At 40.6% G+C, this 57,671-nt stretch carries 53 protein-coding genes and 1 tRNA gene (1 of these 54 running past the window's edge); 18 read left to right on the top strand and 36 right to left on the bottom strand.

Annotated features, from left to right (window positions below):
- Positions 1-277: the end of a CoA transferase subunit B gene (locus tag NLF92_RS00265; RefSeq protein ID WP_254097673.1), read on the top strand. The gene continues 383 nt to the left of window position 1, outside the view; only the last 277 of its 660 coding nucleotides appear in the window; its start codon lies off the left edge, out of view; it ends in the stop codon at positions 275-277.
- Between the two features lie 218 nt (positions 278-495).
- Entirely contained in the window at positions 496-1,800 is a 1,305-nt protein-coding gene (locus NLF92_RS00260) for a DEAD/DEAH box helicase (RefSeq protein ID WP_254097671.1), read from the top strand.
- Between the two features lie 58 nt (positions 1,801-1,858).
- Here NLF92_RS00260 and NLF92_RS00255 read toward each other — a convergent pair whose 3' ends face one another.
- The 5 genes from NLF92_RS00255 to yejK form a co-directional block, all read right to left on the bottom strand.
- Positions 1,859-2,104: an EF-hand domain-containing protein gene (locus tag NLF92_RS00255; protein WP_254097669.1), complete on the bottom strand. Its 246-nt coding sequence runs from the start codon at positions 2,102-2,104 to the stop codon at positions 1,859-1,861.
- Positions 2,105-2,229: 125 nt separating this feature from the next.
- Positions 2,230-3,225 carry an oxygen-dependent tRNA uridine(34) hydroxylase TrhO gene (trhO, locus tag NLF92_RS00250; RefSeq protein ID WP_254097668.1) on the bottom strand — a complete coding sequence of 332 codons (996 nt, stop codon included), beginning with the start codon at positions 3,223-3,225 and terminating at the stop codon, positions 2,230-2,232.
- Positions 3,226-3,383: 158 nt separating this feature from the next.
- On the bottom strand, positions 3,384-3,881 hold the full coding sequence (locus tag NLF92_RS00245) for a hypothetical protein (protein ID WP_254097666.1): 498 nt from the start codon (positions 3,879-3,881) through the stop codon (positions 3,384-3,386).
- A 70-nt stretch (positions 3,882-3,951) separates the two neighbouring features.
- The gene (locus tag NLF92_RS00240) at positions 3,952-4,833 is read right to left on the bottom strand and encodes a 6-carboxytetrahydropterin synthase (protein WP_254097664.1); all 882 of its coding nucleotides are present in this window, start codon (positions 4,831-4,833) and stop codon (positions 3,952-3,954) included.
- A gap of 14 nt (positions 4,834-4,847) precedes the next feature.
- Positions 4,848-5,924, bottom strand: a complete 1,077-nt coding sequence (gene yejK / locus NLF92_RS00235) for a nucleoid-associated protein YejK (protein WP_254097662.1) — start codon at positions 5,922-5,924, stop codon at positions 4,848-4,850.
- Between the two features lie 108 nt (positions 5,925-6,032).
- Here yejK and NLF92_RS00230 point away from each other — a divergent pair, with 108 nt between their 5' ends.
- Both NLF92_RS00230 and NLF92_RS00225 read left to right on the top strand, forming a co-directional pair.
- Entirely contained in the window at positions 6,033-6,248 is a 216-nt protein-coding gene (locus NLF92_RS00230) for a YejL family protein (RefSeq protein WP_254097660.1), read from the top strand.
- 3 nt (positions 6,249-6,251) lie between these two features.
- Positions 6,252-7,778 carry a DUF3413 domain-containing protein gene (locus NLF92_RS00225; protein ID WP_254097658.1) on the top strand — a complete coding sequence of 509 codons (1,527 nt, stop codon included), beginning with the start codon at positions 6,252-6,254 and terminating at the stop codon, positions 7,776-7,778.
- A gap of 53 nt (positions 7,779-7,831) precedes the next feature.
- Here the strand turns inward: NLF92_RS00225 and NLF92_RS00220 are convergent, their stop codons facing one another.
- Entirely contained in the window at positions 7,832-8,416 is a 585-nt protein-coding gene (locus tag NLF92_RS00220; RefSeq protein WP_254097656.1) for a D-glycero-alpha-D-manno-heptose-1,7-bisphosphate 7-phosphatase, read from the bottom strand.
- Positions 8,417-8,429: 13 nt separating this feature from the next.
- Positions 8,430-9,386, bottom strand: a complete 957-nt coding sequence (locus tag NLF92_RS00215) for a putative RNA methyltransferase (protein ID WP_254097654.1) — start codon at positions 9,384-9,386, stop codon at positions 8,430-8,432.
- Positions 9,387-9,625: 239 nt separating this feature from the next.
- Between NLF92_RS00215 and NLF92_RS00210 the strand changes: the two genes are divergently transcribed.
- Complete coding sequence (locus tag NLF92_RS00210; protein ID WP_254097652.1) at positions 9,626-11,254, top strand: tetratricopeptide repeat protein; 1,629 nt, start codon at positions 9,626-9,628, stop codon at positions 11,252-11,254.
- Positions 11,255-11,331: 77 nt separating this feature from the next.
- On the opposite strand, the gene NLF92_RS00205 is transcribed toward NLF92_RS00210, so the two are convergent.
- Positions 11,332-12,126: a DUF2189 domain-containing protein gene (locus tag NLF92_RS00205; protein WP_254097650.1), complete on the bottom strand. Its 795-nt coding sequence runs from the start codon at positions 12,124-12,126 to the stop codon at positions 11,332-11,334.
- Between the two features lie 73 nt (positions 12,127-12,199).
- The gene (locus tag NLF92_RS00200) at positions 12,200-12,730 is read right to left on the bottom strand and encodes a TMEM222 family protein (RefSeq protein WP_254097648.1); all 531 of its coding nucleotides are present in this window, start codon (positions 12,728-12,730) and stop codon (positions 12,200-12,202) included.
- 285 nt (positions 12,731-13,015) lie between these two features.
- Here NLF92_RS00200 and NLF92_RS00195 point away from each other — a divergent pair, with 285 nt between their 5' ends.
- The 5 genes from NLF92_RS00195 (at position 13,016) to NLF92_RS00175 (ending at position 21,086) form a co-directional block, all read left to right on the top strand.
- Positions 13,016-14,233, top strand: a complete 1,218-nt coding sequence (locus NLF92_RS00195; RefSeq protein WP_254097646.1) for a pyridoxal phosphate-dependent aminotransferase — start codon at positions 13,016-13,018, stop codon at positions 14,231-14,233.
- Between the two features lie 198 nt (positions 14,234-14,431).
- Complete coding sequence (locus NLF92_RS00190) at positions 14,432-16,372, top strand: ATP-binding protein (protein WP_254097644.1); 1,941 nt, start codon at positions 14,432-14,434, stop codon at positions 16,370-16,372.
- A 95-nt stretch (positions 16,373-16,467) separates the two neighbouring features.
- Positions 16,468-18,984 carry a chemotaxis protein CheB gene (locus NLF92_RS00185; RefSeq protein WP_254097642.1) on the top strand — a complete coding sequence of 839 codons (2,517 nt, stop codon included), beginning with the start codon at positions 16,468-16,470 and terminating at the stop codon, positions 18,982-18,984.
- 147 nt (positions 18,985-19,131) lie between these two features.
- Positions 19,132-20,433 (top strand): anti-phage deoxyguanosine triphosphatase, encoded by a 1,302-nt coding sequence (locus tag NLF92_RS00180; protein ID WP_254097640.1) that lies wholly within the window; start codon positions 19,132-19,134, stop codon positions 20,431-20,433.
- A 131-nt stretch (positions 20,434-20,564) separates the two neighbouring features.
- Positions 20,565-21,086, top strand: a complete 522-nt coding sequence (locus NLF92_RS00175) for a hypothetical protein (RefSeq protein ID WP_254097638.1) — start codon at positions 20,565-20,567, stop codon at positions 21,084-21,086.
- A 29-nt stretch (positions 21,087-21,115) separates the two neighbouring features.
- Here NLF92_RS00175 and NLF92_RS00170 read toward each other — a convergent pair whose 3' ends face one another.
- The 14 genes from NLF92_RS00170 to yceD form a co-directional block, all read right to left on the bottom strand.
- Positions 21,116-21,715 (bottom strand): hypothetical protein, encoded by a 600-nt coding sequence (locus NLF92_RS00170; RefSeq protein WP_254097636.1) that lies wholly within the window; start codon positions 21,713-21,715, stop codon positions 21,116-21,118.
- Positions 21,716-21,718: 3 nt separating this feature from the next.
- Positions 21,719-22,492 (bottom strand): TatD family hydrolase, encoded by a 774-nt coding sequence (locus NLF92_RS00165; protein WP_254097634.1) that lies wholly within the window; start codon positions 22,490-22,492, stop codon positions 21,719-21,721.
- Positions 22,493-22,572: 80 nt separating this feature from the next.
- Positions 22,573-23,439: a DNA polymerase III subunit delta' gene (locus NLF92_RS00160; protein WP_254097632.1), complete on the bottom strand. Its 867-nt coding sequence runs from the start codon at positions 23,437-23,439 to the stop codon at positions 22,573-22,575.
- Complete coding sequence (tmk, locus tag NLF92_RS00155) at positions 23,433-24,137, bottom strand: dTMP kinase (RefSeq protein WP_254097630.1); 705 nt, start codon at positions 24,135-24,137, stop codon at positions 23,433-23,435. Before tmk ends, NLF92_RS00160 begins: the two co-directional genes overlap by 7 nt.
- 10 nt (positions 24,138-24,147) lie before the next feature.
- Entirely contained in the window at positions 24,148-25,170 is a 1,023-nt protein-coding gene (gene mltG, locus NLF92_RS00150) for an endolytic transglycosylase MltG (protein WP_254097628.1), read from the bottom strand.
- A 65-nt stretch (positions 25,171-25,235) separates the two neighbouring features.
- The gene (pabC, locus tag NLF92_RS00145; RefSeq protein WP_254097626.1) at positions 25,236-26,096 is read right to left on the bottom strand and encodes an aminodeoxychorismate lyase; all 861 of its coding nucleotides are present in this window, start codon (positions 26,094-26,096) and stop codon (positions 25,236-25,238) included.
- Between the two features lie 80 nt (positions 26,097-26,176).
- Positions 26,177-27,415: a beta-ketoacyl-ACP synthase II gene (fabF, locus tag NLF92_RS00140; protein WP_254097624.1), complete on the bottom strand. Its 1,239-nt coding sequence runs from the start codon at positions 27,413-27,415 to the stop codon at positions 26,177-26,179.
- Between the two features lie 88 nt (positions 27,416-27,503).
- A complete protein-coding gene (gene acpP, locus NLF92_RS00135) occupies positions 27,504-27,740 on the bottom strand; it encodes an acyl carrier protein (RefSeq protein ID WP_254097622.1) in 237 nt (78 codons plus the stop codon).
- 177 nt (positions 27,741-27,917) lie between these two features.
- Entirely contained in the window at positions 27,918-28,652 is a 735-nt protein-coding gene (fabG, locus tag NLF92_RS00130) for a 3-oxoacyl-ACP reductase FabG (protein WP_254097620.1), read from the bottom strand.
- A gap of 22 nt (positions 28,653-28,674) precedes the next feature.
- Positions 28,675-29,604 carry an ACP S-malonyltransferase gene (fabD, locus tag NLF92_RS00125; RefSeq protein ID WP_254097618.1) on the bottom strand — a complete coding sequence of 310 codons (930 nt, stop codon included), beginning with the start codon at positions 29,602-29,604 and terminating at the stop codon, positions 28,675-28,677.
- A 12-nt stretch (positions 29,605-29,616) separates the two neighbouring features.
- Positions 29,617-30,576: a beta-ketoacyl-ACP synthase III gene (locus NLF92_RS00120; protein WP_254097616.1), complete on the bottom strand. Its 960-nt coding sequence runs from the start codon at positions 30,574-30,576 to the stop codon at positions 29,617-29,619.
- A gap of 8 nt (positions 30,577-30,584) precedes the next feature.
- Positions 30,585-31,604: a phosphate acyltransferase PlsX gene (gene plsX / locus NLF92_RS00115; protein WP_254097614.1), complete on the bottom strand. Its 1,020-nt coding sequence runs from the start codon at positions 31,602-31,604 to the stop codon at positions 30,585-30,587.
- A gap of 8 nt (positions 31,605-31,612) precedes the next feature.
- Positions 31,613-31,783: a 50S ribosomal protein L32 gene (gene rpmF, locus NLF92_RS00110; RefSeq protein WP_254097612.1), complete on the bottom strand. Its 171-nt coding sequence runs from the start codon at positions 31,781-31,783 to the stop codon at positions 31,613-31,615.
- A gap of 3 nt (positions 31,784-31,786) precedes the next feature.
- A complete protein-coding gene (gene yceD, locus NLF92_RS00105; RefSeq protein ID WP_254097610.1) occupies positions 31,787-32,317 on the bottom strand; it encodes a 23S rRNA accumulation protein YceD in 531 nt (176 codons plus the stop codon).
- Between the two features lie 137 nt (positions 32,318-32,454).
- Between yceD and NLF92_RS00100 the strand changes: the two genes are divergently transcribed.
- Entirely contained in the window at positions 32,455-33,054 is a 600-nt protein-coding gene (locus tag NLF92_RS00100) for a Maf family protein (protein ID WP_254097608.1), read from the top strand.
- Positions 33,055-33,064: 10 nt separating this feature from the next.
- Here NLF92_RS00100 and NLF92_RS00095 read toward each other — a convergent pair whose 3' ends face one another.
- Together NLF92_RS00095 and rluC are read right to left on the bottom strand one after the other, a co-directional pair.
- Positions 33,065-33,706 (bottom strand): HAD-IA family hydrolase, encoded by a 642-nt coding sequence (locus tag NLF92_RS00095; RefSeq protein ID WP_254097606.1) that lies wholly within the window; start codon positions 33,704-33,706, stop codon positions 33,065-33,067.
- Entirely contained in the window at positions 33,703-34,677 is a 975-nt protein-coding gene (gene rluC, locus NLF92_RS00090; RefSeq protein WP_254097604.1) for a 23S rRNA pseudouridine(955/2504/2580) synthase RluC, read from the bottom strand. Before rluC ends, NLF92_RS00095 begins: the two co-directional genes overlap by 4 nt.
- 545 nt (positions 34,678-35,222) lie before the next feature.
- Between rluC and rne the strand changes: the two genes are divergently transcribed.
- On the top strand, positions 35,223-38,198 hold the full coding sequence (rne, locus tag NLF92_RS00085; protein WP_254097602.1) for a ribonuclease E: 2,976 nt from the start codon (positions 35,223-35,225) through the stop codon (positions 38,196-38,198).
- Between the two features lie 133 nt (positions 38,199-38,331).
- On the opposite strand, the gene NLF92_RS00080 is transcribed toward rne, so the two are convergent.
- The 3 genes from NLF92_RS00080 to topA are packed head-to-tail and all read right to left on the bottom strand — an operon-like array spanning position 38,332 to position 41,946.
- Positions 38,332-38,673, bottom strand: a complete 342-nt coding sequence (locus NLF92_RS00080) for a 5-carboxymethyl-2-hydroxymuconate Delta-isomerase (RefSeq protein ID WP_254097600.1) — start codon at positions 38,671-38,673, stop codon at positions 38,332-38,334.
- A 3-nt stretch (positions 38,674-38,676) separates the two neighbouring features.
- On the bottom strand, positions 38,677-39,222 hold the full coding sequence (locus NLF92_RS00075; protein WP_254097598.1) for a DUF2058 domain-containing protein: 546 nt from the start codon (positions 39,220-39,222) through the stop codon (positions 38,677-38,679).
- 9 nt (positions 39,223-39,231) lie between these two features.
- Positions 39,232-41,946 (bottom strand): type I DNA topoisomerase, encoded by a 2,715-nt coding sequence (gene topA, locus NLF92_RS00070; RefSeq protein ID WP_254097596.1) that lies wholly within the window; start codon positions 41,944-41,946, stop codon positions 39,232-39,234.
- A 309-nt stretch (positions 41,947-42,255) separates the two neighbouring features.
- Between topA and astB the strand changes: the two genes are divergently transcribed.
- Both astB and NLF92_RS00060 read left to right on the top strand, forming a co-directional pair.
- On the top strand, positions 42,256-43,596 hold the full coding sequence (gene astB / locus NLF92_RS00065) for an N-succinylarginine dihydrolase (protein ID WP_254097594.1): 1,341 nt from the start codon (positions 42,256-42,258) through the stop codon (positions 43,594-43,596).
- 125 nt (positions 43,597-43,721) lie between these two features.
- Positions 43,722-45,047, top strand: coding sequence for a dicarboxylate/amino acid:cation symporter (locus NLF92_RS00060; RefSeq protein ID WP_254097592.1), 1,326 nt, complete (start codon positions 43,722-43,724; stop codon positions 45,045-45,047).
- Between the two features lie 31 nt (positions 45,048-45,078).
- Here NLF92_RS00060 and NLF92_RS00055 read toward each other — a convergent pair whose 3' ends face one another.
- Both NLF92_RS00055 and lolD read right to left on the bottom strand, forming a co-directional pair.
- Entirely contained in the window at positions 45,079-46,344 is a 1,266-nt protein-coding gene (locus NLF92_RS00055; RefSeq protein ID WP_254097589.1) for an FtsX-like permease family protein, read from the bottom strand.
- The gene (gene lolD, locus NLF92_RS00050; RefSeq protein ID WP_254097587.1) at positions 46,341-47,015 is read right to left on the bottom strand and encodes a lipoprotein-releasing ABC transporter ATP-binding protein LolD; all 675 of its coding nucleotides are present in this window, start codon (positions 47,013-47,015) and stop codon (positions 46,341-46,343) included. Before lolD ends, NLF92_RS00055 begins: the two co-directional genes overlap by 4 nt.
- A 183-nt stretch (positions 47,016-47,198) precedes the next feature.
- On the opposite strand from lolD, the gene NLF92_RS00045 reads away from it, so the two are divergent.
- The 3 genes from NLF92_RS00045 to NLF92_RS00035 all read left to right on the top strand — a co-directional run bounded on the left by NLF92_RS00045 (position 47,199) and on the right by NLF92_RS00035 (position 50,929).
- Positions 47,199-47,639, top strand: a complete 441-nt coding sequence (locus NLF92_RS00045) for a hypothetical protein (protein ID WP_254097585.1) — start codon at positions 47,199-47,201, stop codon at positions 47,637-47,639.
- A gap of 229 nt (positions 47,640-47,868) precedes the next feature.
- Complete coding sequence (locus tag NLF92_RS00040) at positions 47,869-49,215, top strand: MFS transporter (RefSeq protein ID WP_254097583.1); 1,347 nt, start codon at positions 47,869-47,871, stop codon at positions 49,213-49,215.
- Positions 49,216-49,234: 19 nt separating this feature from the next.
- Complete coding sequence (locus tag NLF92_RS00035; RefSeq protein WP_254097581.1) at positions 49,235-50,929, top strand: glycoside hydrolase family 13 protein; 1,695 nt, start codon at positions 49,235-49,237, stop codon at positions 50,927-50,929.
- A gap of 61 nt (positions 50,930-50,990) precedes the next feature.
- Here NLF92_RS00035 and NLF92_RS00030 read toward each other — a convergent pair whose 3' ends face one another.
- From NLF92_RS00030 to NLF92_RS00010, 5 genes are all read right to left on the bottom strand, one after another.
- Positions 50,991-51,587, bottom strand: coding sequence for a DUF4402 domain-containing protein (locus NLF92_RS00030; RefSeq protein WP_254097579.1), 597 nt, complete (start codon positions 51,585-51,587; stop codon positions 50,991-50,993).
- Between the two features lie 202 nt (positions 51,588-51,789).
- Positions 51,790-52,602: a fimbrial biogenesis chaperone gene (locus NLF92_RS00025; RefSeq protein WP_254097577.1), complete on the bottom strand. Its 813-nt coding sequence runs from the start codon at positions 52,600-52,602 to the stop codon at positions 51,790-51,792.
- A 24-nt stretch (positions 52,603-52,626) separates the two neighbouring features.
- Positions 52,627-53,079: a hypothetical protein gene (locus NLF92_RS00020; RefSeq protein WP_254097575.1), complete on the bottom strand. Its 453-nt coding sequence runs from the start codon at positions 53,077-53,079 to the stop codon at positions 52,627-52,629.
- 17 nt (positions 53,080-53,096) lie between these two features.
- Positions 53,097-54,023, bottom strand: coding sequence for an SPOR domain-containing protein (locus NLF92_RS00015; RefSeq protein WP_254097573.1), 927 nt, complete (start codon positions 54,021-54,023; stop codon positions 53,097-53,099).
- Positions 54,024-54,036: 13 nt separating this feature from the next.
- Entirely contained in the window at positions 54,037-57,129 is a 3,093-nt protein-coding gene (locus NLF92_RS00010) for a hypothetical protein (protein WP_254097571.1), read from the bottom strand.
- Positions 57,130-57,289: 160 nt separating this feature from the next.
- Here NLF92_RS00010 and NLF92_RS14375 point away from each other — a divergent pair, with 160 nt between their 5' ends.
- Positions 57,290-57,481: a DUF8622 domain-containing protein gene (locus NLF92_RS14375; RefSeq protein WP_489886388.1), complete on the top strand. Its 192-nt coding sequence runs from the start codon at positions 57,290-57,292 to the stop codon at positions 57,479-57,481.
- Positions 57,482-57,502: 21 nt separating this feature from the next.
- On the opposite strand, the gene NLF92_RS00005 is transcribed toward NLF92_RS14375, so the two are convergent.
- Positions 57,503-57,579, bottom strand: a tRNA-Asp gene (locus tag NLF92_RS00005).
- Positions 57,580-57,671 lie beyond the last annotated feature (92 nt).

Raw genomic sequence — 57,671 nt, 5'->3', positions numbered from 1 at the left:
CGCAATGGATTTGGTCGCTGGTGCAAAAAATATCATTGTTACCATGACCCACGCGGACAAGAAAGGTAATTCAAAATTATTACCCAAATGTACTTTACCTTTAACTGGGGTAAATTGTATTACTCGAATTATTACTGATTTAGCTGTTTTGGAAGTAAAGAACCAAGCATTTTATTTGAAAGAACGTGCTCCAGGCGTGTCAGTCGAAGAGATCCGCGAAAAAACAGCAGGAGAACTCGTCGTCGAAGGAGAAATTCCAGAGATGAGTTTTGCTTAGCTTAGATCTGATAAATCAGCATCTAAGTCACCTCTGTGAGCGTATGACATGATAATTAAATAATCTTGTTTATATATTTGCTGTCTATTCCAACCTGAGTTTGTATCAGTGCAAACTCAGGTTTTTTATTACCTAATGTAAAGTGCGTTACCTAAACACTTGAACTTGCTATAATAACAAAGAAAATAATTTCTATGCTTATGCTTTGAGGAAACACCTTGTCATTTACCGATCTAGATCTTGACCACCGCATCGTAAAAATATTAGATGCTCAGTCATTTACCGAGCCAACACTGATCCAACAACGAACGATTCCTTATGCGCTGTTAGGTAGAGATGTTTTAGCTTGCTCCAGAACTGGGTCAGGTAAAACGTTTGCGTTTGTTTTACCTATTTTACATCGTTTATTAAAAACCAAAGCCTTATCACGCAAAGATCCACGTGCATTGATTCTTGCGCCTACTCGTGAACTGGCAAAACAAGTATTTATTGAAATCAAAAAGCTATGTACAAATCTGTCGATACAACCTCAGTTGATTGTAGGTGGTGAAAACTATAACGACCAAGTGAAAGCACTCCGCCGTAATCCCCATATTATTGTCGGTACCGCGGGACGTATAGCTGACCATTTGAGTGACCGCAGCCTATTTCTCAACGGTCTAGAAGTGTTAGTATATGATGAAGCAGACCGTATGTTAGATTTAGGTTTTGCCGAAGAATTACTTGCGATTAACCGCCAAGCGGATCATCGCAAAAGACAAACGATGTTGTTTTCTGCAACGCTAGATAGCCCTGCTCTAACCGCTGTTACGGATTCTTTATTAAAAACTCCAGAAAGAGTTATCCTAGATAACAGTTTTTCGGTGCATGCTGATATTTCCCAACGCTGGTACTTCACGGACCACATCGAACATAAACACACCTTATTGGCACATCTATTAACGAGTGAAAAATACAATCAAGCAATTGTGTTTTGTGCGACTAGAGAAGACACTGAAACGTTAAAATCGATGCTTGCTGAGCATGCAGTCAATGCCGTCGCATTGCGTGGTGATTTATTGCAAAGTCAACGTGCACATATTATGTCAGCTTTTTCTGCTGGTCAGCATGACGTATTAGTCACAACTGATGTCGCTTCTCGAGGCTTGGATCTAAAAAAAGTATCTTTGGTCATTAATTTTGATTTACCTAAACAAGCTGAAGAATACGTTCATCGCATCGGAAGAACAGGCCGTGCTGGCAGCAAAGGCAATGCTATAGCTTTAGTAGGACCCCGTGACTGGCAAAGTTTTATACATATTCAACAAAACCTAGGACAAAGCATCGATATTGGTGCCCATCCCGAGCACCCTGCAAAATTTAAAGGCGTAGACCTAAAGGGTAAAACTCGCAAGTCAAACCTGCAAAAAACGAATTCACCTACAAAAAAATCGGTAAAAACGCACACCAAGCGAGTAGATACTGGTGCTGGCATTGATATGGGCCATATGCCGATCATCAAAAAAAAGCCAAGCTCTGAATAAGCTTGGCTTTTGGTATACACTCAAATAACAAAGAAGGACAAAGTGGAATACTTCGTGGCTAGTATTCCCACCAACCTTCTTTCCACCAGTTGGCAAACTCTTCAAAATCAATAAAGCCATCGTGGTTGTCATCAATCAGATTAAAACCTTCCTCCACTGCGGATACCTTGGTCTTGGGGCTCAGTACGGTAAGTAACTCGATAAATTCAGTTAAAGATAATTGTCCATTACTATCACGATCAAAAAAATCAAATTCTTGTTTAATCTGTGCGAGTTCTTTTTCGCTCATTTCTACTTTAGTCATAATTACGTCCTTCTGCTTAAGTATAATGTATATTACCTTATTCTAGAAATGTCACAAGTGACCTAAAGTATAGTTAGCCTACTTTAGGCCTTGCTTTTAATACGTAAATAACAGAAGAACCTGATTTACTGTTGCTGTTGTTGCGCGGCTAATCTGCGTTGACGCATTTGTTCAGCCTTGGTTCGCCGACGTTCAACCGTTACACGGTGCGCTTCAGATCCAACGTGCTCCTCATCACGAGCTCTAGCGAGATTAACTTGTTTTTCTCGTTCTCTAAAGCGTGCTATTTGTTCATCGGTATGTGTACCATGACATTTAGGACAGGACACCCCAGGCTCATACACAGCAGACGCTTTGTCTTCTTCAGTAATCGGTAAACGACATGCGTAACATTGGTCGTAGATACTTTTTTCTAAATCATGATTAACAGCAACCCGATTATCAAAAACAAAGCAGTCACCTTCCCATAAGCTTTCTTCTTTAGGTACATCTTCTAGGTACTGTAAAATACCACCTTCTAGATGATACACTTCTGCAAAACCTTGTTCTTTCATAAACGCAGTAGATTTTTCACAGCGGATCCCACCAGTGCAAAACATAGCAACTTTTTTATGTTTGTTGGGATCCATATTCTGTGCAACATACTCTGGAAACTCACGAAATGTTTTCGTATTAGGATCAACGGCATGTTTAAATGTCCCTATTTCAATTTCGTAATCGTTGCGTGTATCAACTACAAAAACCTCAGGATCACTAATTAATGCATTCCAGTCTTTGGGTTTGACATAGGTCCCGACTGTTTTAAGTGGATCAATTCCAGGTACACCTAATGTCACAATTTCTTTTTTCAATTTGACCTTAGTGCGATAAAAAGGTTGTTCCTCATGCAGAGATTCTTTGGTGGATACTGGATTTAAACGAGGATCAGCATTTAGATATGCAAGTAACGCATCAATACCTTCTCGAGGGCCTGAAATCGTACCGTTGATTCCCTCTTCAGCAAGTAAGAGAGTACCTTTAATCTGATGATCAAGCATAGTTTGGTGAAGTGGTTCACGCAGGCTTTTATAATTTTCAAGCGTGACGAATTTGTATAGCGCACAAACGATATATTGGGACATAATTTTTCCTTGCGAGTTGGAACGTAAAACCAATGCAAAATGCAAACTAATTATAACGAATACGGATAAACTTCACGAGAAAAAATCACTTTAAAAATTGAGATACCACTAAAGAAAGTAATACAGTCATCAAGCCTTGGCACAAAACCTTATAAAAATTAAGGTTTTATATAGATGTCATGCAGAGCAGTAGGATCCGTCGCTCTAACACTATTTTCTTGGTGTTGTTCTAAAAAGAAGCCATTGGCTAAAATATCTTCACCTAGACGGTAAGGGTTATTGTACAAACTCAACGGTTCCGGATGCATTAACAAATGTAATTTTAACGAATCGAATTGTCCACCGGCCATGTATTGACTGTTTAAGTGACTGTATTGATAGTGCCTGTCTTGCGTGGAAAGTGGATGTTTTTTTTGAGCATTATTTAGGATATCATGAGCGACGGTGGGTGTATTTCCAGTATCTTCAATCACTGTGTTAGTTTTTGCTTGGACAGGTAATTGAAAACGAGCTGCAGCAGTAGCTAAAAGAAACTGAAAATCGGCAAGGTTGTTAACCCGATGGGCCAGTTGTTGAACACGCACACTACTAGCGGTGACAGGGTTAGTCACATCGATGTCTAAAGGTTTTGATAAGTGAGTAGAATGAGTGTGCATAATCACTTATCGACAAAACGACATTTTCCTATAATGTTATGCTAGTTTCGAGTGGCATATCGGGATTAAACTACCCCACACTTTTTATTCGTGCTCCTTTGCCGACCCCTTCATAAGCATGAATGGTAAATGCAGTATCTGGAGCATCAGCTTCGGATTGTTCTAATAAGAACTGTGCCAAACATTCAACGGTTGTATCTGTATTGATTATCTCGGTAATATTTTTTGGTAGTACTATTTCAAAATATCCCTGTGAAGACTCATATGCAAATGCATAATGCGAGGTGTCATTGACATCAAGATAATCAGTTTTTAACTCGTTAATTTGTATTTGATCTTCCGCAGTAGCAACGTAAATGTCAGCCCAACGTTTCGCCCAGTACTGCATTGCCTCAAGTGATAAGTCACCGTTTTTTTCGATTAAGATTTTGGAACGATGGCCATGTGCTATACGTTGACAATTACCATCATGTTTTTTAAGTCCGTGCGTATAGTGGTAAAACGGAGTATCGATAACTTCGGCACGTAGGAATAATTCAATATCTGCGACGTTATCAGGTAAATGTATCGCAATGACTTGTTGCAAATATTTGCCAACCGATGCCATATCAATTTGATCGCTATAGATAAACGCATAAGCTTCAGCAGGACATAGTAGATGGATACTTTGTCCAGAAGGACGTAAAAAAGACACTTTAACAACATCACTAGCTTCATCATGGACAACTTTGCTGTATGTATGGTCTACCGGCACTAAAAGCTTGTGGTCAACATATTCGTCAATCAAGCTTTTAAGCTGTTTTTTGACTTTGCCAAAATCCAAAATCATGCTTTCTTCGTTGAGTTCACCATTCAAGGCGACATCCACGATCCAACTTTCACCGACCATTCCTCGGTCAGGGCACAAGTAAGAAAAATCCATAACGGTCAGGTCATTTACAAACAACTGCATATTCTTCTGTGTCCTTATGCTTTATTAAGCTGGTCTTTGAGGTTGGGCGGTACACCCTTTATCACTAAGGTATCTGTAATAGGATCATAATGTACTTTGTCACCTAGCAAGTTACGATCAAATGATAAAGTCACTCCACCACCGGCACCTGAAAATTTTGCCAATGTACGAACAGCGGCTTTATCTGGTTGAAAAGTTGGTTCTAGAGGTTTCTCTGCGGCCTGGTTGAAAGCCATAAAATCAATTTGAGCGTCTTCATTTTTGGGAAGTTTGCCAGCTAGCTCTGAAATATCAATATCATCTCCAGCCGCAATTTTTTCCTTATAATACTCACCCACTACAGAACGAGATGATTGTTTTTCGGAAATATCTAACTGTTCCGTTGCTAAATAATCATCTACATACTGTAATAATTGTTTATTTTGTTGCTTCGTATCGACTTGTTCTTCACAACCAACAAAGCGCATAAAGAAATCAGAAACTTTGCGCCCCATCATACCTTTTATAAAACTAATATAGCGGAATTGTTCGGCTTGGGTGGCTAATTGTGTCAAATCGATACGCACAGCCAAGCGCATTTTACTCACATCAAGATGATCTGAATAGGACAACTCTAGTTCTTGATTCACTTCTACGTGTTGCTTAGTGTTGATGACACCTATAAACAAATAATCAGTCGCTAGATATTCATAATGGCTAAATACGACAAAGCCTGTCTCTACGGCACCATCTTCTACCAATGTTTTAATTAATAACTGACTAGCAGCGGTGCTAAATGACAAAAACGCGCTGTCATCAGATATCCCCGCGTTAAGCAAATCGGCAAAAGTCGGTGCACTTTCAGCGACGTCTACAGCGGGAGCAGCATCGTTGTCCGAGGTGTGATTTGCGGCAATTTCTGCAGCAGATTTAGTAGTGAAACCACCGACACCTTTGGATGGTTTTTGATTAAACACTTGATTAATTTCGTTAGCCAAGGCTTCAATGGCTGGTGAAACTGAAAAACACGTTGCACGTGGTTTTATCGCTAACCGTTGTTCCGCATTAATATGTAATTGGTGCATCACAAAATGATGGATAATCGCGCTCATGTAAAATCTTCTATTCGAACAAACTATGTGGGCATTATAATCTAAAAATCCTTATAATAAGGATAAATTTATATTATTCTGTATACCTAACTGTAAAACGAGACCTATATGCCGATCCAGTCAAAATATGATGATGAAAAATTCAACGAAATCCTCCAGGATGTATTACTTTGTTTAGAAAAACATCAAGTCAATGCAGATCTTGCTCTGATGGTACTAGGTAATAGTTTAACTCATATCCTAAATCAACAAGCTGATGTCAATGTCCGACAAAAAATGACGGAACAGTTTTGTGCGGTTCTTAAGAAAACAACTCAAGGATAAATAATGCTATTAAGCGAATCACCTCGTCGTCAAACTGTTTCGAAACTGGTCAGCTGGGGCCATTGGTTCGCTTTTTTCAATATTATTATAGCGCTGTTGATCAGTTCGATATACGTATTCGCTACACCATTACCTGAGTCTATTTTAGGGAAACTTTATTTGGGGTTAAACTGGTTAGGTCATATCAGCTTTATTACTTTTTTGGCTTTCATCTTATTTATCATCCCTCTGTGCTATAACTTCTCAAACATCAAGGTTGTCAAAGGCATCAGCTCTGTTTTAGCCGCTCTTGGTCTGGCGTTCTTAGCCTTCGATGCGCTGATCTACACCCGTACTGGTGTCCATGTCAGCTTTACCGCTCGAGATATTATTGTCGATGAGGCGGTCCAACAAACCAGTCAATTTACATGGCAAGAAGGTATATTTTTTAGTGTTCTGTTTATCATCTGGTTGAGCTTCCAGCTATTAATGGCGAATGCTTTGTGGCAACGGATTGAAAAATTTTCCAGAAAGCGTATCGGCCAATCGGTTATTGGTTTATTTTTGGCATGTTTTATTGGTTCTCATGCTATGCATGTCTGGGCCGACGCTGAACTTTATCAGCCTATTATAAAACAAGATGATATGTTTCCTTTGTCCTACCCAGCGACGGCTAAAACCACCTTGTCACGCTATGGTTTATTAGACATAAATAGCTATGAAACCAAAAAAACGGTGCAGTTTTCATATGAAATAAATCAGCTTAACTATCCCAAAGAACCCGTTTACTGCCCTTTGACCAATACTAAACCCTGGTTAGTGATATACGGGACTGAAGCATTAAATACTGATTTTTTACCGCAGCATTCACAGGTTCCTCATTATCGCACCGCAGAATCGCTTGACCAACAGTTGACGACTCTATTATACGGACTACCGAGCCTGTATCATCAATACTTAAAAAATACTGATCCCATAGTGCTCGAATTGTTTAAAGGCTTCGCCATTCCAACTACAATGGTGCTACCGTCTAACGTCATTGCTATTCCTGAAAATATCGATGTTGTTTCACAAAGTACACTACTGAGTTCTATGCAGGACTCACCTCAGGGCTTTTTCTTTACGGTTGCCGACGCTGACTATTTCAAGAACATTGTGACTTCGATAGATCTCAATAATTACGCATGGGTCATCATTAATCACGATGATAAAAACATTGGTTCAATTCATTCAAACCTACCCTTAGCACCCTCCTCCATTGCTTTAAATGAAGATGTTATACCAACTGTTTTAGACGCTATGGGATGTGCAGTCACTCCAGCTATATATAGTAACGGTCAGAGTTTAATTAACCCTACCCGCAAATGGCATGTCACGACACAAAATGACGCAGTTGTACTTGTCACTGAGCGCACGGTGACCCAGGTGCTTAGTAATGGCATAGTTGAGATAACAGATAGACAAAGTACTAAACAATTGAATGAACCTCTGGACAATGTCCTGTTCAAAAGAGCAATGAAACACTTAAATCAATTTTCTACCGTGAAATAATCGCGTTTTATTTTTTTTTTGGGGATTCAGTTGAGATGTAAAGTGGATTCCCTTCAAGATAGAACTATATCTGGCGGATTAATCTCGTTTAGGTAAGCGACTTGGGTCACTTTTGTGGTCACATTGTTTGCTACACAGAGTTCGGCTAACTCGTTCAATCCTTCTGTATCAGAGTGCTCTGTTAACCAATACGCTTGGGCTAAATTGGCTGTAATAGCCGCTTCCATGTCACCTTGCTTATCTCCAATCATAATGGATTCATGCAGGTTGATTTGATGCTCTAAAGCAGCATTGAGGAACATACCAGGTTGCGGTTTTCTACAACGACAAGTCATCGTAAGTGCTGTTTTTCCAGCAATAGGATGATGCGGACAATAATAGACGTCATCCACATTGGCTCCCATGTCATTTAACTGTGTTAACATCCATTGAGTAAGCGCCAAAAATGCTTCGACACTATAATACTCTCTAGCAATACCAGACTGATTAGTAACGACAAAAACTTTGTATCCTGCTTGACGAAACTTTTTGATTAAAGGGAATATTTCCGCTTTAAAGACAAACTGCGCAGGTTCAAATACATAACCAAAGTCTTCATTGATAACACCGTCACGGTCTAAAAAAAGTGCTTTATGCATACCTGTCTATTCCTTAGTTATCATCTTGTAACGTGGCTACAGGCGAAGCCGTCGCTTCCTGATGAGTCATTTGATACAAAGTAATACAGAAATCGACCGTCACCTCGGTGAGGGTGGTTATTGCTTGTGATTTTTTCTCCTGAATACTAGAGAAAGCCAGTGGAGTCATCAAAATAAGATCCTCGGTCAACTCAGGACTTAGCGGTAAAGTGTACTGACAAAATGTCTGGTGGACAGTTTTACCTATAGATTTCATCTTGGGCAGATGGGGTTCAGCATGAGCAAAAAGTTTAGCTTTTAGTTCTTGCAGGTGTTGGGTATTTGGCTGCACTTCAATGAGGACTCCTTGAGGTGCTAAAATTCTGAATAGTTCCTCATCCGCAGCTGGAGCGAATATCTGCAAAACAATATCAACTGAGTTATCAGCAACAGGTAAAGCAAAGGAATTACCCACAACAAATTGACTCTTTAGTATTGTGCTGTCTGTTATCAATTGGCGACCTTGTTTGGCGGCTAACAATACCGCGTCTTTACTGATATCGTTACCGGTAATCATGTCACACGCAGGTAATCTTTTCGCTAATTCTCGCGTGTAATACCCCTCGCCACAACCGGCCTCAAATAATGAAATCCCCTGAGGCTTTGACTCGGTAGCACAGGCATCATCGAATTGTTGTGTTGGCTCTACTATATTTTCCGCACTTTGTGGATTGAGCGCTGCTATTTCTGGTGTATTCTGCAGAGCAATAGCTATAGCATTTACTAAAGGTTCATAGGCACCGCTTGCCAAAAAACGTTGTCGCGCCTGTAGCATCATTTTACTGTCACCTGGGGCTTTGGATTTTTTGAGCTGTACTGGTAATAAGTTCACATAACCTTGTTTTGCCATATCAAACGTATGTTGTTTATCGCACACCCAAGTGCGCTGTCGACTGGATAAGGGGGAGCGACATATAGGACATAACCACATATAGGTTTCCACTTGGTTGAGGTAAAATTAAAGATGCTGAGTATACATGACGATAAATATAATACAGGAAGGCTATTTATGATAAAAGGATAGAGTAATCATCTCCCCTCCTTGGCATGAGTAATTGGCTATACAAGTACTACGAAATTTTATACATAGTTATACTTTTGCATACTTAATATGACATCACACCCGTGTTTTGTTATCTACAATGATTGTAACGAACGGAGGAAGTTCACGTGAAAGATTCCCTTAATGTTGCCATCATCGAAGAAGACGCAAATTCGCGCAGTACAATTCGATCTCATATGCTACAAATCCCGAACCTACAAATCTCAAGTTTTTCAAGCATGGCTCTATTTAAAGAGGAATGTTTTAAAACAGATTTCCATTTGATTATATCAGCTTATGAGTTTTCCGGCGGTAAAAATGGTGCCCAATGGTGCCAAGAATTATCACTCAACCACTTGCTCAATCCTTCTGTAGGTATTTGTCTTATCAGTGCTGATACCTCATCCTTAGCGATTAGTCAGATCATTGATGCAAATCCAGATGTGGTTCTCATTCGTCCATACACAATGAAATCATTCTTGGGGAATATTAATGACTATCTGACATTTAGAAACCTACTACTCCCTTACCTATCAGCGTTAGATGAAGGAAATATCCCAGCGGTGTTAGTGGGTTTACGTAAATTACAATTAAGCCATCCTGAACACAAAACGAACCTAGCGCGCTTAGAAGCAAAATTACTCCTAAAAATTCAGTCTTACAGCCAAGCGGCCAGTATTTATCAAACGATTCTGGAGAAAAGTCCGCAAACTTTATGGGCGAGATGGGGCTTGATTAAAAGTCAATTTATGGCAGGAGATTGGGAAAGCTGTAAAGGTATTTTACATACCCTGCTCAAAGCCAATGTCACAAGAGACAAAGCATATGAATGGTTAGCTTGTGTGGCATACGCAGAACATGAGTACGACTCTGCCCAGAATCATTTATCTCATATCAAAATTGCTGATTTATCCTTTCAAGCAACGAAATTAAAATCTCACCTGTTGTGCTTACAAAACAAAATTGAAGATGCTATTCATCTGCTCGATCAAAAACGAAAATCCAATAATATGTTGACGGATGAGTTTAATGAATTGACCTATGAAATGGCGCATTGTTATTTGATGCAAATAGAAAAAAATACCGTCGTTGACAAAGATTTTAATATTGAACAAGCCAAATCTTTAATTAATAGTGCTGGTAAATATCAAAAAGATCCCGTGAGTAAACAAAAAAGAGACTGTTTAATGTCTGCGGCTTTTATCTTAGAAGGAAATATCATACAAGTTGAGAAGCTGCTTGGGCAAGAGTGGATGCAGAACTTTGATCGAGCGAATATTCCGACCTTACAAGCAGCTATGAATGCCAATAAAGCGATAGGTCAAGAACAAAAAGCTATCGAACTCCTGCGTTTATCGGAACAAAAAATCAGCAATATCGACTCCCCTATAGAAAATGTAATTTCTATTGATATCGTGCAACAACAAGAAACAAAATTAGTGGACAAACAAGCTAGGGCAGCTCAAGCAAATAAACGTGGAACAGAGTTGTATATCGCGAATAAGTTTGAGCAAGCGATGTTTTATTTTCACAAGGCATTAGTGCTCTACCCTACGACCTCTGCCTTTGCTATTAACTTAGCGACTTGCTTGTATCAGTGTAAACAGGATAATTATAAAGAACTGAAATACGCTGAACTGTTGGAGAAATTACAGACGATGCAGTTACATCCAGAACATCAAAAAAGACTCACTGGTTTGTTACAAAAAGCACATTCAACTACTACATCACAGGGCACCACTAAAAAAGCATCATAGTTGAGGTATGATGCTTTTTTAGGTGAGTGTACCTATTGGGATAGGTACATTTTTGGAATCAATGCTTTGCTAAGTATTTAAATGTAATTTCTTTGTCGCTTGGTTTCGATACAGTCAATATAAGCATGCCAGGACGCATAGCCAATTAATGGCATAAGAACAATAAAGCCAATGAAACCTGTAACGAAACCAATGGCAACACTGGTAAAGATAATGGCTGACCAAACCAACATCGGTACTTTGTTAAGCCATACCGCATTAATACTGGTTAGAACCGCTGTAGCCAAATCCACTTGGCGCTCCATTAATATTGGCTGTGTAAAGGCCGTTAGTAAGAAAACCAGCCCAGTAAATAGCGCACCAACTCCTGTACCAACCAATAAAAATGGTAAAATATTTGAGAGAGAAGGATCTAGATAAGCGGGGTACAGAGCGTGTAACAGAGACGCTACGCGTAACCAAAATATCATAATTAACATTAGCATTAGGCCAAACGCCCACTCATTGACTGCATTTCTTTTTAACGCTTTTAGAGAATGCCAAATACTTGGTGAATGTCCTTTTTCCAATTCCCAACTCACATCGTATAAACCGGCAGCTAGGAAAGGCCCTAACAACATAAAGCAGACCAATGCTGGCATAATAACAATATGCCATCCCGTCATGGCAACTAAGTACGTAATAGTCCAAGGGATCAACGCGAATAACAAACCATAAAAAATGGACAACATAGGCGCTGCACGAAAATCTTGAACCCCCAATGATAACCATTTAATGGGATCGCTTAACTCTATTTCTCGACAGGGGATCACCCGAGATATACCACTTTTTTCAATCACTGAATCTGGTGTTTCTTCGAATTGTTTCGTCATATTAATATCCTATTTAGGTAGCAATTTAGATACGTTTTATATGACACCACCGATCATAATAAACCGAACTCATTTACATTTTATTAACAAAAGGATAAAAGTAAAGGGGTTGTTGATAAAAATCCACTAATAAAAGATTAAGTTCATTAAATAAGGTAATTTTTTTATCCATGTCCGACGGGAAACAACGAGCAACGAATTGGTGACAATTGTTGGTGATGACATGATATTCTTCATAAGAAAATAAACGTACAGATGCCCTTTTTGCGACATCTGCGGATGCAAGTGGCGCTTTATTGGCATCGCCTAAACCATAAATGACCTGCCCTGACCGCTCAGACAAGAACCGCTGTGGTGATACTGTGCGAATCAATCCACTACCCGCTAGTTCGACGATACCACCATTTAACCATATTCCCGTATGCGTCAATTTTTCATAAATACCACAACACACAACAGTACCGTTGATCGGCTTAAAGTCTTTATCAATAATATTGCCAACGGGTGGTTTTAACACTCCAGCTTTTTTATACAACACTTGTTCGGTATGCTCATATACTAATGTACCTAATACCGCAGAAGCTAAAAGTAGAGGTATAGCCATGGTTTATTCCTTTGCATTACTCATCTTGTATGGGCTATGTGCGAATATATTTAGTCAAAATCATTGCCCCATATAAACTAGACCCAAGCCCGGTTTGTTAGTTCACATAGTTTTACCAAGCATAAAAGCACGATAGTGAGTGACTTACTTTTCAGCTTAGACGCAAAACGTCCATATGCACAAAATAATAAGACTAATCTCTTTGTGGATATCAGGAATATCATCTAGTGAAATCAACGAATCTAAGGTATTCTAAGAACATCGAAAATTTTTTATCTTTTATTTATGTTTTCAATCGGCAAATCAAACAAACTAGAAAATGTGTGCTATGACATTCGTGGCCCTATTCACGAAAAAGCGCGTTTAATGGAAGAAGAAGGACAAAGGATATTGAAGCTAAATATCGGCAATCCTGCTCCTTTTGGTTTCGAAGCCCCTGACGATATTTTAAAAGATGTCATATACAACCTTCCTTCTGCGCAAGGTTACTCAGAAGCCACCGGAATATATGCCGCAAAAGTTGCGGTCATGCAGTATTATCAACAAAAAAATATCAAAGGTATTGCGACCCAAGACGTATTCATCGGGAATGGCGTCAGTGAAATGATCATGATGGCGATGCAAGCTTTACTCAACACGGGTGATGAAGTCCTATTACCTGCGCCAGATTATCCGTTGTGGACCGCTGCTGTCAGTTTATCTTCTGGTACCCCCGTACATTATCGTTGCGATGAAAAGGCGGGATGGTTCCCAGACATAAACGACATTAGAAGTAAGATCACACCGCAAACTAAAGCTATTGTGTTGATTAATCCTAATAATCCTACCGGTGCAGTGTATTCTAAAGAATTGTTGCTAGAGATCATCAAGGTAGCGCGAGAACATGAGTTAGTCATATATTCAGACGAAATTTACGACAAAATTTTATATGATGCGGCCGAACACACCTGTATCGCCTCACTTTGCGATGATTTATTTATTGTAACGATGTCAGGCTTATCAAAAAACTATCGAGTGGCGGGCTTCAGAGCCGGTTGGTTGGTCGTTTCAGGCAACAAACGCAGTGCTAGTGGCTATATCAATGCATTAAATATGCTTTGTTCAATGCGTATGTGTGCCAATGTCCCTTGCCAACATGCTATTCAAACAGCATTAGGTGGTTATCAAAGTATCAATGATCTATTACATGATACTGGTCGCTTAAAAATCCAAAGAGACGCAGCTAGCAAAGGGCTCAATGCCATTGATGGCATTGATTGTGTGGTGCCGCAAGGCGCCATGTATTGTTTTGCTAAGGTAGATGCTGAAAAATTCAGTATTACCAGTGACGAACGCATGATTTTTGACTTATTAGAACAAGAGAAAATTTTATTAGTTCATGGTAGTGCCTTTAATCTGACCGATGGTTGTTATTTTCGTTTAGTATTTTTACCACATGCGGATGTTCTGACGCCTGCTATAGAACGCATTGGTAATTTTTTCGCATCATATAGACAAATATAATTTGGATTAAAAGCTCACAACCATAACTTTATTTTTCCTTTTAAAGGATTGATTTTGTTTGTGATTTAAAAACCTTATACTAAAGTTAAAGTGCGTTTGGAAATTATTTTTCCACAACTAGACCTGACAATTGTATATCCTTAATGAAACACTTTCATATTGCTCATATAAACTTCATTCTCAGCTAGGACATACTTAATGGACTTGTACACTAAATATAGTAATTTACTTGAACAAAGCACCCTATCTGGTCTTTGGGAGTATGATTATGAGAGTGAATCTATGCAATGGTCACCCAATGTCTTTGCAATATTTGAGTGCGAACCTGATTTATATACACCTAGTCTAGAGTCTCAATCAGGTTTTTATCTACCCGCGAGTTTAGAAAAACTCCTCACCCACATTGAGTATTTAGAGAGTATTCAGAAAAGCTCTGACATTATCTTGGATATACGTACCGCTCTGGGTAAACCCAAAACTATACAACTAAGTTTACATGCTGACTTTATCGATAACCAAATTATTAAACGCTATGGTCGTATTCAGGATATCACCGTTCAACACAACCAAAAAATAGAAAACGACTTCTTCCGTGAACGATTGCTGCTTGCTTTACAAGCATCTGGCACCGGGACTTGGGATTATGATGTACAAGCAGATAGCTTGTATTGGGATGATTCTATGTTCGCTATTTTCGACGTTGTATCACATAATGAAATCACGTCATTTCGCAACTGGTTAAGCTTAATTCACCCTGATGATCGAGATACGTTTATAGATCATTTTAACCGAGGTAGTAAAGGCCTCGCTGAAAGTAACTCAATCTTTGTTACCTGTCGTATTCTTTCTGCTTTAGGGAGAATATCTTACATTAAGGTAAATGCGAAATTTTATATTGATGAAAGTAATCGGAATATTCGTATTTTGGGTACTTGCGTGGATACCACTGAAAGTGAGTTGATTCAGCAACAAATTGTCAACCAAGCAACGATTGCTCAACAAAACATGATTAAAGCCCAAGATGCTAGCGAAACGCAAAAGCGTTTTTTAGCAAATATGAGTCATGAAATTCGCACTCCGCTAAATACCATGATGGGAGCTTTACAAATACTGCAAAGCTTTCAGCTTGATGAGGACAGTCATAACCTAGTAGAAATGGCGTATGAGTCTTCCTCTGATCTGCTCAGCTTATTGAACGACATTCTTGACCTCTCTAAAATTGACGCACATGAAATGGCTATTGAGAATATCGACCTCAATATCGCAGATCTTATCTACAGCGCTGTAGATAAATTCAGATTAAATTTAGAGCCAAGCGTCGCGTTGAATGTAGATATTCCTGATGATTTTGTCGCAAAACGGTTGGGTGACCCTATTCGTTTTAACCAAGTCCTCAACAACTTATTATCCAATGCCATTAAATTTACCCTAGAGGGTCAAGTCACTGTTAGCTTGTCTGGAGACGATAACATGGTCTCCCTAGCAATCAGTGATACCGGTATCGGTATTCCAAAAAGTAAACAAGAAAGTATTTTTCAACCTTTCAAACAAGCGGATGATTCAACTACTCGTACCTTTGGTGGCACTGGTCTGGGTTTAGCTATCTGTTCGTCACTTGCGGCATTAATGTCAGCCGAATTAACTGTAGCTAGCAACGTCGGTAAAGGCTCCACATTTACCTTTACCGTGCCAATGAGAATCAATACAAAAACGTTGGTTCAAGACAACATAACGTTTGTAAAAACGCCTGACTTGAGCGGCAAACGTATATTGGTGGCTGAAGATACCCTCTCAAATCAAAAGATGTTGGCTTTGATGTTAGCTGAGACTCATGCTGATTTAATCATTGTTTCTGATGGACAACAGGCCTTAGACGAATACATTAGTACTACTAATTTTGATGTCATCATATTAGATTTGCATATGCCATTACTTAATGGCCGTGACACTTGTAGAAAGTTACGCAAAATCAACAAGCTGCTTCCTATATTTGCCTTAACTGCTGATGTTCTAGCAGAGAATAATAAAGCAATGTTAGTTGATGGTTTCGATGAGGTCTTAACCAAACCTTTGAACAAACATATCTTATTTGAAAAATTAGCTAATTATTGCCTTGACGAAGTAGATATACATGCTTAGAGTTATTCATAATTAAGCTATTTTTTAGTCAATTTAATGGGTAACTATCCGATTAAATTAACCTAATAACCATACGATACGAATGGAATTTTTACATGATAGAAAGTAACAACGCGGAACACACCCCATCCCACATAGTGGCTATAGGTGCATCAGCAGGCGGTTTAGAAGCTTTGGAAAGTTTGTTTGATGCCTTACCTGATGAACTAGGTTGTGCCTACGTTGTGGTTCAACATTTATCTCCTGATTTCAAGAGTATGATGGATGAGTTACTCAAAAAACATACAAACATGCCAACTCATCAAGCAACTGAAGGTGAAACCTTAGTCGCAAACACGGTGTATCTCATTCCTGCTGGTAAATTAATGAGAGTGACTGACGGCAAGATTTATTTGTCAGAATTACCACCAGATAATCGTATCAACCTCCCTATCAATGAATTCTTTAGAACGCTTGCAGAAGACTCGCAAAATAAAGCGGTGGGAATTATCTTATCAGGTACGGGCTCAGATGGTTGTCGTAGTATTCAGGCAATGAAAGAAGCAGGCGCTATGGTTATTGCTCAAGATCCTGAAGAATCACAATTTAACGGGATGCCACAAAATGCAATTAATACAGGCTCCGTAGATTTTGTCCTAAAAGTTGCGGATATGCCAAAGTACATTAAAAACTTTATCTCGCATCCGTTAACGGCTACGACGACTGATAAGTTCAAATTCCACTTATCGCAAAATACAGGTTTATTAGAGCAGATATTAAAGCTTATCCAAAAGCAAACTGACTTGGATTTTAAGGCATACAAAGAATCGACTGTCTCACGCCGTATTGAACACAGAATGAGTATTAACAATAAACTGTCTTTACAAGAATATTGGGAATACCTGCAAGAAAATGAAAAAGAAATTGAACTCGTTAAACAAGATTTATTGATTGGTGTGACGCAGTTCTTCCGCGATAAAGAACTGTGGGACAAAGTTAAAGAAGAAGTGGTGAAACCGCTTGTCCTGGAATCTACCCCTAAAGATCCTATTCGTGTTTGGTGTACTGGTTGTTCTACTGGTGAAGAAGCTTATACCATCGCGATGCTATTTGACAGCACCATCAAAGAGCTCGGCTTAGAACGTCAAATTAAGGTTTTTGCTAGTGATATCGACCAAACTGCAGTTGCTTATGCTGCTATCGGTGTCTATCCTACCGGGATCTCAAATGAAGTCCCTAGTAAATATCTCAGCAATTATTTCCACACACTTTCTGATGGTAATTACCAAGTGACGAAAGAGCTGCGTTCTTTAGTCGTTTTGGCGACACACAACGTAATTCAAGATCCACCGTTTTCTAATATGGATTTAGTAAGTTGTCGTAACACGCTAATTTATTTACAAACACCTGCTCAGCAAAAGGCCCTTGCCTTTTTCCATTTTGCCTTGAAAAAGAACGGTTATATGGTTCTGGGTAGTGCTGAATCACCAGGAAACTTTTCAAACTATTTCCACACCATTGATTCAAAACTTCGGATTTACCAAAAAACCCAAGATTTACGTATCCCGGTATCATCCATTACCACTCAAGGGATCCGCCGTGGTGGCTATGAGCCAAAAACTATTCCACAGTATATAGAGCGTATTAATAAACGTACTATTAAACCACGTAACCGGCTAGTAGGTATAAAGTCTCTACAAGATCGTTATATCCCCCCTACGTTCATTATTGATACAAAGTTAGAGTTAGTTTACAGCTACGGAGATACGTCTTACTTCACCACGAAATTAAAACCAGGTGAAGTGACTAAAGACGTTGCTGACATTCTAATACCTGAACTGACGTCTCATGTACTTTCAGCTGCACATCAAGTAATACGTGAAGACAAAGGCGTATTGATGGAAAGTGTGGCGACTGAGACCGATGATAACGGTAAGATTACTTCATACGGTTTGAATTGTTTTACATTCACAGAAGACGACGAAGTTGAAAAATATATCGCTATCAGTTTTGTCGAAGAAAATCATACAAGTCGCGTCTCTGCTGACGTGGTTTATACTCCGGAAGAACAAACTGAACAACGTATCCTTGAATTGGATTCTTCATTAGTAGAATGTCAGCGCATGTACCGCGAAGCACTTGAAGACCTAGATACGACGAGTGAAGAATTACAGTCTAGTAACGAAGAACTGATGGCTGCTAACGAAGAACTACAATCGACGAACGAAGAACTTCAGTCAGTTAATGAAGAGTTGTATACCGTAAACAGCGAATATCAACAAAAAATCGTCGAGTTAACAGAGACGAATAACGATTTAGAAAACCTCTTAACAGCAACAGAACTCGCTGTTCTGTTCTTGGATTCTGAATTGCGTATTCGTCGTTACACAAGACCATTAACTAACTTCCTTAACATTATGGATTTCGATTTGAACCGTCCATTTATGGATCTGTCGTTGAAGTTTGATTTTGATGGCCTTCATGACCTTATTAAGCAAGTTAATGAAGGGGCTGGTCCTATCCATAAAGTATTGGAAACGAAAGACAGTTTACAAATTGAAATTTCTATCAGCCCGTATACCATTGGTAAAAACAATAACGGTGTCGTTGTCTCGATGAGAGAAGTCAAATAGTAAGTCTGTAGATAGATATGGATTTTAGTAATATAATCAAAAGGTAACTCATTGTTACCTTTTTTTTTGGGAATTATAAATAGTTTTACATGTATCGATATCTTTTAAGATGCATGACTAAATTTTTTTAGTTAGGGAATATGTTTCATGTCACACCAAATTTGGGATCAACGTTACCAACCGCGCAATAACATCCGAGATGGCGATCATCGCAGTGCGGCACAACGTGACAAAGCTAGAGTCCTTCATTCAGCTGCGTTTCGTCGTCTTCAAGCGAAAACACAGATCCACGGGATCGGTATGAGTGATTTTTATCGTACTCGATTAACACACTCACTAGAAGCCGCTCAAGTAGGTTCTGGCATTACAGAACAACTCGCACAAAAGTATCCACAACCTGCTGAATCCATTTTAGGCATTGATGGCCATCTCATCGAAACGATTTGTTTAGCGCATGATATTGGGCATCCTCCTTTTGGGCATGGTGGTGAAATTGCTTTAAACTATGTGATGCGTAATGATGGTGGATACGAAGGAAATGCCCAGACGTTTAGAATTGTGACTCAGCTCGAACCCTATACTCAGCAAAACGGCATGAACCTCAGTCGACGTACATTACTAGGTTTAATTAAATATCCAAACTTTATCAATACCTTAAATACAGGCTATCCCGAATGTACAGCGCACAATACAAAAGATGTCCGAACACATGATTACGTTCCGCCTAAAGGCCTCTATGACTGTGATAATACTGTTTTTGAATGGTTACTCTCTGCTGTAGATCCAGGTGACAAAGAACTTTTTATGTCTTATGTTAGTCAAGACAATAAACATCATAAAACATTGTTTAAAAGCTTTGATTGCTCTGTGATGGAGCTTGCAGATGATATTGCTTATGGCGTGCATGACTTAGAAGATGCCATTGTCTTGAATAAGGTAACATTTGCAAGCTTCCAACGAGAAATCGTAAAGCCTATCCAAGAGCACAACGCGACGAAACTTTCCCAACGTATTCATTCTCTTGCAATAGAGTTATTTACCGAAGAAAGTTACCGCAGAAAAAATGCAATTGGTGCGATTGTGAATAACTTTATTACAGCCATTGAAATTCATAAACAAGAAAAGTTCAAAACGAATTTGCTAGATTATCAAGCTGTGTTACCTGCCGATGATATGCGTGAATTATTACTCTTTAAGAACTTTGTCCATCGACATGTCATACAAAACACAGAAGTGCAAATCTTGCGCTACAAAGGTCAACAGATCGTCATAGAACTCTACAAAGCCTTTAATAGTGACCCACAACGCTTATTACCACCTAATACGCGAAGAAGGTGGGAGAATGCACAAGATATTGGCTTAGAAAAAAGGATAATAGCTGATTATATCGCCGGTATGACAGACGAATATGCCAGCCGTATGCATCGTGATTTATTTTTAAGTAGTTAAATACTGCACTATGACCTAAGAAAAAAAGCTTAGATTACTATTGACTGTTCAAATATACAGTACTATATTGCAGATACTGTTTATTTATACAGTTAATGGTAATAAGTTGTTTTTTGATATGAGAGGTCAATATGAACACAACCACAGCAAGCACAAAAACCACAAGAGCTACTACAAATAATGTAGCAGGATATAGAACGTCACAAGTCGCCCTATATCAACTACCAAGTCATAATACGAGTACAACAAGTACAGCTAGTCTTCGCACCACAAAGACATTAACTGCTGATCTAACTAGCCACACTTGGTCACTCCAGCAGACGCCTAACTATTCCAAAAGTCTTAATGCGTTAAAAACACGTGTCGAATCGATAAAGAAATGGCGTTATTTACTCAGTGATAGTTTGACATTTAGCGACCAAACCCATGCAATTAGAATTCAAAAACCACCACAGTCCATGGTGATGGATTACTGCAAAAAATTGTTATGTGCGGCACAGCTCAAAGAGTTGTTTATTGAAAACCATGAATTTACTGTTGCGCAAAAAGAAGAATTGGTCGAGTTAGCTAAAAACAACAATGTATCGGTTATATTACTCAATGTTGAGCAGGGATATCACAGAAATGTTATAAGTGGCCCTTGGTTACAATAACTCATGGGTGAAAATACAAATATATCGTGTTAGGGCTTGGCACTCTCTTCAACCCACTCATTCATTTCGCAAAAGGATTTAAAGCGTTGATGAGGCTCAGACAGAATTAAATAATCAACTGCGTATACTGAACACAATATTAAAATAAAGTTTTCCGGCACCTGCTCATGTGGACAGACCTCTTCAGTTGGTGAATCTGTTCCAACTTCTGTATGACGGGGGCCACAACTTTGTGCCAAATCTAATTTTTGATTGTCTATGAAGGATTGTTTAGACGCAACAGACAAGTTTTGCCACATTTGCTGTCTTAACCCTGCCTCATTATCGGTACTACCAACAAGCTGAGTGTGAACGCTCAAACGGTATTGTTCTCTTGTCTTTGGGAAATACCAACAGATCTCTGACTCTTGTGCATATTGTAAAGCACGATATTTATCCGAGTCTTTTTCTGTGATGCATTGTAAAACATGTGAGTCTTCGACAAAGCCCCTAAACACGACCGTTCTATTTTGTACTCCTAATACAGGAGCATGGGTTGCTATCTGGATGTATTTACTTTCTGGTTTACTTCTAGAAACATGTAAGCTTCTGGCCAAGCGTTGTCGCCATTCAGGGAATATAAAACTCACAGCTTAGGCTCGCTTGACGTGTTTAAATAGGCGATAAAAATTTTCCGTCGTCGCTTTCGCTAATTCAGCCGTAGAGATCCCACGAAGTTCTGCAATAAATTCCCCTACTTCAACTACATAACCTGGCTGATTAGGTTTTCCTCTATAAGGAACTGGAGCGAGCCATGGTGAATCTGTTTCAATGAGTAAGCGATCCAACGGAATAGCTTTAGCGACTGCTTGTAATTCAGTCGCGGTTTTAAACGTCACAATGCCAGAAATCGAAATATAAAAGCCAAGCTCTAATGCTTGTTCTGCCATTTCTAGAGATTCAGTAAAACAATGTAACACACCAATAGTGTTAGCTTTACCATGCTCTTTAAGAATATTAATAGTGTCTTCTCTAGCATTGCGTGTATGGATAATTAGCGGTTTATCAAGTTCGGCTGCTACATTAATATGATCGATAAAACTCTGTTTTTGTACCCCTATCGTTTCTTGAGAGTGATAGTAATCTAAGCCCGTCTCGCCAATTGCGACGACTTTATCACTACTGCCATATTCTAACAGTGTGTCATAGTCGGTCATATCCTCATCATAACAAGGATGTACTCCACAGCTAACCGAGACATTCGTAAAATGTTCAACTCTACTTAGCATCTGCGGATAGTCTTTTACGTTTATTGCTACACACAGCATATGCTCAACACCACGAGTTGCAGCAAAATCAATTTTTTGAGCTAACTCAACCGCATCATCGGTCAACTTGTCTAAATGGCAATGAGAATCTACGAACATATACAAGTACTCTTGGAAATAAATTAAACAGTTATATCGGTATACAAAAACGCAAAAGTATTCGGTCTATCGCAACATCATCACTGAGACAGTAATTCAGAAAGCAATAAGGCTTTGTTGATACCTGCATGGTGCATTTTACTTGCAGTCAAGGTGGATAGTTTAAGCTTTTGTGCAAAATAGGTATAGTCCGCAGTGCCCATTTTTAACTTCGTTTGCTGTAAATAATAGTGTTGAAGCCAGCCAATACACTCGATTGCTTTACTTTGCCATTTTTGTCCAAAATGTAATGGTAGCAAATTACCTGTTTGGATAGCTTGGATATCGTCTGAAAATTCAGCAAAAGTGAGACCTGAGCTATCCTCTAATGCAGCTAAAACCTTAAAAGGTGTAGCATATGCATTCACTAGTGCTTCATTAGCCGATAAATTATGTTCAGTGGTTAACCAAGATTGGATCTCTGATACCGATGCTAGGGGTAAGGTTAATTTCTCGCAACGACTCAGAATAGTCGGCAATAAACGAGCAGAACTTGCCGACAAAATAATAAAAGTATTGTTAGTGGGTTCTTCTAGTGTTTTTAATAACGCATTAGCAGCAGATTCCGTCATCGTATCAGCAGCATGAATAATCAAGCACTTGTTTTGTTGTAACTGTGCATGTCCTTGCAATTTTTCAAGTCCTTGACGAACATCGTCAACACCAATTTGCTTATCACTTTGAATCATATAAAAATCTGGATGACTACCTGCGGCAAACAACTGACAACTTTGACAAGTACCACAACGACTGTGTTTAGATTGGCACAGAATGGCCTGGGCAAGTTCGGGAAGGTAAGCGTGTTTACCTAAACCACTTGGACCACTGAGTAACAAAGCATGATGTAATTTATGTGACTGTAAACGTGCTATTAATTGTGCATCGATTGCGCTAAACCAACTTAACATACACTGCCCTTGGGAGTTTCATCCGCAGTCAGATGTGGAGTAGTTGAATGCGGTTCAGCAGCGTTATTAATGGTTTGAGTGGCAATAAATTGTTCAACGACGCTTTGTACATCTGCTTGTACTTTAGCCATTGCTTGTTCGGCATTAATGAGTACACTTTTCGAGGCGTTGGTACGCACTAATTGTAAATACATCTCACGACAACGTGCAAAAAAAGCCTCACCGGCTAACTCAATACGATCCAATGCTCCTCTCGAAGCCGCTCTGGCTAAACCGATTTTGGGATCAATGTCCAAGTAAATAGTAAAATCAGGCTCAAATTCACCCATAGTGATCTGCTTTAAGGCGCTCAAGTCAGCCAAGTCAATCTCTCGCCCTCCTCCTTGGTAAGCTATCGATGACCAATCGTGACGATCAGCAATCACCCATGTACCACGAGCCAATTCCGGTTTTATGATGTTGTTCACCAGTTGACTTCGAGCGGCATACATCAATAACAATTCCGTAGATTGTGCAATGGGCTCTTGCCAGTCTTGTTTTACACACTCTCGAATAGCTTCAGCCATCGGTGTGCCGCCAGGCTCTCTAGTTGTAATAAAATCGATATCTGCTGCGGCAAGTGTCTCCTTTATGATAGCAATCGCCGAGCTTTTCCCTGCCCCTTCTAAACCTTCGATAACAATAAACTTTCCTGTCATTAGCACTCTCTTATGGCTTGGTTAATTGATATTTTTTTACCGCTTTATTATGTGCTGCGAGAGTTTTAGAAAACTCATGCGTACCATCGCCCCTAGCAACAAAATATAACGCATCGGTTTGCTCAGGTGCTAAAACCGCTTTGATACTCGCCAAACTAGGGTTAGCAATAGGAGTTGGTGTCAACCCATTGATGCGATAAGTATTATAGGGCGTTTTGGCCCGTAAGTCTGCATAAGTAATGTCCCCATTAAAACTTGGGCCTATACCATAAATAATCGTGGGATCCGTCTGTAAACGCATATTTTTTGCTAAACGACTGAGAAAAACACCAGCAATAATAGGTCTTTCTTTGGCTGTACCCGTTTCTTTTTCAACGATAGACGCAAGTGTTAATAATTCATGTTCGTTGTGAATAAATTTAGGTAATGTAAACTCGGACATCAGCGCTTTTAGTTGCTGTCTTTGCTTAGCATAAGCAGCAAATAAGATATCAGAGGCTTTGGCTTGATGGGCATATGCATAAGTGTCTGGCGCAAAATACCCTTCTCTTATCGTCATTTGATGATGTTTTGATAAAGGGGTAAATTGATACTCAAACGCATCATGATCATAGCTGACATCAATTATAATATCGCCGGTTGCTGCCATTTGTTCCAGCCATTGCCAAACAGTAAATCCTTCAACTAACGTGATCTTGTGTTCAACAACATGACCAACATGCAGTTTTTGTACAAAATTTAATAATGTCATTCCTATGGATAACTGATACCAACCTTGCTGTATGTTGGCTAATTTAGGATTAGATTTGATCCATACACTCTGCCAAAAAGAGGGTTCAATCACTTCTTTTTCAGCTAACTCACGCAAAACAGAAGTCATATTAGCGCCTGGCTTCACCTCGAAGAATTGTTCATCTTGGACAATTAGTGAGGTCTGGGGGACAGCACTGACACGCCACAAAGCACCTAATAAGATAAAGATCAATAAGACACTTAATACAATAGCTATTTTACTGAGTGAATAGATTTTCATAGTGTCCTTATTTTTAGCTTTAGTTTTATATTGGCAATAATATCAGTTTGGCTGCTTTACAAGCATTATGAATGAGTTGCTAAAAAGAGAGCAACTTGGTTTTGTAAAATAGATACCGCTGAATTATCGAATTCTATAGACCTGGTGCACTCTTTTACTGCGGTAGCGTTTACTACTGGGTCTTCATGAACGATAACCTTATCGACCCTAACTATACCGCGTACGGCATTACACATGAAGACACTTTCCGCTGCCAATAATGCAGATAACGGAAAGGAACCAACCTGACAAGCAGCACCGGCGGTGTCTAATGTGTCCAAAATACACGCTCTAAATGTCCCAGCGACTCCTGAGTCATTAAGATCAGGGGTGAACCACTGATTGTCTTTGTACCAGAATAAATTCGCCGAGCTAGTTTCTATAACATGTTGAAATTCGTCCAAGCAGATAACATCCGTTGTACCAAGCTCTTCCGCGCAGCATTTGAATAACACTTGTTCTACACGACTTATATGTTTGGTACCGGCTAGTGCAGGTTGACGACTAATCGGAAAAGAGGCAATCGATAAAGAAACTGGCTCAGAAAAATGTGGCGGAATGGTATGTTGAGTTAAGGTGATGTTGGGAGCACTGACACCTGATACCCCATAACCTCTACCACCTGTGCCACGACTGATGTGAATTTTGATAATACCATGGTGCAGTTTGCTTGAGATGTCAGATAACGCCGCAGATAAGGCTGTTTTATCTGTAGCAGTAAACGGGATACGAAGCTTGCATGTATCATGCTCTAAACGTGCCAAATGATAAGCGAGTAGCTGTATGTTTTGATCCACACATAACATGGTGGTAAAGCATCCATCACCATAATTGAATGCTCTATCACCAATGAGTGTTTCTTGATATAGATTAAACGTAGCAGCCATTGTTATTACCTTCACAATCTGAGTCCCAGACAAGCCCTATGACTTTATACTTAATTACCCAGAATTGTTAGACATTCAACCTATATTTTTCTAAATAATAAGCTACCGTTAGTCCCACCAAAACCAAACGAGTTACACAGAGCATAGTCAGCATTAAATGCCTGTGCTTTATGTGGCACTAAGTTAAGGTCACATTTTTCACCTGGATTGTCTAAGTTAATCGTTGGTGGGGCGATTTGTTCTTGTAACGCTTTTATGGTGAAAATAGCTTCAACCGAACCCGCTGCACCCAGTAAATGACCAATCATGGATTTAGTTGAACTGACTAATATTGCATCAGCATGTGCACCAAAAATGCTTCTAACTGCTGCGATTTCAGCAATATCGCCTGCCGGAGTAGACGTACCATGTGCATTTATGTATCCCACTAGCTCTGGAGCAATAGCGGCATCATTTATCGCATTTTGCATCGCATCTGCTGCACCTTCACCGTTTTCAGGTGGTGAGGTCATATGATAAGCATCACCAGACATACCAAAACCAGATAATTCAGCGTAAATAGTCGCACCACGTGCAACTGCATGTTCATATTCTTCTAGTACGACAACACCAGCGCCCTCACCCATAACAAATCCGTCTCTAGCTTCATCCCATGGACGAGATGCTTGCTGAGGGTTTTCATTGTTAGTTGATAAAGCACGAGCTGAGCCAAATCCAGCAATCGCAAGTGGTGTAATCGTGGATTCTGCACCGCCTGTCACCATCACATCAGCATCACCATAAGCAATCGCTCGGGCGCCAATGCCAATATTATGCACACCTGTTGTGCAGGCTGTTACTACATTTAGGTTAGGCCCTTTCAAGCCACGCATAATCGATAAGAAACCAGAAACCATGTTAGTAATTGTCGATGGCACGAAAAATGGCGATACACGACGTGGACCTGAATTAACTAGTTTCGTGTGGTTTTCTTCAATTAATGGTAAACCACCAATCCCTGAACCAATAGCAACACCGACTCGTTTAGCATTTGCATCAGTAATCTCCAAACCACTATCATCTAGTGCTTGCATACCTGCAGCAATACCTAGTTGGATAAAGCGGTCCATCTTTTTTGTTTCTTTTTTATCAATATACTGTGTTGGATCAAAATCTTTTATTTCGCCAGCAATCTTAGTGGAGTATGCAGTGGTATCAAAATAAGTGATTTCACCAATCCCTGACACACCAGCTTTAATGTTTGCCCATGTGGAATCAACATCATTACCGACAGGTGAAATACACCCTAATCCAGTTACTACAACACGACGTTTAGCCATGAATAAACTCCTAAAATGACTTAATAATTATTTTCATACAGAAACAAAAAACGGCCCATTAAGAGCCGTTTTCAAACACTAATCAAACTTATGCGTCGTTAGCGTTGATGTAGTCAATCGCAGATTGAACAGTAGTTATTTTCTCTGCTTCTTCATCTGGGATCTCAGTGTCAAACTCGTCTTCTAAAGCCATAACAAGTTCAACTGTATCTAAAGAGTCAGCGCCTAAATCATCAACAAAAGATGCTTCTGATTTTACTTCTTCTTCTTTAACACCAAGTTGCTCGATGATAATTTTTTTTACGCGTTCTTCGATATTGCTCATTTTAAATCTTCCTAATATAGGTGGAAATTAATTTCCGTTATTTTAATTTTCTATCAGCCTCGATGCAAGTAAGAATTTTACATGCCATCGTGGTCAAACCACATAAGTGCTTAATATGGTGTGTTTTTAGTAATTTCACAACAAATAAGCATATATTTTTAATAATAAGGCTAAATACTAGCCCATGTACATACCACCATTCACATGAATGGTTTCACCGGTAATGTAAGCAGCTGCTGGACTGGCTAAAAATGCAACAGTTGCAGCAATTTCTTCTGGTTGTCCTAGACGGTTAGCAGGAACATCTTTAAAGATAGCTTCTTTTTGTTCATCGGTAAGAATTTTTGTCATATCAGTATCAATAAAACCAGGCGCAACAACATTCACAGTGATATTTCTGGAAGCAACCTCTTTTGCCATAGACTTACTAAAACCTATCACACCCGCTTTAGCTGCAGCATAATTTGCTTGACCAGGATTGCCCGTACTTCCGACTACAGAACCAATATTGATGATACGGCCGTTGCGTTTTTTCATCATGCCACGTAGGACCGCTTTGGATAAAGCAAAAATAGATGTTAAGTTAGTAGCAATAATGGCTGACCATTCATCATCTTTCATACGCATTAATAAGTTATCGCGTGTGATCCCTGCATTGTTTACCAAGACCTCAACCGCACCGTACTCTTTAGTAATAGTGGTAATCAAATCATCAATAGCACCCTCTGCTGTCACATTGAGGACCATGCCGATACCTTGACCATCTAAGTATTCGGTAATTGCCGCCGCGCCATTCTCACTCGTTGCTGTTCCAATGACGAAACTGTCTTCACTAGTTAACGCTAATGCAGTCGCTTTACCAATACCACGAGATGCGCCCGTGACTAATATAATTTTTTTATCCATTATCATTCTCTGTAGATTATTTAACGACTTAAGCGTCGGCTAGATCAGCAGGTTGATTAACACTGCGGTAAGCAAGTGTTTTATCAATGCGTTTATTTAAACCCGTCAGTACCTTACCTGGACCAATTTCCCATGCTTCAGTAACGCCTAATGCAGCAAACCCAGAAACGGTTTGGGTCCACTGTACTGGACAGTATAACTGACGTACCAGTGCATCTTTAATCGCACTCACGGCAGACTCTGTTTTTACATCAACATTGTTTACCACCGGAATAGTCGGAGTGCTGAACGTTATGGTGTCTAATAAATCAGCAAGTTGTTGCGCCGCAGGAGCCATTAATTCACAATGAGAAGGGACCGAAACAGCTAGTGGTAATGCGCGTTTTGCACCTGCTTCTTTACACGCTGCGCCGGCTTGTTCCGCAGCATTTTTCGTACCCGCAATAACGACTTGACCAGGTGAGTTAAAGTTAACCGCAGCAACAACTTCACCGGTATTTTGTGCAACGTCTTTGCATATATCAATAATCGCTTGGTCGTCTAAACCAATAATTGCATACATTGCCCCGGTACCTGCTGGAACAGCCGTTTGCATGAATTCACCACGTGCACGCACGAGTTTCACAGCATCAGACAAAGTCAATACATCGGCACACACTAACGCGGAATACTCGCCTAAACTATGTCCGGCAAGCACCGTTGGCGTAAATGGCTGCTGTGCTTGTAACACACGGTAAACCGCGACACTTGCAGTCAACAATGCAGGTTGGGTAACGTCTGTTTGATTTAATTTGTCATCAGGATCGTTTTGTACCAGATCCCATAAATCGTAACCTAAAGCAGCACTTGCCTCAGCAAATGTAGCTTCAACTTCAGAATAACTTGCAGCGAGTTCTGCTAGCATGCCTTTATTTTGAGAGCCTTGACCAGGGAAGACGCAAGCAATATTTTGTGACATTCTTTAATCCTATTAATATTTTACAAGTGCTGAAGCCCAGGCAAAACCACCACCAAAAGCTTCAAGTAATAAATGTTGTCCACGTTGAATACGGCCGTCCTTGATAGCAGCATCTAATGCCGTAGGTACCGTAGCAGCGGAAGTATTCCCATAACGTTCTAGGGTCATCACCACTTGGTCAAGTGACATGTCTAATTTTTTGGCGGTCGCTTTTATAATTCTAAAATTTGCTTGGTGTGGAACGAGCCAATCCAAATCAGATTTTTGCATATTGTTCGCAGCTAAAGTTTGTTCAACGACTTCAGAAAGTTTTGTAACTGCTACTTTAAACACTTCATTGCCTTTCATGCTACCCCAGTTAGCATGCACTGAAGCTTCATCACCTCGGGTTGGATTTCCTACTTTTAATAAATCTCCATAGGAACCAGCTGCGTGGATATGCGTAGATAAAATACCTGGCTCTTCTGATGCTTCAATAATGGTAGCACCTGCACCGTCGCCGAATAGAATGACCATACTGCGGTCTTCTGGATCAACTAGACGAGATAAACAATCCGTACCGATCACTAAGATTCGTTTTGCCATGCCAGATTTAATGTACTGATCAGCAACACTTAAAGCATAACAATAACCGGCGCAGGCAGCAGCCACATCAAATGCAGGAATGCCATCAACATCGAGAATTTTTTGGATTTCACAAGCTGTACTTGGCAGAGAATGTGCACCAGAGGTAGTCGCACACACAATCATATCTAGAGAAGATTTATCAATACCCGCGTGTTCAATAGCTACTTTAGCGGCTTCTGCCCCCATAGTGGCAGCGGTTTCATCGGCACCTATAATACGGCGCTCTTTAATACCAGTACGATCCGTAATCCACTCATCGGTCGTATCAACCATATTTTCTAAGTCTGCATTGCTGCGTATTTCACTTGGGAAATAACTCCCCGTTCCAATAAATCGTGAATACATGTTTTATTTTACTCCAGCATAATGCTTTCAATAGTTGTTCTAATTGTTTCAGGCACTTGCTGTTCAACCTCATCAATCGCTTGTTTGATAGCGTGAAAAAATGCATGACCTGTAGCATTGCCGTGGCTTTTAACCACAATCCCTTGCAATCCTATCAAACTCGCGCCGTTGTACTGGTCGGGTTTCATTTTGAGAAAGATACGTTTTAAGAGAGGTAAAGCAATTGCTGCTAATATTCGATTCTTCAAAGACTGGTTAGAAACTCGTTTGACCTCAGATAACATAAGCTTTAAAAGGCCTTCACTCGATTTCAATGCAACGTTACCCGTAAAGCCATCGGTGACGACAACATCGGCTTTATTCGCAAAAATATCATGGCCTTCAACATACCCAATATAGTGAATATTTGATGATTGTTTGAGCAAATCATTAGCAGCTTTAATTTGTGCATTGCCTTTAATGTTTTCTTCACCAACGTTGAGTAACGCAACACGTGGACGTGGAATATGTTCAACTTTATTAGCTAACACTGAGCCCATAACGGCATTTTGCAACAACGTCTCTGCGTCATTATTTACGTTTGCCCCTAAATCCAACAGCCATACTTTTTCTTTCCCCAAAGTAGGTAATGCACTGACTAAGGCGGGACGGTCAATACCGGGTAATGTTTTTAAAATATAGGAGGCTAATGCAAAGAGAGCGCCGGTATTACCTGCGCTCACACACGCATCAGCTTTACCTGTTGCAACACATTCAATAGCACGTCGCATGGACGCATCTTTTTTACGTCGCAAAACGAAACTAGGTTTGTCAGACATGCTGATGACTTCTTGACAATGCAAAACAGTAATTCGTTTAGCAAAGGAGGGTTTCACTTCGGCTAAGACTCGATTTATGGTTAGAGCATCACCGCAAATGATGAGTTGAAGTTGGGGATAAGTTTGCAGTGCAGAAATTGCACCAGAAAGAATAATGGAGGGAGGGTTATCTCCCCCCATTACATCTAACGCTATGGTTAGTAAAGACATTGTCGCGCTTAGTCAGCGATGACTTTTTTGCCTTTATAGAAACCATCTGCAGTCACATGGTGACGACGATGAGTTTCACCTGATGTTTGATCAACAGACAATGTAGAACCTGTTAATGCATCATGTGAACGACGCATACCACGCTTAGATCGTGTTTTACGATTTTGCTGAACTGCCATAATTTACTCCTGGTCTCGCTTAAGTTTTTGTAAAACCGCAAAAGGGTTTTCTCGCTCTTGTTCCGGTTTGAGTTTACCGAATTTCATATCGTCTTCTTTTACCGTACACACATCCTCTGCATGGAGTGATACGATAGGTAAAGAAATAATCAACTCATCCTCAAATAATTGTAGCAGATTCACTTCTCCATGTTCATCTACTTCAACCGGTTCGTAAGCTTCTGGTAACTCCAGTGCGTCTAATTCATTCCCCTGCACGGGTGTGAAATTAAAATCGACGTGAACCGGATGCCCATAAGGCTTGTTACACCGTTGGCAAATAAGCTCTGCCGTAGTTTCTAACGTACCGTGAAATAAAGTAAGACCCTGCGCGTCTTTTGTAAACTTAACCTCTACATGAACGTTATCAGCTCCAGCATAAATTGCATCAAGCCATCTAGGCATATCTTTAGCCACCACAATCCCTGAGTATTCAGAGCGTTTGGTTGCTGTTTTGATAGGGTCTAGGCGCTTTGGCAATTTTACTTTTTGCATAACGCGCGCAGTTTAATGTGTTGTGTGGCAATAGTCAAAGGATATTAGCGCTATTAATGGAGGCTTACGCATAGTTTATTAACACATTCTCTAGATTTACCGATAGAATAAAAAAAATGACAAAATAAGGTCGCACAATGTCTGTACAGCAAAAACTTATTCTAGCTTCATCTTCCAAATACCGACAAAGCTTAATGCACAAGCTTGGGTTAGCGTTTGATAGCATCGCGCCACACATTGATGAAACACCAGAACACAATGAAGGGCCTGCCGCACTGGTTTCTCGGCTAGCAAAACAGAAAGCGTTAGCAGTCGCGGAAAGTCACCCGGACGCAATCATTATTGCCAGTGACCAAGTCGCATGCTTAAACGATAGTATTTTGACCAAACCCCTAACGGCTCCTAATGCGCATGCCCAACTGTCACGTTGTAGCGGACAAACGGTAACGTTTTACACCAGTTTAGCCGTATATAATGGACCGACAAACCACATGGATATTATAGTGGAGCCTTATATTGTCGGTTTCAAAACTCTGACAGACGAACAAATTGCGTTCTATATCGAACAGGAAAAACCATTGGATTGTGCAGGGAGTTTTAAATGCGAAGGGCTCGGCATTGCATTATTTTCCTTCCTCAATGGGAAAGACTTTAATACCTTGATTGGCTTACCTTTAATTGAGCTGACACGATTACTCGAAAAAAATGGAGTTGATGTGCTTAAACGAGGCGCTTAAGTAATGTGAATTAAACATAGCGCAGCAGTTCCAACGGTTCATGAATAATTGCTAAAGGCTTATGCACTTGGATTTGTTCGACTGAGTGCACCCCATAACTCACCCCTATCCGATCCATCCCAATCGCTTCTGCCATTTGCATATCATAGCTAGTATCACCAACCATTAAACAATCCTCAGGTGCTAATCCTTGGCGTGTTAAAATTTGCTGCAACATATCTGGATCTGGTTTGGAATGTGCTTCATCAGCACAGCAAGAATCAATAAAATAGTGTCCTGTAGCAGAGTTTTCCCAGGCTCTATGCAACCCTCGCCTAGCCTTGCCAGTGGCTACTGCTAACCGCGTATGCGGATGTAGTTGCGTTAATAACTCTTTGGCACCAGCAAATAGCGGACAAGGTGTCTGGTCATGCTCGATAAATGCAGTTTTATAATTGGCCGTTATTTCGTTAATTTTTGCTTCATCAACCAAATTAAATAACTGAGCAATAGCAGGTTTAAGACTAATACCGATAATGTGCGAGACGGCCGCGTGTGTCGGTATTGCTATATCACTCATACGAGCAGCGATTTGCATGGTGTTAACAATCTTGTTAACAGAGTCCATTACGGTACCGTCCCAATCAAAAATTACACAGCGATAACGAGTCATAGCTTGTGTAACCTTTGGAGCACTCCATGGATGTGCTTATCGTATTTAGCTTTAAACGTCACCTGCTCCCCGGTACCTGGGTGCACAAAACTAATCGCAGCCGCGTGCAAAAATAACCGTTGCAAACCCGTATTATGAGTCAATTCTTGACTGCTATCCGTGGCATATTTAGGATCACCTAGTATTGGGTGACCGGCATGCAAACTGTGTACTCGGATTTGGTGAGTCCGCCCAGTTATGGGGGAAGCTTCAACTAACGTTAATTCAGGTAGGACTGATGCTTGATGCAAACGATACTGCTCTAAAATACGATAACGGGTTTCACTGTCTTTCCCGTTTGGGTCAACATTGACAATACGTTCACCTGATTTTAAGACATTCTTTTGTAGCGCCGTTTTGACTTTAAAACGATTTTCAGGCCAAGCACCACAGACTAGCGCGTGATAACGCTTCTGCATTTTCTTTTCACGCAGTTGTTCATGAAGGTGTCGCAGAGCTGAACGTTTTTTGGCAACCAATAAAATACCAGATGTTTCTCGGTCAATACGATGAACTAACTCCATGAACTTTTGTTCTGGACGCAAAGCTCGCAAACCTTCAATCAATCCAAAAGAAAGCCCACTTCCACCATGTACCGCAATTCCTGATGGTTTGTTAATCACCATAATTCGATCGTCTTCGTGGATAATACACTGTTCTAACTGGGCCACTTTTGATAATTTAGGATTTACAGGTGCCGCTTCTTCAGATACTCGTACTGGCGGAACGCGAACTAAATCATTTGCCTGGATTTTATATTCAGGTTTCACACGCTTCTTATTTACGCGCACTTCTCCTTTACGAAGAATACGGTAAAGCATGCTTTTAGGGACACCTTTAAGGTGTAATTTGAGGAAGTTATCTATACGTTGACCGGCATAATCTTCATCCACGGTCACGAACTTCACTTGAGGTTTTATAATATCTGTCATGTGCTTATATTACCGTAGGTATCGATAAATGGATATATATTTACTCCAAGCCTTGTTAAATCTTGCAGTATGCACAAATAAACGGCATAATAAACAGGTTAATAGTTTGCCTGCACAAAAAGCAAAATTAACAGCGATAAAAAGTAAAGAAAACCTAATTGGTGAGTGTTAAAAACACACTCTTATCGCACAACATTGAGCACACAATAATTGTTATTTAAACACCTATGAAAGTGTGTATTACAAACATTTTGCTCGCACAAAAAAGAATTTATAAGCATAGTAAATATCCAATTTCTTTACTCAGCGCGATTGACGCATGAACATGATAAAAAGAAGCTGCTACTGTGTTTAACAAGACAATATGAATAGTACGCCCCCTTAGTTAAAGCCTAAACTGCTGACTAGGGCTCGAAGATTGCTGTAACTACCAATATTAACATTGTATTGGGGTTTTCACTTATGTTTTTGTACTGACCACTAAGCCCTACATGGCTCGTCTCTTAATTCTCAATTTGTGCCAGCAAATTTATGAGATTATAAAAATGAAAAGAATGCTAATTAACGCCACGCAATCAGAAGAGTTGCGTGTTGCACTGGTTAATGGTCAAAAACTTTACGACCTTGACATCGAAAGTCCTGGTCATGAACAAAAGAAAGCAAACATCTATAAAGGTACCATAACTCGCGTAGAGCCTAGTCTTGAAGCTGCTTTTGTTGATTATGGTGCAGACCGACATGGTTTCTTGCCCCTTAAAGAAATCGCTCGTAATTACTTCCCCAAAGGCTACACATTCGAAGGTCGTCCTGACATTAAAGATGCCGTCAAAGAAGGCCAAGAAGTTATCGTACAAATCGATAAAGAAGAACGTGGTCAAAAAGGTGCAGCCTTAACTACTTTCGTTTCTCTAGCGGGAAGTTACCTAGTATTAATGCCAAACAATCCTAGAGCTGGTGGTATTTCTCGTCGTATCGAAGGGGATGAAAGAACACAGTTAAAACAAGCTTTAGATCAATTAGAACTGCCAAAGGGAATGGGACTTATTGTCCGTACTGCTGGGGTAGGCAAATCCTATGAAGAACTAGCATGGGATTTAAAAGTATTATTAACGCATTGGGAAGCGGTATCAAATGTTGCTGATGAGCGCCCTGCTCCATTTCTGATTCATCAGGAAAGTAATGTTATCGTCCGCGCTATTCGTGATTATTTACGTCGCGATGTGGGTGAAATTGTCATCGACAGCCCCAAAATATATGAGCAAGCGCTACAACACATTAAGTTAGTTCGCCCTGATTTCGCGAACCGTGTAAAGCAATACTCTGGTGATGTGCCTCTGTTTAGTCATTATCAAATTGAGACCCAAATTGAATCTGCTTTCCAACGTGAAGTGCGCTTACCATCTGGCGGGTCTATTGTTATTGACCCAACTGAAGCATTAACGTCCATTGATATAAACTCAGCTAGAGCGACCAAAGGTGGCGACATTGAGGAAACTGCGTTCAACACAAACTTGGAAGCAGCAGAAGAAATCGCACGACAATTAAGACTAAGAGATTTAGGTGGATTGGTCGTGATTGATTTCATCGATATGTCAGTCAACAAACACCAGCGTGAAGTCGAAAACCGCATGAAAGATTCCGTAAGTGGGGATCGTGCACGTGTCCAAATTGGGCGTATTTCACGCTTCGGTTTATTGGAAATGTCCCGTCAACGTTTACGCCCTTCTTTGGGTGATTCGGCTCATAATGTTTGTCCCCGTTGCTCCGGTCACGGTACCGTTCGAGGCACAGAGTCTCTAGCATTATCAGTATTGCGTATCATTGAAGAAGAATGTATCAAGGACAATACTGGTCAAGTAGAAGCCCAATTACCAGTGGATGTCGCAACATATATCCTCAATGAAAAACGCAGTGCTTTACGCTTAGTTGAAGAACGCAACAAAGTGGATGTGCTAGTGTTACCTAACGTAAACCTTACCACACCGCATTTCCAAATCACCCGTCGTCGTCCAGAAGAAAAAGTATCTGACATTAGCTATACGTTAGCACTGGCAGAATCTTCAGAGCACATTCAGGAGCAAGCACAAGCAGCGCCTGTCAAACGTGAAGAACCTGCTTTACAAGGTATGACTGCGCCGGCAACTGCAGCGCCACAGCCTGTGGCTACGCCAAAAACAACGGGAATAATTGCCACACTACTCGCGTGGATCAGCAGTGTCTTTGGACCAAAACCTGAACCCAAGAAGAAAGGTAAAGGTCGTCCACAGAACCGTAACCGCAATGGTCAAAACCGTAACCGTAATCAGCGCAACCGCAACCAACGTGGTCGTAACCAGTCTGCTGATGACAAAGACAATACAACGGCGGGTAACAAAGCGGCTAAGGATGAAAATAAACGTCCGAGTAAACCACGTCGCCAAAACAAAAAGCCTCAGTCAGAAGTGAAAACTGACCAAAATACTGAGGCAAGTGCTGAAAATAATGCAGCACCAAAAGAGCGTCGTAAACGCCGTGACAATCGAAAATCAGTTCGAGTAAAGCAGACTGAAGATGCCGCTCCAGAAACGACTGAACAGGCACAAGAAACTGACACTGTGACAACAGATGTTGTGAATGAAGCGCCAGTACAAAAAGCAGATAGTGATAATCAAGAAAAACGCGGTCGTTCTCGTCGCAGTCCACGTCACAATCGAGCCGCAGGACAAAAGCGTAAACAAGAACAAGACGCAGTTGAAGGCAATACGCAACCTGAGCAATCAGAAACAGCTGTTACAGCAAAATCGGAAGTTAGCGCAGATGCAGTAGATGCTAACGTAGCAGCTGAAAACAAAGCAACACCTTCAGTCACTAGAACAACGGAAGACAGAGTGATTACCGCACAATCAGAGCTGCCGTTGGATGTTGTTGAAAATGTCCCGACACAAGAAGCTGTTGATTTAATCAAAGATATTGAAGCGGCTGAACAACAGCAAATTTCTCTAGATATCGATGAAGTCAAAACAGAAGAAGTTTGTCTGACTGCTGAATCTGAGCAATTAGTGGAAACCTCAGTAGCAGCTATTGATGCTGCAAATAATGCGATTGAAGCATCTGAAGATGCCATTGCTGATTTGCATGCAAGCAAGCAAAACGAAAGGCAGGCAGAAGAGACTATTGCAAAAGTAACCGTGATAGACGAATCCGAGACGCCTGTACCAGCTGAGCCAGCCGCAGAAGTTCAGGAAAGTAGTACTGCGGTGGTTGAAGAAGCGCCCGTAAGTGCTCCAGTAATCGTTACTGAAGACGCCAATACAGCAGTATCCTCTCCAGTAGTTGTCACATCAATGACAACTGTCAAACGCCGTGCATCACACCCGACAACATTACCCACTGCTAGTGCAGATGAGATTGGTGAAATTGTGATCAACGCCATGGCGAGTAGTGCTCGTGAATCTGTTGGTAAAACAGATAAGCAAGCTAACATGGAAAGTGCCGCTAGCCGAGCAACAGCACCTACGACTTTACCGCCAGAAAGTGCTTAATGGTAAAATCTGAAATATAAAAACGCTCAATTGAGCGTTTTTTTTTATCTGAATCTTTTCTTTAATTGATGACTTACGCCGACAGTGACTGAGCTATCTCATATAGTTTGGGCTTATAGAGATCTGACTATATTTAAGTTCTTTTACAGTAGGAAGCAGCTTCGAATTCATAAACATTCATCGCGATATGTGGCACTTCTGGGAATAACTCAGTTAGCCTATGTACGATAGCTTTAGATAATTCAGCTTTCTGTAAAACAGTTCTGCCCGACATGATATGAGCAAATACGTGAATAAAGGGACTATTTACGATGCCGCCTACAGTAGATGTAGGATAGGCATTCATACGAACCTTGATATCTTGGGGGTTAAATAACTCAGTGGCCTGGGCCACCTTATGCAGTTCCTGAAAAAGAAAATCTTCGTTGTATTCAGCTGCAATTTCAGCGGTGCATTCAATAATAAAGTGTGGCATCTATTACCACACTAAATCATCAGGAATATCGTAGTCAGCATACCAATGGTCTTGCTCTGTGGTAGCTTCGTCAACGGTATCATCTGCTCTATATACAATAAACTCAGGTAATCGCTGAGCAATTTTATCCGCTACTGGCGTTGGTATTAAGACATATCCATCAGCATGCTTAGCAATCGCTAATCTAGCTTGCACGACAAGCTTTTGTGTTGCTTCTGTGACATACATCCGTTTGACAAAGTTCTCATCCGTGAAATTTAAAGGAATATCCCCTTCTTTATAAGTTTGTATATTACTTTGTATCAACTGTTTGACTTGTGCTACCAGTTCTTTTTGCTCTCGCAAACGGGCTTGTTCTGCAGCAAGCTGGGCATCTTTTTCTTTTTTAGCCTGAATAGCAGCCTCGGCTGCTAGTTTAGCTTCATCGACAACTTCGACCTTTTGGGTTTGTTGCAGTTTTTTAGCTTTATGTTTTTGCCTTTTTATCTTCTTTGCATCAGATTTTTTGGCTAAACCTGCATTTAATAACTGATCTTGTAAACTTGCCATAATGAGATTCTACTTCTTAGCTGTCTTTTTCGCCGCTGGTTTTTTTGCCGCTTTTTTAGCTGGCTTTTTTGCAGTGCGTTTATCTTCTTCTACCCACTTACCATTTTGGTACCAAGCCGCCCATCCAGAGGCTTTTCCTCCTTCTTTCTCCGACATCACGTATTGTTGCTTAGTTTTACGCGAGTAGCGAACAATCGCAGGCGACCCATCTGGATCGGCCAAGGGAGCATCAGCCAAGTAATAAAATTTTGGCGAGATACGGTCTCTGTATTGCTTTAATTCAGCAACCAGAGGTGCTCGTGTTTCCCGTGATTTAGGGAAATCGTGAGCCGCAAGGAAAATACCGGAAGCACCATCTCGTAACACAAAATACGCATCTGACTTGGCACATGGTAATTCTGGAATGTGTACAGGATCTTCTTTAGGAGGAGCCGCTTCTCCGTTACGCAATAATTTACGAGTATTTTTACAAGCCTCATTAGTACAGCCAAAATATTTGCCAAATCGACCATTTTTAAGTTCCATATTGGCACTACATTTATCACATTCTAACAAAGGACCGTCGTAACCTTTAATCTTGAAAGTCCCTGTTTCAATTTCAGTACCGGGACAATTTGGCGTGTTACCACACACGTGCAATTTACGTGTTTCATCAACCAAATAGCTATCCATCGCAGTGTCACATAATGGACAACGATGTTTTGCTCGTAAGATTTCAGTTTCTAAATCATCTTCATCGGCAACCTTAACGGCTTCTTCTCCCGGTGTGAGATTCATCGTATTAGTACAACGTTCTTTGGGTGGTAAGTTATACCCAGAGCAGCCCAGAAAAACCCCCGTACTCGCCGTACGAATATTCATTGGTCTGTCACCCGTACAATCCGGATGCTGACAAATGACATCGATTGGTACGGCAGTATTTAATAACATTCCACCTGCTTCTGGCTCTTTTTCCGCCGTTAATAGTTGCGTATAAAACTCATCGTAAAAACCATTTAGAACATCTTTCCAACGCTTTTCACCATGCGCAATATCATCCAAGCGTTGTTCCATTTTCGCTGTAAAATCAAAAGACATAAGATCAGAAAAATTATCTGACAATCTATCAGTGACTATTTCGCCCATTTTTTCAGCATAAAAACGCTTGCTTTCAAGGCGGACATAACCACGATCTTGTATGGTTGAAATAATACTCGCGTAGGTTGATGGACGACCAATACCACGTTTTTCAAGTTCTTTTACCAATGATGCTTCATTAAAACGAGCAATAGGCTTGGTAAAATGCTGCTTCGGCTCTAAAGCTTGGAGGTTTAACACATCACCAGGTTGTAAATCAGGTAACAGTAAATCTTCATCACCTTTCTTTTTAACCTGTGGTTGCACACGTGTCCAACCATCAAATTTTAATACTCTGCCTTTGGCCGTTAATTCAAAAGCGCCGGCTGCCACACGCAATGTAGTGGAGTCATACTTCGCTGGCATCATCTGACACGCAACAAATTGACGCCATATCAGCTCATATAGACGCTGTGCGTCACGTTCCATTTCTTTTAATGAATCTGCCTTAACTTTTACATTGGATGGCCTGATGGCTTCGTGAGCTTCTTGTGCATTTTCTTTTGCACCATAACTCATAGGTCCTTTGGGTAAATATTGTTGCCCAAAATTATCATTAATATAATCGCGTGCGCTATTGACAGCTTCTGCACTTAAATTTGTTGAATCGGTTCGCATATACGTGATGTGACCAGCTTCATATAAGCGTTGTGCCATCATCATCGTCTTTTTCACACCAAAACCCAAACGAGTAGACGCTGCTTGTTGTAAAGTAGACGTAATAAAAGGTGCTGAAGGACGTGACGTCGTTGGTCTCGAATCTCGTGCAGTCACTTTAAATTGTTGCTTTTCTAGCGTAGCAACCGCTGTATCAGTCTGAGCTTTGTTGGTCGGTCTAAACGTTTTGTCGTGTTCTTTAGCCACCAACATACGAATATCTTGAGTGACGTTTTTCACGCTGCTGTTTTGTAATTGGGCATGGACATCCCAAAACTCTTCCGGCTGAAAAGCTTTGATTTCACGCTCGCGTTCCACCACCAGTTTGACCGCAACTGATTGCACTCGTCCTGCAGACAAACCTCGAGCAACTTTTTTCCACAACAACGGAGACAGCATAAAGCCAACGACTCGGTCAAGAAAACGTCGAGCTTGTTGAGCATTGACTCGGTTAATATCTAACTCACCAGGTGCGGCAAAGGCATCTTGAATAGCTGATTTGGTAATTTCGTTAAACACAACACGCTGAAAGGTTTTACCTTTACCATCCAATAATTCCTGGAGATGCCAAGCAATCGCCTCTCCCTCTCTATCCAAATCCGTTGCGAGGTAAATCGTGTCAGCATCTTTTGCTAATTTTTTGAGTTCACTCACGACCTTTTCTTTGCCTTGCAAGATTTGGTAGTGCGCATGCCAATCGTTTTCTGGATCGATTCCCATGCGATCAACAAGCTTCATATATTCGTGTTTACGCAAATAATCTGCTTTCTTTTTGTCTGACCACGTTTTCAATTCTTTGGCAGGTATTTTAGGTTCTACATTGCCCAAAGCTTTGGTCGGTAAATCACGGATATGACCAACACTCGATTTAACAATAAAATCTTTACCTAGATATTTATTAATCGTTTTTGCTTTAGCTGGTGATTCCACGATCACTAATGATTTTGCCATGTTTAAAGGTAATCCTTTGAAATGCTTGGAAAAAACCGTCTTATAACGGCTATATTGAAGATGATTACTTAGCTATCCCTTATTAAGATATATCTAGAAACTGCATATAAAACAAGATTTTCTTCATACTTACCCAACAATATCGTTGTAAGTCATTAATATATAATGACTTTTTTAATTTTTTCAATTGCAGAGGTATTATTTTGCGTTTACTCTATACCTTTATACGATTTTTTTAGGCCACCCTCTAAGGTCGCGGACAATAAAACCTATACTACTTATTGTCAATTTTTATAAGAGAGAATAAAGATGCAAAATGTTGAAATGAACTTTGATGGCTTAGTCGGGCCTACTCATAATTATGCAGGTTTATCCTATGGCAATGTCGCTTCTTTTTCGAATGCTAAAGGCGTCAGTCAACCTAAAGCGGCCGCGAAACAAGGTTTATTAAAAATGAAAACCTTACATGACTTAGGCTTGGCCCAGGGCGTTTTGGCGCCTCAGGCTCGACCGGATTTATCGGTATTAAAACGTTTAGGTTTTAGTGGTTCCGATGCGCAGATCCTTAACCAAGCGGCTAAATCTGCCCCTGCTATACTGGCGGCCTGTTATAGTGCGTCGAGTATGTGGACAGCTAATGCTGCCACAGTCTCCCCGAGTGCCGATACCCCTGATGGTCGAGTGCATTTTACCCCAGCTAATTTAACCAATAAATTTCATCGCTCAATTGAACCGGTTGTCACCGGGAACATATTGCGTGCTACATTTGCAGATCAACAACACTTTGTACACCACAACCACTTGCCTGAAAATGATCATTTTGGCGATGAAGGTGCAGCAAACCATACGCGTTTCTGTGCAGATTATGGGCAATCTGGCGTAGAGTTGTTTGTCTATGGCAAAACAGCTTTTGATATTTCAGCCCCCGCGCCTAAAAAATTTCCAGCGCGCCAAACTCTCGAAGCGTCGCAAGCCGTTGCTCGGTTACATGGACTCAGTACTGATAAAACTGTATTTGCCCTACAAAACCCTGATGTCATTGACCAAGGTGTCTTTCATAATGATGTTATCTCGGTGGGTAACCGCAACGTTTTGTTTTATCACGAACAAGCATTTGCCAATACCGAACATGTTCTCAACGAAATTCAAAGCAAAATGGGGGCAACGCACATGCACTTTATTTGCGTACCGACTGCTGCAGTATCCATTTTAGATGCGGTGAAGAGCTATTTATTCAATACTCAGATTGTCTCGATTAATGCCACTGATATGGCAATTATTGCTCCTATGGAATGTCATGACACACCAGCGGTAAAACGTTATTTAGACCAGCTCATCACTTTGGGGACACCTATCAAAGAAGTGCGTTATATTGACGTCAAACAATCTATGCAAAATGGTGGTGGTCCTGCATGTTTGCGCCTACGTGTTGCCTTGACACCCTTAGAACTAGCAGCGGTCAACCCCGAAACTAAAATGTCTGAGGCCAAATTTGCCCGCTTAAATACTTGGGTTGATAAGCATTATCGTGATGAAATCGTCGCAGCGGACCTAGCAGATATTTATTTACTCAACGAGTCATACGCTGCCCTAGACGAGCTCACACAGATTTTGAATTTAGGGAGTATTTACCCTTTTCAACAAGTGTAAACGTTGTAAATCTTGCTACTGGTTGACACCACAAAAGTTTAAGGGCCAGAAAAAAACACGGAATACTAGAAAAATGAGAGGATTTTGTTAGGCTACACACAATTACAACAATAAATAGATGTGTTATGACAGAATCTTCTCAACTCGATACTTCCCATAAATACTCGTTAACCGTAAGGATCTTCATTGGCATGCTGGCCGGTGCGGGCCTGGGCTTATTGCTCAATGCTTTGTTCGGTGATAGCGGTGATGCAAGTTTTAGCATGGGAGAATTCACATTTTCGACCAAAGGATTTTTGGTTGATGGAGTATTTGCTGCTCTCGGCCAAATTTTTATCGCTAGCCTAAAAATGCTAGTCGTCCCATTAGTTTTTATCTCTTTGGTTTGTGGCACAAGTAGTTTATCTGACCCAAGTAAACTGGGTCGGTTGGGTGGCAAATCTATTGGTTTATACGTCTTTACTACGGCCATTGCCATTACAACGGCGATTACTGCTGCGCTAATTTTTAAACCGGGAGCGGGTTTAAACCTAGCCACCGAAGCAGAGTTTACTGCCAAAGAAGCTCCTAGTTTAGTACAAGTGTTTGTCGACATGTTCCCGGCCAACCCGATTAATGCGATGGCGGAAGGAAACATGCTTCAGATCATCGTCTTTGCTGTTATCGTCGGTTTAGCACTTTCTTTAAGTGGTGCGCCAGGCGCTCGGATTAGAGCCGCTTTTGAAGATTTAAATACTGTCGTTATGCGCATTGTGACGATGATCATGAACTTAGCACCCTATGGTGTATTTGTCCTGATGGCAAAACTGTTCGCCACGATAGGTTTGGAAACGATTTTAGGTCTAGCAAAATACTTCTTCTTACTTTTATTTGTGCTAATCGCGCATGGCTTAATTACTTATCCAATATTGTTAAAAACATTAAGTGGTTTAAGTCCGCTTATGTTACTCAAGAAAATGCGCAGCACTGCAGTATTTGCGTTTAGTACCTCAAGCTCCAATGCCACCCTACCGGTGACCATGGATACCGCCCAACATAAATTGGGAGTGAAATCGTCTGTGTCTAGTTTTACGATTCCACTCGGTGCGACCATTAACATGGACGGAACTGCTATTATGCAAGGCATTGCAACGGTGTTTATCGCTCAAGTGTATGGTGTCGATTTATCCGTAACTGATTTCCTCATGGTCATCCTGACAGCTACCCTCGCGTCTATCGGTACCGCAGGTGTTCCAGGTGTAGGGCTCATTATGTTGGCGATGGTTTTACAGCAAGTGAACCTACCGGTTGAGGGTATTGCGTTGATTATAGGGGTCGATAGATTACTCGATATGACCAGAACTGCAGTCAATGTCACTGGCGATTGTATGGTCGCATGTATCGTTGCTAAAAGTGAAGGTGAACTAGATGAGACGATTTATAACGACCCTGATGCCGACAAACTGACTTAGTCATTCGAGTTTGGGCCATGACCCAAACAGGTTAATGTAGGTGTTGAGCCGCAACAGTGTTTGCGGCTTTTTTGGCTGGATACAGCGTGGCTAGAAATGCGAGGAATAAGGCAATGGCCGCCGTCAATAAGACATCTTGGAACTGTAAGCTCGTCGGTAAATAAGAAATAAAATACATTTCACTATCTAACACAGTAGTGCCAGTGAATGCTTCCCATTGATTTAACAAATGAGGTAAAGATAAACTGATAACAATACCTGAGAGACAGCCCCAAAATACGCCATAGAAACCGTTTATCATACCTTGGAGAACAAATACTCGAGCAATGAAGCTCTCCTCAGCCCCCATAGTTTTTAAAATAGCGATATTTTTTTGTTTGTTTTTTACTCCCATCATCAACGAGGAAACAATATTGAAGCTCGCTACGGCAATGACTAAGATCAACACGATATAAACCACTACTTTGACTAATTGAATGTCTTGATACAGGTGTCCATGAGTTCTCGTCCAATCACTCATATATACAGCCTGTGGAAAATCATAGCCGATTTGATAGGTTAGCTGTGGTGCTTGGTAGGCATCATAATAATAAATTTGTACACCTTTTGCGCCAGACGCTATTTCTAAAACATCGGAGACGCTAGCTAAATCAGCTAAGACTAAAAAATTATCGGTTTCGCCGCCAACGTTAATTTCTCCTCCCAAGATCCCATTAAATATAGTTGGCGCTTGAAAAGACATTGTGGGCTTTGCATTATCTGCACTCGCGCTAGATGGAAGAAGTAAACGAATAACTTGTCCTGGTTGTAGCTTAAAGTTTTTCACCAAGGTTTTGCCCATATAAAAGACCGGTAACGGTGCATCTGCAAGACGATGTGGTTCGATGTCAGTATATGCAGTGGTGAATTGTGCCAAAGGATGCTGGTCAATCCGTACCCCCAACAAACCGATCCCATGCATACTATTCCCCTGTTGCAACATACCAGGGCTTTGTGTCACTGGAATCGCCTGTTTGACGAAAGGATAATTATTTAGTTGCTCGACTTGGGTTACCACATTTTGGATCCCACTATTATCCACAGAATAAAGCTCACCATGAGCAATACTAGACAGCACTTTATCTTCCAGTGCTTCACTAAAGCCATTCATGACGGAAAGTAAAATAATCAGAGCCGCACAGCCTAAACTGATCCCCCAAATGGAGGCTTTGGTGATAAAGGAAGTGAACCTGCTGTCCTGTTGTTGCTTTCTAAATTCTTTGGCCAGACGCCACGCCAAATCAAAAGGTTGCTTCATAACTCAGCCATCTTACCGCTCGTCAACGTCACTTGTTTATCACATTTAGCCGCTAACTGAGCGTCATGTGTCACAATGACACTGGTCATATTATATTCAGTTTTTAACTCGAGTAATAACGCATAAATAGCCAGTCCAGTGGCATTATCTAAATTGCCCGTAGGCTCATCAGCAAATAAAAGTTCAGGTTGATGTACCATCGCGCGGGCAATTGCTACTCGTTGACGCTCACCACCTGATAATTGACTCGGGAAATGTTTTATCCGATGGGCCAGTCCCACTCGCACCAACATAGCCTGAGCAGTTTCTTCAGCTGTGCTGGTTGACTGCCCTGCAATAAGGAGCGGCATAGCAACATTTTCTAAGGCCGTAAACTCAGGTAAAAGGTGATGAAACTGATAAATAAATCCAATATTTTTATTGCGCCACTGGGCTGCTTTGGCTTGATTGAACTGATGAATATTTTCATTATTAAACAATACCGTGCCTGATGTAGGCGTGTCTAAGCCACCCAAAATATGTAAAAACGTACTTTTCCCTGAACCAGAACTACCAACCACAGCAACCGATTGTCCTTGGTCTACCGTCAAATTTACACCTTCAAGTACCGAAGTGATATTTTCACCATCGGAAAATTGTTTGGCAAGATCAGTACATTGCAATAACGACATAAAAAATAACATCATGGTAAATAGATAGTCAAAGAATACCAAAAGGTCTGTATTTAAGACACTAATTTATCTAGTTAACCATTTGATAATATTGGACTAACGACACGGCGACTGAGAGTGTAAGACATTTCTCACGAACTTGTGCTAAACTTATCTCATAAAATATTACTAGGAAAGCGCAGTATGTCTTCAACCTTTTTATTTTCTCCACTAACGGCTCCTCACAACCAGCCTAATAAAATGGCTTTAGTCGTATTAAACAGTGAAATGAAGGCGCGTATCCAATCCCTGAGACAAAACCTGGTCATTCATGAAGCAATTAGCACTTCCATTGAGTTTACTGGTGTATTTATCGAAGCCCTAGAGCCCCTCATTACCACGAGTGACGATACCATAGAAGAATTGATAGCATGGTTTACTGAACACACGTTACCTATTGAGTCGGGCGTACTTACTATTTTGACTAATGGTATTACTGTTTCTGGCATTCCAATTGGAGCAAACACGCCAGCTCTGTTATCAAGTGATATTATTCCTTATACCTTCCTCGAAAAAGACCAAGCCATTGTGTCTTTATTACCCAAACAACATATTTTTGAAAATGCTGAAGTCCTTCTGCAGTAATTAGTCAAAAAACTATCTATTTAGCAGAATAGAATTAAACACTTTAAAAACAATTATTTAACTTTAAAAGCTTACCGTTTTTACGGTTTTCATAGTTCCTAAATCTAACTAATATGATTGCGAACTTAATCGATTAAGACTAAACTAAAACTTCGTTAATACAATGTTAAACAGTTATGCTGGAGTTTACCTCTTTTACATAACATTGCTACGTCAGGGAAAAACAATAATGAACAATCAACAAAAACCAACTATGTCATTTTGGCAAGTATGGAATATGTGTTTTGGCTTCTTTGGGATCCAATACGGATTTGGTTTACAACAAGCTAATCTCAGTCCAATTTTTACTTATCACGGTGCTTCTTACGACCAACTCCCCTTACTATGGCTAGCTGGCCCAGTGACAGGTTTACTCGTACAACCTATCATTGGTGCTATCAGTGACCGTACTTGGTCACCTCGATTTGGCCGTCGTAAACCGTTTTTTATGTGGGGCGCTTTAGTTGGTAGTGTCGCCGTTTTGTTTATGCCCTACGTGCCTGAGTTATGGATGGTAGTAGGTTTGTTCTGGATCCTTGACGCAGGTATGAATACCGCCATGGAACCTTACCGAGCGATGGTGGGTGATATGGTGAATCGCCAGCAACGTCCTTTCGCGTTTGCCCTACAAACATTCATGATTTCCGGTGGCCAAATTTTAGCGAGCCTCATGCCGGTCATTTTATTGTTCTTTGGTATTTCAGCGGTGACTGATGGTACTGAAATCCCAGATATCGTGACTTATTCTTTTGTTATCGGGGTGATTGTAATCTTGATTACTGCGTCATGGTCATTTAAAACAACGCAGGAATACCCCCCTGAAAATGTGGCAGAATTCCACGCCGAGAATAAAGGCAAAGCACTAAAAAGTATCATCCCTGATATTATTTCTGGCTTGCGTGATATGCCTAAATCGTTGCGTCAACTTTGGTGGGTGAAACTAGCAACCTGGTTCGGACTACCAATGATGTGGCAGTATTTATCATTATCAATTGCTTATCACGTGTACAACGCACCTACACCAGATGCACCTGGTTTTGCCGAAGGGACTGCCCAAGGCGGAACCGCGTTTGCAGTCATGCACGCTACCACCTTAATCTGTTCGTTTTTCATCGCCCGTTTCGTACACAAATTTTCAGACCGTTTAGTGTACTGTGTCACCTTAATTATTGGTGGTATTGGTTTCTTGAGCATGCAACTCACCACTGACCTGACATTGACACTTGCATGTATGGCACTAGTGGGTGTGGGTTGGGCAGGTGTTATTACCATTCCATTTATTATGTGTGCCAATGTCGCACCAGTCGCTCGCATCGGCATTTATATGGGACTATTAAACGCCATGATTTGCTTACCTCAGATCCTAGAAATGGTCTCTATCGGTCTAGTTTTTGAATCTTTGTTAGGTGGTGATCCACGAAATGCATTAGCTCTATGCGGCATTTTATTTGTAATTGGTGGTTTATTAGCCTTGCGTATCAATACCGCCGAAGACTCTGCTCGCTCATTAAGTGAAGAACAAACTCAACAATCATAAACACGAGAAAATTTTTATTATGAAATTACAAGATATCAAGCGCGAATGGTGGAAAGAAGGTGTGGTTTATCAAATCTATCCGCGCAGTTTTCAAGATTCAAATGGTGATGGGATTGGTGATCTGCGTGGGATCATTAACCGCCTTGATTATATACAAAGTTTAGGGGTAGACACTATCTGGTTAAACCCTATCTATTCTTCACCGAATGATGACAACGGCTATGATATTTCTGACTACCGCAATATCATGTCAGAGTTTGGCGACATGGCTGATTTTGAAGAACTGTTGGCTGGGATGCATGAGCGGGGCCTAAAAGTCGTAATGGATTTAGTCGTCAATCACTGTTCAGATGAACATGAGTGGTTCCAACAAGCGAAAACCTCACGGGATAATCCGTATTATGATTACTTCCATTGGTGGCCTGCAGAAAAGGGGACACCACCGGTGCGTTGGAGTTACTTTGATCCAGAAGCCAATGCGTGGCGCTATAATGCGGCTACGGATTCATATTACTTGCACTATTTTGCTATCAAACAACCAGATTTAAATTGGGAAAATCCCAAACTACGTGCAGAAATCTACGACATGATGCACTACTGGTTCAAAAAAGGCATTGACGGTTTCCGTATGGACGTTATTACCTTCATTTCCAAACATGACGGTTATCCTGAATTTCCAGTGGAATTCCATGGTGACAAGATGATTGATATGTATGCCCAAGGCCCTCGCCTGCATGAGTATCTGCATGAAATGAACCGTGAAGTACTGCAACATTATGACTGCATGACTGTAGCTGAAGGACCAGGTACCCATACTGACAATGTATTAGCCTTAGTGGATGAAGACCGCCAAGAACTCAACATGAACTATCACTTCGACCATCAACAAATTGGCGTCGGTCCACGTTTTATCGTGAATGATGATTTTCAAAACTTAGTCAAATTTAAACAAATCATGTCTGAGTGGGATGCAGCCCTTGCCGATAAAGGCTGGAATACAGTGTACTTTGGCAACCATGATTTTCCTCGTATGGTCACTCGTTGGGCATCAGATGCACCAGAGTATCGTCGCTACGCCTCTAAAATGCTATCGACCTATCTGTTAACGATGCGCGGTACGCCGTATTATTACATGGGTGATGAAATCGGTATGTCGAATATCAAATTTGATAATATCGAAGATTACAAAGATATAATGACGATTAACTGGTATGAGCTGACCAAGGCCGAAGGTGGTGACTTGGATAAATTTATGGAATCTCATAAACTGTGTGCTCGAGACAATGCTCGTACGCCGGTTCATTGGGATGATACTGCTCATGCAGGGTTCACCACTGGTGAGCCATGGATCAAGGTGAACCCGAACTATACGGACATCAATGTCGCAGCCCAAGAAAACGATCCTGATTCCGAGCTTAACTACTTCAGAGCATTAAACGCATTGCGCAAAGCCAATTTAACGGTCATCTATGGGCGCTATGACTTGTTGCTACCTGAACATGATGATATCTATGCGTATACAAGAACTTTGGATGATGAAGTAGTGTTAGTACTACTCAACTTCTCGGCCAATGCACACCGGTTAGATATAAATGCGCTAGTAGATAACGTTGGCCCTGCAACAAGTATGTTATTGGATAATTATGCTCACCATGCTGAAGCCTCTGAGATTGGCTATCTACGGGCCTATCAAGCACAAGTGATAAAGCTTTAAACGCTGATTTTTAACCAAAAAAAAACCGCTCTGATGAGCGGTTTTTTGTTGCAAACTGTGATTAGTAAGCAATTTTGACGGTATAGTTACCGACGTACTCACCATCGATATAGTCTTTGTTACCTTCTATTTTCAATGTAGCACCAACCGTAAATACCGCACTACCATTTAAATCAGTTCCGATTAACCCATCAGTTGTCACTGCTGTAGTTTCACCATCTTTTAATGCTTTAAACGCTAACAATGTAAATTTACCATTATCATTAGGAGCACTTGGATTTGTGAGTTCGGCAGCTGAATCAGCTGGAAGTGTGATCGTCAGATCTGTAAATGATGCTGCATTTGCCACTTCAAAAGAAGCTGGTGAACCATCCACGATTCTCTTGATTGAACCGCCAGTATCAGCATCTGAGGTACCTTCTGACAATGTACCATCTGGATTGATGATCAATGTCGGGACTGTTGCCGCGTCATAGGTACCCGATGCTTTAGTCACTGTTAAAGTACCAAATGTTAACGGGGCCGTTTCCGCAAAATCAAATGCGTTTTGCACGGTTACTGTTGCTGTGGAAGAAACCGATTCTTCAGCAAAGGCCGAAGCAGAAACTACAACTGAGGTCGCTAAAAGAGCGATACTAATTTTATTACGTTTTAACATGGAAATCTCCGTATAATTCAACTTGTCCATTACATCATTAACGCTTTCATTCACGATAAATCCGTATTCTTTAAGCAATAAATGCTGTTTGAAATACGCATTTATTGAAAATTGTAAGATTAATAATCTTGCTTACAAAACCTTATCGACAAATCTCATTTTTCCTAAAACATTTTTTTAAAAAAAACATAAATACCTAGATTTAAAGCAACTTAAGGCTCTTTTGCGCTAAAATTTGTCCTGAAAACTCTTTCTCTCCCTCTAAAAGGACCTCCAGAGTTCCCTGTTGTTTAGGTAGCTCAGTATGCCAGTTTAATGTTTTTGTTATGGTGTTCGTATCGGTAAAGAAATTAAATCCATTTAAGGTGGCCACATTAATTTTTTCATCAGAGCCTTCTGGTGAAAAGTACGCTTTTAATCTGCCAGTGGTACTCATACCTCCTTGTCTTGATAACGAAACCACTAATTTTTTGATATTAGGTTGTTCTGTTGCAGATAGCTCTACCTTGTCTATGTTGGTTTGCACATCCAAATCTCCATGTCGCAGTATAACGGGGATGGAATAACTTAATAAAAGGTTTAACTTCATTGACATACCTCCAGACTGGCTAGTACTTTTTTTCGGTGCATCCGGTAGCGCAGTAAACGTTAAATGGGAGCGGTATTCTTGCTCTTGCATATTTGCAGACCGTCTAGCCATGACTTTGATCACTTGTCGCTCCCCAGGTGCTAAAGTCACCTGTCTCGGCGTCAGTCGCATATATTTACTAGCAACCGGAAAGGTATCCATCTCTTCTTCGGTCAAGGCCTGATACGCACCATTGTCGTTGACTTTCTGCTCGGTCCACTCAACCCTATAGGTATTAGTTTTATCACTGGAGTTAATTAACGAAACCGTTTGGACTCTGTCTCTCTCACCAAAGGCTAGTCGTGTCGGAGAAATTAACAGACTGGCTTCTACTATATTGGTAAATACCATGGTCAGTAATAATATTGTGGTACTAAAGATTTTCATATCTTAATCCTTGATTGTTGAAAATTAATATTGGAACAATAGACGCAAACGCATCGTATAATCGGTGTCAGCATAGTGCCCTCTACTAGAACCGGAGTTTAATAAGGTACCACCGAACGTAATTTCGGCAGAGCCATTACCTTCAGTAACAACAACGTTACTTACATTCACAGCCGCGAGTTCAAAACTTTCTGGTGACACCTTGGTAGACGTGGTCCGGGGTTGAGTAATTCGTGCAGATACATAAATCTCAGCACTCGGGGCAAACTCAGTTAAGAGGATCTCACCTGGGTGACCTGGCGAAATCACCAAAAAATGATGACTATGTGAAATATTACCTAATGCGTCGATATCTATATAACCTTGTGAGGTATTGTCTTTCACAACAATATTGCCAAAATGAATATGCCGTACTAGCTCAATTTCTTGCGCGTTTACAGCATGTATCACTGCTCCATTAAAGAGCCAAAGGAGCATACACATCATGACGCTCTTCACAAAGCCTCCCCATTAAAATGGGTAATACGACAATATTGAGAATTTGCTTTTAACGTGGAACAAAAAGCTTTTGCTGCCTGCTTGTTTTGATAAGGTCCCACCCTGAGACTGTAAAAGGTGGTTCCATTGATACTAACATTGCGCACGACGCCACCTTTTTTACACAATTCAGGATAGCGTTTAACGATGTTATTCCAACCTTCCGGTAGTTTATTGGAGAGTTTAAACGACGCTATATGGACGCCAAACTGAGTCTCATCCGGTTGAATCGGTTGTGGCACGCATTGGGTATACAACTGACTGGGAAATAATCGAGGCAAACTCCGAATATTGTCAGTACTTAACGGGGATGAGACATTGACAAAATTCCTTTTATCTTGCAACTCACGTAATTGCGTCACGGTACCAGACGAAGCGTTTGGCTTATTACTTGGTCTCTCCTCAGGCTCAGTAACTGGAGTAACCTCTGTTGCTTGGGCCACGGTGATTTGTGGTATTTGCTCCACTAAATCCTTTGTTTTACTGGCTGCTTTTTTTGCTTGCTCTGCCGCTTGTATGGTTTCTTCTAACGTAGGAAGTATGGGAGCAGGCTCAGTAATCATTTGAGTCGGTTTACTTTCTTGCACACCAGAGTTAGCGATGGTGTCAGTATTTGCGGGTTGTTGTGGCATCGGCTCTAGATTGGCGATTTGGTCCATCAATAATCGTAAGTCACTTTCTAGCGCCACTAATCGTTCTATAGCGGGTTTTACGCTCTGATATTCCTCTAGATGAGAGTGTAATTCCTCTTTTATAGCTTGCTGCTTCAACTTAAAGGATAACGTTGGCGCTGGGCTTTCTGTACTAGCACACCCAGCGATACTTAAAATAAACACGAATATGGTGAATAAATACTGAGGTTTTATGGGTATATTTATTTGCATATCTTTTTCCATTTTATTGTACTTCCATTGAATATTTTTGTACTGAACAGCTAATTTTGTTTTTTTGTAATACTGAGCATTGTTCTAAAGCATCTTGTTTTTCATCGAACCATTGTAAGCCAAGGTGCGTTCCTCCTACATCCTCTTCTCGATTTACTGGCGTGTCTAACTGATTAATAGTAACCTGAAAAGGATTGTAGTTTGCCAACTCTTGGGTTTGGCTTTGGAGTATATTCCAATAGGTTTGCATCCCTTCGTTTGATGCAAAAGTACCTAAAGACACAATATATTTATCATCGAAAATCCGTGGTTTCAATACAAAATCCTGACCACTAGCAATCTCTCCTTTGGTATCTAAGGAAACATACCTAGCATCAGGCATTTTGATATTTTTATCTCTTAGATAATCAGCATCGATACGAATACTATATTCACCTGGTAATACTTCAGTGAATAAATAATATCCATCAAACTCACTTTTGACCGTTTTTACTATTTCATCTTTTGTATTTACTAGGTTTACTGTTCCATAAGATAGTGTATTGATGTTGCCATTTTCTTCGACAAAAAGAGTGCCATCTATCTCACTGGAATAGACTAATGGTATTGAAATGACTTCGACATAACCGGCTCTGGAGCGAATGGCAAATTTATTTTGACTAGGAACTAAATAAGGGTCAGGTAAGGTGGTTAAATCAATCTCAATATCGGAAACTTTATGATGTGGAATACCAGAGATGATGGCCATGCCCTGTGTATCGGTCACTCCAGAACGCAGACCTTGTACAGCTTCTACTTTGACATTTTCCAAAGGTGACTCATGAGCATCAAAGTTTCCATTCATATTCTCATCAATAAATAATTGTGCAACGACACTTCCCCTGGAGGCCATACTTTGGCGTTCCAACACAAACTGCTTCGAATCGTCCAAAAATGACATACCAAAACGCAAAAACATACTGGCGTTCCATCCCGTTGCATCAGAGTGTGTCAGCTTTGAAGATAAATCAAACAGGTCTTGACGCCAACGCATATCTAAATTGATGCGGTTTTGATTAGTCGAGGGAGTATGTTGAAGAGTCAATTTAGATTTTATATCATCCGTAAAGTCATAAGAGAACTGGGTGGTTATAGAGGAGAACTCACCTAAATTCAGATCAAAATTTGACTGTAATATCGTGTACACAGGACCCAAAAGACGCTGAATATTGAAGGATGCTATATGTTCTTCAAACACTTCTGAATCGTTTTGCACTTTGTTGAACGACGTATCTGCACTAATAGCAGTCCCCAATATATTGGTTCCAATACTATTAATCACACTGGTATTTTGTTCACCCAAACTATTGCTCTTGTAGTCCACTCTATTTTGATAAGACAGCTTTGGCATAAATGGTAGTTGTACCCGCCCAGATACAATCGTGTTGAGATTCTTACTGGTGATGTTTTGGTCACTTTCAGCATCAATAACACCACTGTCAACAAAGCCAATCGTGCCAGAAAACGCATGTTCACCCACATTTGTTCTGATAGTACTGGTCAACATATTTGCACCGAGGTCGTTAGCAGAAAAATTAATGCCTAGTAATGCGGTATCAAAAAGATGAGTGCTCGCACGTAACGATAAGGAGTTTTGATCTGCATCGCCACCAAACTGTGAACTGAGTCCGGTACTGAACAGTATTTTCTCTCCAATAACCGTATCGTAAGTACCTGCTGCGAGATACCCAGCGTTACTATCAATATCTCGCACACCTAATAAAGTCTTATCCAGCGCATTAAATGAAAAATCAAAGACGCCATTATTGGCATAAATAGATTTATCCAGAACGCGGGTGAACTGTTCTTTTCTAATCTGTCCTTGAGGACCATAAAACACTAATTCGAATTCATTGGTCCCAAATAGTAGCGGTATATCATCAAATTCATATCGCCCATCCTCTACTTCATTCTCACGATCAAGTAAAATGCCATTGCGATATAATTCAACATCCCAGCCCACCTTCATCGCACCTGAGACAGACGTTGTGTCAATACTCTGTATTGCCCCAATCTTACGGTTTGATATGGAAAACCCTTGAGATAAACGACCGGATGTTCCACCTGTAATGCCTTTGGGAGCAACATCACCAACAGCGAACTGCGTCGCACCTATACCCAATAAATCACCGTCTACCGATTCTTTAGAAAAGGATAAGCGACCATCATTGAGGACTTTTCGATCGTTACCTGAATAAAAGTATTCGGTTTTCATGAAAGCAAAATCTTGTACACCCAACAATGAATAACTATAACGAGTATCCGTTTCTGACTGGGATACACTAATGACCATATCTTCTGTAATAGGAGAAACAAGTTGATAACCATTATCACGCAAAACGTGCTTGGCTTGTTTGCGATTTGTTATGGTATTGGTCTCGCGATTTCTTCGCGCTAACCTTGCTTGGACGGGTAACTGATTCTGTGGTGATAATCGAATACTCAATCCGACATAATCATATTCCACGCCAATACCAAACCAGCGACTCATGGTACTGGTATCGATATAAACATCGTCAAAATCGACTTGATAACTAGCTACGGGTAACGCTATTCGTTCACCGCTGACAATGACATGCGAGTTTTCCGGAATTTCTTTATCGATAGACAAACGAAAAGTATTGTCTTCATTGATAAACCAACCACTGTAGTTTATGACGGGTTCATCGAGTGTGTTCTCAAGCTTTATCGCTAAATCAAGCGCTTTAACGTATTCATTAAATCCAAGTCTGGCTCCCTTCTGTGCTTTAAAACCAAATATTTCGCCTAGCTTTAAATTATCCACTATCAGGGCAAAAATTAACTCTTCGCCGTTAGCAAAACGCGCACCAGGATCTTTCAACGCTTTTATGACAGGATGAATTTCTTCGATTGCGGCATATTTTTGACCCAAGTTTTTTAGCGCTTGAAGCAATGCTGGATTCGCCTTTAATGAAGGGGGCGTCCGTTTTTTTGGCTCTGCAGTCTGCGCACAAACATGCCCTACTGAGCCTATAACAGTCAGTAGTATCATGGTTATTGGCAAACCTCTATACGCCACGTCTTCATCATCCTTGAAAATATTCATGACTATATGCTCTATTTATACTTTTCCACGTATAAAACATCCAACATATAGACAACAATCTGACACTTTAGTCAGAAATTCATTAGTGAATACTCAGTTTGCAAGAAATGCACCAGACTAGTCCAAAGTAGCGATGAATAAATGAAATAAAGAAAAGTTTATGGGAAAAGCGCGTCGCACAAGAAAAGCCAAACCATGTTCCCTATGTGGGGAGAGTGCAGAGGTTTTATTTCGTATTAAGAACCAATCTGATACACCATGGCTATTTGCTTGTAAAGATTGTCAAATAAAACAACAGAGATTACAGGCCTACCAGTATGGGGGCACTTGGAAAAGTAAGAAAAGAAATTAGGGGTATAAAAAGGTCACAAAATGGCGGAGTGGACGGGACTCGAACCCGCGACCCCCGGCGTGACAGGCCGGTATTCTAACCAACTGAACTACCGCTCCGGCGATTATATAACTTTGAGTGTAAAAGTGGCGGAGCGGACGGGACTCGAACCCGCGACCCCCGGCGTGACAGGCCGGTATTCTAACCAACT

The sequence above is a fragment of the Opacimonas viscosa genome (assembly GCF_024199005.1).
Classification (GTDB): Bacteria; Pseudomonadota; Gammaproteobacteria; order Enterobacterales; family Alteromonadaceae; genus Opacimonas; species Opacimonas viscosa.
This window is presented reverse-complemented; position numbering and strand designations above follow the sequence as displayed.

Coding starts and splice junctions, on each gene's coding strand:
- NLF92_RS00080 (WP_254097600.1), bottom strand. CDS start 38,673: ATGCCACACTTTATTATTGAATGCACCGCTGAAATTGCAGCTGAATAC.
- NLF92_RS00240 (WP_254097664.1), bottom strand. CDS start 4,833: ATGCAGTTGTTTGTAAATGACCTGACCGTTATGGATTTTTCTTACTTG.
- rpmF (WP_254097612.1), bottom strand. CDS start 31,783: ATGGCAGTTCAGCAAAATCGTAAAACACGATCTAAGCGTGGTATGCGT.
- lolD (WP_254097587.1), bottom strand. CDS start 47,015: ATGTCGTTATTGCAATGTACTGATCTTGCCAAACAATTTTCCGATGGT.
- NLF92_RS00010 (WP_254097571.1), bottom strand. CDS start 57,129: ATGAATATTTTCAAGGATGATGAAGACGTGGCGTATAGAGGTTTGCCA.
- topA (WP_254097596.1), bottom strand. CDS start 41,946: ATGGCAAAATCATTAGTGATCGTGGAATCACCAGCTAAAGCAAAAACG.
- yceD (WP_254097610.1), bottom strand. CDS start 32,317: ATGCAAAAAGTAAAATTGCCAAAGCGCCTAGACCCTATCAAAACAGCA.
- NLF92_RS00220 (WP_254097656.1), bottom strand. CDS start 8,416: ATGCATAAAGCACTTTTTTTAGACCGTGACGGTGTTATCAATGAAGAC.
- tmk (WP_254097630.1), bottom strand. CDS start 24,137: ATGACAGGAAAGTTTATTGTTATCGAAGGTTTAGAAGGGGCAGGGAAA.
- NLF92_RS00120 (WP_254097616.1), bottom strand. CDS start 30,576: ATGTATTCACGATTTATTGGAACGGGGAGTTATTTCCCAAGTGAAATA.
- NLF92_RS00255 (WP_254097669.1), bottom strand. CDS start 2,104: ATGACTAAAGTAGAAATGAGCGAAAAAGAACTCGCACAGATTAAACAA.
- NLF92_RS00060 (WP_254097592.1), top strand. CDS start 43,722: ATGACAGAATCTTCTCAACTCGATACTTCCCATAAATACTCGTTAACC.
- NLF92_RS00205 (WP_254097650.1), bottom strand. CDS start 12,126: ATGACGAAACAATTCGAAGAAACACCAGATTCAGTGATTGAAAAAAGT.
- trhO (WP_254097668.1), bottom strand. CDS start 3,225: ATGTCCCAATATATCGTTTGTGCGCTATACAAATTCGTCACGCTTGAA.
- NLF92_RS00160 (WP_254097632.1), bottom strand. CDS start 23,439: ATGTTAAGTTGGTTTAGCGCAATCGATGCACAATTAATAGCACGTTTA.
- NLF92_RS00245 (WP_254097666.1), bottom strand. CDS start 3,881: ATGCACACTCATTCTACTCACTTATCAAAACCTTTAGACATCGATGTG.
- NLF92_RS00015 (WP_254097573.1), bottom strand. CDS start 54,023: ATGCAAATAAATATACCCATAAAACCTCAGTATTTATTCACCATATTC.
- NLF92_RS00100 (WP_254097608.1), top strand. CDS start 32,455: ATGTCTGTACAGCAAAAACTTATTCTAGCTTCATCTTCCAAATACCGA.
- rne (WP_254097602.1), top strand. CDS start 35,223: ATGAAAAGAATGCTAATTAACGCCACGCAATCAGAAGAGTTGCGTGTT.
- NLF92_RS00040 (WP_254097583.1), top strand. CDS start 47,869: ATGAACAATCAACAAAAACCAACTATGTCATTTTGGCAAGTATGGAAT.
- NLF92_RS00035 (WP_254097581.1), top strand. CDS start 49,235: ATGAAATTACAAGATATCAAGCGCGAATGGTGGAAAGAAGGTGTGGTT.
- NLF92_RS00075 (WP_254097598.1), bottom strand. CDS start 39,222: ATGGCAAGTTTACAAGATCAGTTATTAAATGCAGGTTTAGCCAAAAAA.
- NLF92_RS00165 (WP_254097634.1), bottom strand. CDS start 22,492: ATGTTCGTAGATTCTCATTGCCATTTAGACAAGTTGACCGATGATGCG.
- NLF92_RS00230 (WP_254097660.1), top strand. CDS start 6,033: ATGCCGATCCAGTCAAAATATGATGATGAAAAATTCAACGAAATCCTC.
- NLF92_RS14375 (WP_489886388.1), top strand. CDS start 57,290: ATGGGAAAAGCGCGTCGCACAAGAAAAGCCAAACCATGTTCCCTATGT.
- NLF92_RS00020 (WP_254097575.1), bottom strand. CDS start 53,079: ATGCTCCTTTGGCTCTTTAATGGAGCAGTGATACATGCTGTAAACGCG.
- NLF92_RS00180 (WP_254097640.1), top strand. CDS start 19,132: ATGTCACACCAAATTTGGGATCAACGTTACCAACCGCGCAATAACATC.
- NLF92_RS00215 (WP_254097654.1), bottom strand. CDS start 9,386: ATGTGGTTATGTCCTATATGTCGCTCCCCCTTATCCAGTCGACAGCGC.
- NLF92_RS00195 (WP_254097646.1), top strand. CDS start 13,016: ATGTTTTCAATCGGCAAATCAAACAAACTAGAAAATGTGTGCTATGAC.
- NLF92_RS00030 (WP_254097579.1), bottom strand. CDS start 51,587: ATGTTAAAACGTAATAAAATTAGTATCGCTCTTTTAGCGACCTCAGTT.
- rluC (WP_254097604.1), bottom strand. CDS start 34,677: ATGACAGATATTATAAAACCTCAAGTGAAGTTCGTGACCGTGGATGAA.
- acpP (WP_254097622.1), bottom strand. CDS start 27,740: ATGAGCAATATCGAAGAACGCGTAAAAAAAATTATCATCGAGCAACTT.
- pabC (WP_254097626.1), bottom strand. CDS start 26,096: ATGGCTGCTACGTTTAATCTATATCAAGAAACACTCATTGGTGATAGA.
- NLF92_RS00095 (WP_254097606.1), bottom strand. CDS start 33,706: ATGACTCGTTATCGCTGTGTAATTTTTGATTGGGACGGTACCGTAATG.
- NLF92_RS00200 (WP_254097648.1), bottom strand. CDS start 12,730: ATGGCTATACCTCTACTTTTAGCTTCTGCGGTATTAGGTACATTAGTA.
- NLF92_RS00190 (WP_254097644.1), top strand. CDS start 14,432: ATGGACTTGTACACTAAATATAGTAATTTACTTGAACAAAGCACCCTA.
- NLF92_RS00175 (WP_254097638.1), top strand. CDS start 20,565: ATGAACACAACCACAGCAAGCACAAAAACCACAAGAGCTACTACAAAT.
- NLF92_RS00185 (WP_254097642.1), top strand. CDS start 16,468: ATGATAGAAAGTAACAACGCGGAACACACCCCATCCCACATAGTGGCT.
- NLF92_RS00055 (WP_254097589.1), bottom strand. CDS start 46,344: ATGAAGCAACCTTTTGATTTGGCGTGGCGTCTGGCCAAAGAATTTAGA.
- NLF92_RS00225 (WP_254097658.1), top strand. CDS start 6,252: ATGCTATTAAGCGAATCACCTCGTCGTCAAACTGTTTCGAAACTGGTC.
- plsX (WP_254097614.1), bottom strand. CDS start 31,604: ATGTCTTTACTAACCATAGCGTTAGATGTAATGGGGGGAGATAACCCT.
- NLF92_RS00045 (WP_254097585.1), top strand. CDS start 47,199: ATGTCTTCAACCTTTTTATTTTCTCCACTAACGGCTCCTCACAACCAG.
- fabF (WP_254097624.1), bottom strand. CDS start 27,415: ATGGCTAAACGTCGTGTTGTAGTAACTGGATTAGGGTGTATTTCACCT.
- astB (WP_254097594.1), top strand. CDS start 42,256: ATGCAAAATGTTGAAATGAACTTTGATGGCTTAGTCGGGCCTACTCAT.
- fabG (WP_254097620.1), bottom strand. CDS start 28,652: ATGATAATGGATAAAAAAATTATATTAGTCACGGGCGCATCTCGTGGT.
- NLF92_RS00025 (WP_254097577.1), bottom strand. CDS start 52,602: ATGAAAATCTTTAGTACCACAATATTATTACTGACCATGGTATTTACC.
- mltG (WP_254097628.1), bottom strand. CDS start 25,170: ATGAAAATCTATTCACTCAGTAAAATAGCTATTGTATTAAGTGTCTTA.
- yejK (WP_254097662.1), bottom strand. CDS start 5,924: ATGAGCGCGATTATCCATCATTTTGTGATGCACCAATTACATATTAAT.
- fabD (WP_254097618.1), bottom strand. CDS start 29,604: ATGTCACAAAATATTGCTTGCGTCTTCCCTGGTCAAGGCTCTCAAAAT.